The 54,872-nt window shown below is 72.5% G+C and carries 54 protein-coding genes, 1 pseudogene and 1 riboswitch (1 of these 56 running past the window's edge); of the genes and pseudogenes, 20 read left to right on the top strand and 35 right to left on the bottom strand.

All coding sequences use genetic code 11. The annotated features are described in order from the left end of the window. A protein-coding gene (locus FPV26_RS05955; protein WP_147652800.1) for a dioxygenase family protein crosses the window boundary here: on the bottom strand, positions 1-497 show its 5' portion. Its footprint begins 334 nt before the window's first position; only the first 497 of its 831 coding nucleotides appear in the window; its start codon is at positions 495-497; the stop codon falls past the left edge of the window. A gap of 99 nt (positions 498-596) precedes the next feature. Beyond that, a complete protein-coding gene (locus tag FPV26_RS05950; protein WP_147652799.1) occupies positions 597-1,034 on the bottom strand; it encodes a DoxX family membrane protein in 438 nt (145 codons plus the stop codon). A 125-nt stretch (positions 1,035-1,159) separates the two neighbouring features. Between FPV26_RS05950 and FPV26_RS05945 the strand changes: the two genes are divergently transcribed. Further along, positions 1,160-2,065, top strand: a complete 906-nt coding sequence (locus FPV26_RS05945) for a LysR family transcriptional regulator (protein ID WP_147652798.1) — start codon at positions 1,160-1,162, stop codon at positions 2,063-2,065. A gap of 33 nt (positions 2,066-2,098) precedes the next feature. Here FPV26_RS05945 and FPV26_RS05940 read toward each other — a convergent pair whose 3' ends face one another. Then, on the bottom strand, positions 2,099-3,052 hold the full coding sequence (locus FPV26_RS05940) for a hypothetical protein (protein ID WP_147652797.1): 954 nt from the start codon (positions 3,050-3,052) through the stop codon (positions 2,099-2,101). 24 nt (positions 3,053-3,076) lie between these two features. After that, the gene (gene gcvP, locus FPV26_RS05935; RefSeq protein ID WP_147652796.1) at positions 3,077-5,980 is read right to left on the bottom strand and encodes an aminomethyl-transferring glycine dehydrogenase; all 2,904 of its coding nucleotides are present in this window, start codon (positions 5,978-5,980) and stop codon (positions 3,077-3,079) included. A gap of 109 nt (positions 5,981-6,089) precedes the next feature. Continuing rightward, a riboswitch (glycine riboswitch) is annotated at positions 6,090-6,196 on the bottom strand. 135 nt (positions 6,197-6,331) lie between these two features. Between gcvP and FPV26_RS05930 the strand changes: the two genes are divergently transcribed. Then, positions 6,332-7,582: a multidrug effflux MFS transporter gene (locus FPV26_RS05930; RefSeq protein ID WP_147652795.1), complete on the top strand. Its 1,251-nt coding sequence runs from the start codon at positions 6,332-6,334 to the stop codon at positions 7,580-7,582. A gap of 7 nt (positions 7,583-7,589) precedes the next feature. On the opposite strand, the gene FPV26_RS05925 is transcribed toward FPV26_RS05930, so the two are convergent. The 8 genes from FPV26_RS05925 to FPV26_RS05890 form a co-directional block, all read right to left on the bottom strand. Beyond that, positions 7,590-8,927: an amino acid permease gene (locus FPV26_RS05925; RefSeq protein WP_246109221.1), complete on the bottom strand. Its 1,338-nt coding sequence runs from the start codon at positions 8,925-8,927 to the stop codon at positions 7,590-7,592. Continuing rightward, positions 8,924-10,021, bottom strand: coding sequence for an aromatic ring-hydroxylating oxygenase subunit alpha (locus tag FPV26_RS05920; protein ID WP_147652794.1), 1,098 nt, complete (start codon positions 10,019-10,021; stop codon positions 8,924-8,926). Before FPV26_RS05920 ends, FPV26_RS05925 begins: the two co-directional genes overlap by 4 nt. Positions 10,022-10,094: 73 nt before the next feature. Continuing rightward, positions 10,095-12,086, bottom strand: a complete 1,992-nt coding sequence (locus FPV26_RS05915) for a M2 family metallopeptidase (RefSeq protein WP_147652793.1) — start codon at positions 12,084-12,086, stop codon at positions 10,095-10,097. An 83-nt stretch (positions 12,087-12,169) separates the two neighbouring features. Beyond that, complete coding sequence (locus tag FPV26_RS05910) at positions 12,170-12,646, bottom strand: hypothetical protein (protein WP_147652792.1); 477 nt, start codon at positions 12,644-12,646, stop codon at positions 12,170-12,172. A 13-nt stretch (positions 12,647-12,659) separates the two neighbouring features. After that, positions 12,660-12,932 (bottom strand): cell division topological specificity factor MinE, encoded by a 273-nt coding sequence (gene minE, locus FPV26_RS05905; protein WP_147652791.1) that lies wholly within the window; start codon positions 12,930-12,932, stop codon positions 12,660-12,662. A 3-nt stretch (positions 12,933-12,935) separates the two neighbouring features. Beyond that, complete coding sequence (gene minD / locus FPV26_RS05900) at positions 12,936-13,745, bottom strand: septum site-determining protein MinD (RefSeq protein ID WP_147652790.1); 810 nt, start codon at positions 13,743-13,745, stop codon at positions 12,936-12,938. A gap of 42 nt (positions 13,746-13,787) precedes the next feature. After that, positions 13,788-14,564 carry a septum site-determining protein MinC gene (minC, locus tag FPV26_RS05895; protein WP_147652789.1) on the bottom strand — a complete coding sequence of 259 codons (777 nt, stop codon included), beginning with the start codon at positions 14,562-14,564 and terminating at the stop codon, positions 13,788-13,790. Further along, positions 14,561-15,160, bottom strand: a complete 600-nt coding sequence (locus tag FPV26_RS05890; RefSeq protein ID WP_147652788.1) for a GNAT family N-acetyltransferase — start codon at positions 15,158-15,160, stop codon at positions 14,561-14,563. The genes minC and FPV26_RS05890 overlap by 4 nt, the downstream gene beginning before the upstream one ends. Positions 15,161-15,300: 140 nt before the next feature. Between FPV26_RS05890 and FPV26_RS05885 the strand changes: the two genes are divergently transcribed. From FPV26_RS05885 to FPV26_RS05870, 4 genes are all read left to right on the top strand, one after another. Next, positions 15,301-16,494, top strand: coding sequence for a sensor histidine kinase (locus tag FPV26_RS05885; RefSeq protein ID WP_147652787.1), 1,194 nt, complete (start codon positions 15,301-15,303; stop codon positions 16,492-16,494). Then, positions 16,491-17,132 carry a response regulator gene (locus FPV26_RS05880; RefSeq protein ID WP_147652786.1) on the top strand — a complete coding sequence of 214 codons (642 nt, stop codon included), beginning with the start codon at positions 16,491-16,493 and terminating at the stop codon, positions 17,130-17,132. The genes FPV26_RS05885 and FPV26_RS05880 overlap by 4 nt, the downstream gene beginning before the upstream one ends. Before the next feature lie 142 nt (positions 17,133-17,274). After that, on the top strand, positions 17,275-18,348 hold the full coding sequence (locus FPV26_RS05875; RefSeq protein WP_147652785.1) for an SRPBCC family protein: 1,074 nt from the start codon (positions 17,275-17,277) through the stop codon (positions 18,346-18,348). A 141-nt stretch (positions 18,349-18,489) separates the two neighbouring features. Next, entirely contained in the window at positions 18,490-19,164 is a 675-nt protein-coding gene (locus FPV26_RS05870) for a DNA-3-methyladenine glycosylase family protein (RefSeq protein ID WP_147652784.1), read from the top strand. A gap of 3 nt (positions 19,165-19,167) precedes the next feature. Here FPV26_RS05870 and FPV26_RS05865 read toward each other — a convergent pair whose 3' ends face one another. The 5 genes from FPV26_RS05865 to FPV26_RS05845 all read right to left on the bottom strand — a co-directional run bounded on the left by FPV26_RS05865 (position 19,168) and on the right by FPV26_RS05845 (position 24,101). Then, on the bottom strand, positions 19,168-21,108 hold the full coding sequence (locus FPV26_RS05865; protein WP_147652783.1) for an acyltransferase family protein: 1,941 nt from the start codon (positions 21,106-21,108) through the stop codon (positions 19,168-19,170). A 75-nt stretch (positions 21,109-21,183) separates the two neighbouring features. Beyond that, positions 21,184-21,981 (bottom strand): M15 family metallopeptidase, encoded by a 798-nt coding sequence (locus tag FPV26_RS05860; RefSeq protein ID WP_147652782.1) that lies wholly within the window; start codon positions 21,979-21,981, stop codon positions 21,184-21,186. 32 nt (positions 21,982-22,013) lie between these two features. After that, positions 22,014-22,205 (bottom strand): type II toxin-antitoxin system antitoxin, encoded by a 192-nt coding sequence (locus tag FPV26_RS05855; protein WP_147652781.1) that lies wholly within the window; start codon positions 22,203-22,205, stop codon positions 22,014-22,016. 21 nt (positions 22,206-22,226) lie between these two features. Continuing rightward, positions 22,227-23,090, bottom strand: coding sequence for an SPFH domain-containing protein (locus FPV26_RS05850; protein WP_147652780.1), 864 nt, complete (start codon positions 23,088-23,090; stop codon positions 22,227-22,229). Between the two features lie 96 nt (positions 23,091-23,186). Then, complete coding sequence (locus FPV26_RS05845; protein ID WP_147652779.1) at positions 23,187-24,101, bottom strand: hypothetical protein; 915 nt, start codon at positions 24,099-24,101, stop codon at positions 23,187-23,189. A 61-nt stretch (positions 24,102-24,162) separates the two neighbouring features. On the opposite strand from FPV26_RS05845, the gene purT reads away from it, so the two are divergent. Then, positions 24,163-25,377, top strand: coding sequence for a formate-dependent phosphoribosylglycinamide formyltransferase (purT, locus tag FPV26_RS05840; RefSeq protein ID WP_147652778.1), 1,215 nt, complete (start codon positions 24,163-24,165; stop codon positions 25,375-25,377). A 26-nt stretch (positions 25,378-25,403) separates the two neighbouring features. After that, positions 25,404-25,775, top strand: a complete 372-nt coding sequence (locus tag FPV26_RS05835; protein ID WP_147652777.1) for a hypothetical protein — start codon at positions 25,404-25,406, stop codon at positions 25,773-25,775. On the opposite strand, the gene FPV26_RS05830 is transcribed toward FPV26_RS05835, so the two are convergent. From FPV26_RS05830 to FPV26_RS05795, 8 genes are all read right to left on the bottom strand, one after another. Continuing rightward, complete coding sequence (locus FPV26_RS05830) at positions 25,776-26,894, bottom strand: endonuclease/exonuclease/phosphatase family protein (RefSeq protein WP_246109226.1); 1,119 nt, start codon at positions 26,892-26,894, stop codon at positions 25,776-25,778. Between the two features lie 104 nt (positions 26,895-26,998). After that, positions 26,999-27,760: an arginyltransferase gene (locus tag FPV26_RS05825; protein WP_147652775.1), complete on the bottom strand. Its 762-nt coding sequence runs from the start codon at positions 27,758-27,760 to the stop codon at positions 26,999-27,001. Positions 27,761-27,794: 34 nt separating this feature from the next. Beyond that, positions 27,795-28,709 (bottom strand): RNA polymerase sigma factor, encoded by a 915-nt coding sequence (locus FPV26_RS13010; protein WP_147652774.1) that lies wholly within the window; start codon positions 28,707-28,709, stop codon positions 27,795-27,797. A gap of 101 nt (positions 28,710-28,810) precedes the next feature. Then, entirely contained in the window at positions 28,811-29,536 is a 726-nt protein-coding gene (locus tag FPV26_RS05815) for a hypothetical protein (protein WP_147652773.1), read from the bottom strand. An 11-nt stretch (positions 29,537-29,547) separates the two neighbouring features. After that, positions 29,548-30,129 carry a hypothetical protein gene (locus FPV26_RS05810; protein ID WP_147652772.1) on the bottom strand — a complete coding sequence of 194 codons (582 nt, stop codon included), beginning with the start codon at positions 30,127-30,129 and terminating at the stop codon, positions 29,548-29,550. Positions 30,130-30,229: 100 nt separating this feature from the next. After that, positions 30,230-31,066, bottom strand: coding sequence for a putative signal transducing protein (locus tag FPV26_RS05805; protein WP_147652771.1), 837 nt, complete (start codon positions 31,064-31,066; stop codon positions 30,230-30,232). Between the two features lie 4 nt (positions 31,067-31,070). Beyond that, the gene (locus FPV26_RS05800; protein ID WP_147652770.1) at positions 31,071-31,979 is read right to left on the bottom strand and encodes an acyl-CoA thioesterase; all 909 of its coding nucleotides are present in this window, start codon (positions 31,977-31,979) and stop codon (positions 31,071-31,073) included. A 75-nt stretch (positions 31,980-32,054) separates the two neighbouring features. After that, positions 32,055-32,627 carry an N-acetylmuramoyl-L-alanine amidase gene (locus FPV26_RS05795; protein WP_147652769.1) on the bottom strand — a complete coding sequence of 191 codons (573 nt, stop codon included), beginning with the start codon at positions 32,625-32,627 and terminating at the stop codon, positions 32,055-32,057. A gap of 40 nt (positions 32,628-32,667) precedes the next feature. Here FPV26_RS05795 and FPV26_RS05790 point away from each other — a divergent pair, with 40 nt between their 5' ends. From FPV26_RS05790 to rlmKL, 3 genes are read left to right on the top strand one after another with little or no spacing between them, the layout of a single operon-like run. Continuing rightward, complete coding sequence (locus FPV26_RS05790) at positions 32,668-33,168, top strand: MOSC domain-containing protein (RefSeq protein WP_147652768.1); 501 nt, start codon at positions 32,668-32,670, stop codon at positions 33,166-33,168. A gap of 2 nt (positions 33,169-33,170) precedes the next feature. Next, positions 33,171-33,695 (top strand): alpha/beta family hydrolase, encoded by a 525-nt coding sequence (locus FPV26_RS05785; protein WP_147652869.1) that lies wholly within the window; start codon positions 33,171-33,173, stop codon positions 33,693-33,695. Between the two features lie 28 nt (positions 33,696-33,723). Further along, positions 33,724-35,883 carry a bifunctional 23S rRNA (guanine(2069)-N(7))-methyltransferase RlmK/23S rRNA (guanine(2445)-N(2))-methyltransferase RlmL gene (gene rlmKL, locus FPV26_RS05780; RefSeq protein ID WP_147652767.1) on the top strand — a complete coding sequence of 720 codons (2,160 nt, stop codon included), beginning with the start codon at positions 33,724-33,726 and terminating at the stop codon, positions 35,881-35,883. A 21-nt stretch (positions 35,884-35,904) separates the two neighbouring features. Here rlmKL and FPV26_RS05775 read toward each other — a convergent pair whose 3' ends face one another. From FPV26_RS05775 to FPV26_RS05750, 6 genes are all read right to left on the bottom strand, one after another. Further along, complete coding sequence (locus FPV26_RS05775; RefSeq protein ID WP_147652766.1) at positions 35,905-36,348, bottom strand: hypothetical protein; 444 nt, start codon at positions 36,346-36,348, stop codon at positions 35,905-35,907. A 160-nt stretch (positions 36,349-36,508) separates the two neighbouring features. Continuing rightward, a complete protein-coding gene (mfd, locus tag FPV26_RS05770) occupies positions 36,509-39,976 on the bottom strand; it encodes a transcription-repair coupling factor (protein ID WP_147652765.1) in 3,468 nt (1,155 codons plus the stop codon). Between the two features lie 106 nt (positions 39,977-40,082). After that, positions 40,083-40,577, bottom strand: coding sequence for a group I truncated hemoglobin (locus FPV26_RS05765; protein ID WP_147652764.1), 495 nt, complete (start codon positions 40,575-40,577; stop codon positions 40,083-40,085). A gap of 39 nt (positions 40,578-40,616) precedes the next feature. After that, positions 40,617-40,889: a DUF4242 domain-containing protein gene (locus FPV26_RS05760; RefSeq protein ID WP_147652763.1), complete on the bottom strand. Its 273-nt coding sequence runs from the start codon at positions 40,887-40,889 to the stop codon at positions 40,617-40,619. A gap of 12 nt (positions 40,890-40,901) precedes the next feature. Further along, the gene (locus tag FPV26_RS05755; RefSeq protein WP_147652762.1) at positions 40,902-41,951 is read right to left on the bottom strand and encodes a class I SAM-dependent methyltransferase; all 1,050 of its coding nucleotides are present in this window, start codon (positions 41,949-41,951) and stop codon (positions 40,902-40,904) included. A 141-nt stretch (positions 41,952-42,092) separates the two neighbouring features. Then, a complete protein-coding gene (locus tag FPV26_RS05750; protein ID WP_147652761.1) occupies positions 42,093-42,665 on the bottom strand; it encodes a GNAT family N-acetyltransferase in 573 nt (190 codons plus the stop codon). Between the two features lie 43 nt (positions 42,666-42,708). Between FPV26_RS05750 and FPV26_RS05745 the strand changes: the two genes are divergently transcribed. Continuing rightward, a complete protein-coding gene (locus tag FPV26_RS05745; RefSeq protein ID WP_147652760.1) occupies positions 42,709-43,059 on the top strand; it encodes an MmcQ/YjbR family DNA-binding protein in 351 nt (116 codons plus the stop codon). Positions 43,060-43,063: 4 nt separating this feature from the next. Further along, positions 43,064-44,359 (top strand): chromate efflux transporter, encoded by a 1,296-nt coding sequence (gene chrA / locus FPV26_RS05740; RefSeq protein ID WP_147652868.1) that lies wholly within the window; start codon positions 43,064-43,066, stop codon positions 44,357-44,359. Positions 44,360-44,698: 339 nt separating this feature from the next. On the opposite strand, the gene FPV26_RS05735 is transcribed toward chrA, so the two are convergent. Next, positions 44,699-45,628, bottom strand: a complete 930-nt coding sequence (locus tag FPV26_RS05735) for a DUF808 domain-containing protein (protein WP_147652759.1) — start codon at positions 45,626-45,628, stop codon at positions 44,699-44,701. 221 nt (positions 45,629-45,849) lie between these two features. On the opposite strand from FPV26_RS05735, the gene FPV26_RS05730 reads away from it, so the two are divergent. Continuing rightward, entirely contained in the window at positions 45,850-46,389 is a 540-nt protein-coding gene (locus FPV26_RS05730) for a hypothetical protein (RefSeq protein WP_147652758.1), read from the top strand. 33 nt (positions 46,390-46,422) lie between these two features. On the opposite strand, the gene FPV26_RS05725 is transcribed toward FPV26_RS05730, so the two are convergent. Further along, positions 46,423-47,283 (bottom strand): 23S rRNA (adenine(2030)-N(6))-methyltransferase RlmJ, encoded by an 861-nt coding sequence (locus FPV26_RS05725; RefSeq protein ID WP_147652757.1) that lies wholly within the window; start codon positions 47,281-47,283, stop codon positions 46,423-46,425. A gap of 60 nt (positions 47,284-47,343) precedes the next feature. Here FPV26_RS05725 and creB point away from each other — a divergent pair, with 60 nt between their 5' ends. The 5 genes from creB to FPV26_RS05700 all read left to right on the top strand — a co-directional run bounded on the left by creB (position 47,344) and on the right by FPV26_RS05700 (position 52,456). Continuing rightward, complete coding sequence (gene creB / locus FPV26_RS05720; protein WP_147652756.1) at positions 47,344-48,006, top strand: two-component system response regulator CreB; 663 nt, start codon at positions 47,344-47,346, stop codon at positions 48,004-48,006. A gap of 13 nt (positions 48,007-48,019) precedes the next feature. Continuing rightward, on the top strand, positions 48,020-49,459 hold the full coding sequence (creC, locus tag FPV26_RS05715) for a two-component system sensor histidine kinase CreC (protein WP_147652755.1): 1,440 nt from the start codon (positions 48,020-48,022) through the stop codon (positions 49,457-49,459). Positions 49,460-49,562: 103 nt separating this feature from the next. After that, positions 49,563-50,924, top strand: a complete 1,362-nt coding sequence (creD, locus tag FPV26_RS05710) for a cell envelope integrity protein CreD (protein WP_147652754.1) — start codon at positions 49,563-49,565, stop codon at positions 50,922-50,924. A 54-nt stretch (positions 50,925-50,978) separates the two neighbouring features. Beyond that, entirely contained in the window at positions 50,979-51,578 is a 600-nt protein-coding gene (locus FPV26_RS05705; protein WP_147652753.1) for a GNAT family N-acetyltransferase, read from the top strand. After that, complete coding sequence (locus FPV26_RS05700; RefSeq protein WP_147652752.1) at positions 51,575-52,456, top strand: carbon-nitrogen hydrolase family protein; 882 nt, start codon at positions 51,575-51,577, stop codon at positions 52,454-52,456. The genes FPV26_RS05705 and FPV26_RS05700 overlap by 4 nt, the downstream gene beginning before the upstream one ends. 166 nt (positions 52,457-52,622) lie before the next feature. Here the strand turns inward: FPV26_RS05700 and FPV26_RS05695 are convergent, their stop codons facing one another. Together FPV26_RS05695 and FPV26_RS05690 are read right to left on the bottom strand one after the other, a co-directional pair. Continuing rightward, positions 52,623-53,189 (bottom strand): phosphatase PAP2 family protein, encoded by a 567-nt coding sequence (locus FPV26_RS05695; protein WP_147652751.1) that lies wholly within the window; start codon positions 53,187-53,189, stop codon positions 52,623-52,625. Continuing rightward, a complete protein-coding gene (locus tag FPV26_RS05690; protein WP_147652750.1) occupies positions 53,167-54,321 on the bottom strand; it encodes a glycosyltransferase family 4 protein in 1,155 nt (384 codons plus the stop codon). The genes FPV26_RS05695 and FPV26_RS05690 overlap by 23 nt, the downstream gene beginning before the upstream one ends. A gap of 355 nt (positions 54,322-54,676) precedes the next feature. On the opposite strand from FPV26_RS05690, the pseudogene FPV26_RS12745 reads away from it, so the two are divergent. Continuing rightward, positions 54,677-54,872, top strand: a pseudogene (locus FPV26_RS12745) (IS30 family transposase); the annotation flags it as partial.

The following is a 54,872-nucleotide window of genomic DNA, read 5'->3' as shown; positions in this document are numbered from 1 at the left end:
GTCAGGCTGCCGGAGCCGACGATCAGCACGCCCTGCGCGCGCAGCGGCGCCAGGGCCCGGCCCAGGCGCAGCGCGCCGGCGGTGTCCAGATCGAGCGGCAGCGACACCTGGAACACCGGCAGACGGCCCGCCGGCAACAGATGCCGCAGCGGCACCCAGGCGCCATGGTCGAGGCCGCGGGTGGGATCGGGCGCGACCTCGAAGCCCGCCGCCTGCAGCAGGCGCATGGCTTCCGTGGCGAACTCCGGCGCCCCGGCCACCGGATAGCCGAGGCGGTACAGCGCCGGCGGAAAGCCACCGAAGTCGTGCACGGTTTCCGGGCGCAGCGTCGTCATCACCCGCACCCCGCGGGTCTGCCAGTGCGGCGACACCACCAGCACCGCACGCACCCCCTCCAGGCGGCGGCCCAGCGCGGCCAGCTGCGGGCCGAGCCGGCCCGGCTCCATCGCGAACATCGGCGAGCCGTGGGAGACGAACAGGACGGGGGCGCGGGACATGACGATCTCTCGGACAGGAGCAGGACGGCACGCGGCGCAGGATCCGCGCCGCGTGCGGGTGGGGCGTGCGGGGTGGAAAACGGGAACCTGCTGCGGGACTCAGCGCGCCGTGGCGCGGCTGACGGCGTAGCGGCCGCCGCCGAGCAGGGCCAGCACGATCGCGGCCACGGTCAGGAACAGCGGGTACTCCCAGCCGCCGTTCGGCGCCGAGAACAGCCAGCCGTTGCCGGCATGGGCGAGCAGCGAGCCGAGCAGGATCGGCAGCGAGAGCAGCGCGACCGTGCGGGTGCGGAACCCGGCGACCAGGGCGATGCCGGCCAGCAGCTCGGCGGGGGCGACGAGGTAGGCGGTCCAGCCGGGGTAGCCCAGCGATTCGAAGAACTGCACGGTGCCGGGCAGGGTGAACACGGTGAACTTGATCAGGCCGTGGAAGAAGAACATCACGCCCAGCGCCAGGCGCAGGAGCAGGGCGGCGAGGTCGGTGGCGGCGGCGGCGCGGGCGACCGGCAGGGCAGGGGTCAGGGTGGTGGCGTTCATGGGGATCTCCGGAAGGGGCGGCCCCGGACTCGGGGCTGGCGGGTACTGTATTTCCCCATTTCGTTGTGATAAACGCCGTTATCGTGGAATGATCGTCACGGGATTCGTGACAATCGAGGTGGGCGATGGACCGGTTCCAGGAAATGGCGAGCTTCGTAACGGTGGTGGACGCCGGCAGCTTCGTCGGGGCGGCGGAGGCGCTGGGGCTGTCCAAGGCCGCGGTCTCGCGCCACGTCGCCGAACTGGAACAGCGGCTCGGCGTGCGCCTGCTGCAGCGGACCACGCGGCGCCTGTCGCTGACCGCCGAGGGCGAGCAGTTCCACGCCCGTTGCAAGGACTTGCTCGCCACGCTGGACGAAGCCGAGGCCGAGGTCACCGCGCGCCGCGGCGAACCGGTGGGCCGGATCAAGGTCAACGCGCCGCTGTCCTTCGGCGTGCTGCACCTGGCGCCGCTGTGGGGGCGGTTCATCGAGCGCAACCCGAAGGTCGTGCTCGAGATCACCCTCTCGGACCGGATCGTGGACCTGGTGGAGGAGGGCTACGACCTCGCGGTGCGGATCGCGAACATGCCCGGCTCGAACCTGGTCGGCCGGCGCCTGGCGGAGACGCGCATGGTGCTGTGCGCCGCGCCGGAATACCTGGCGCGGCATGGGACTCCGACCCGGCCGGCCGAACTCGCCGCGCACCGGATCCTGGCCTACAGCTACTGGAGCACCGGCGACGAATGGCGGTTCACCGGCCCCGAGGGGCCGGTGTCGGTCCGCATCCGTCCGCTGCTGTACGCCAACAACGGCGACACCTGCCGTGCCGCCGCGCTCGACGGCCAGGGCGTGATCCTGCAGCCGGACTTCATCGTCGGCGAGGACCTGCGCGCGGGCCGGCTGGTCGAGCTGATGCCGGCGTACCGTTCGATCCGCATCGGCATCCACGCCGTGTACCCGAGCCGCAAGCACCTGCCGCTCAAGGTGCGCCGGCTGGTGGACTTCCTGGCCGAGGCGTTCGCCGAGCCGCCCTGGCAGCGGGCGGCCTGACTGGGTGCGCGGGGAAAGCGGTCCGCTGTTTCCTCACGGGCGTCGGCGCATCGCCAACAGCGCGTTGGCGTAGGCCTGTGCGGCACGGAAATCGTTGGGTGTGTGGTTGCGCGCCAGGAAATCCTGCAACGACTCGCCGGGGACGCAATCGCTCGGCAAGCACCAGCGGATCGCCATCAGCTTCCCCGGCCCGCAACCGCCGCCGTTCAGGGCGCACATCGCCAACAGCGCCCCGAGTTCCCTGATCATCATCTGCTGCTGCTCGTGCGAGAGCCCGGGCATCCGGAAGCCCGGCGGCGACCAGCCGTTCGCCGCCAGCACATCCACCGCCTCCTTGAAAACGGCAGGACTCCGGGTGCTGGAGGCGACATCGAGGGCAACGGAGAGGACATGCTCCGTGCCGAGGTCGGCCCCTTGTGCCTGTGCCTCGACCAGCCTGGCATGGTCGGGGCTTTCGATGCCGGCGGCCAGCCGGATTTGCATCCTCTCATCCCACAACCGTTCCGGTTCGGCCGGCGGCGTCCCGGCATCGCAGTACCGCGACCTCACCTGGTCCAGGTAGGCGTGCGAGGCCTGGACCTGGGGATGTGCGCGTTGGATTTCGCGCGCCACCATGCGCTCGTAGAGCGCCGTGTATGTCGTGCCCGGGTATCTGCTGCCGGCACCCATCACGGAACAGAAACGTTCGGCCCACTGCACCAGGTCATGGGCATCGAGCGCGAACGCGGGATCCAGTTCCGCAGTCGCCCGCAGCAAGGCCATGTGGCTCGGCGCGCCGTAGGCGCGGCCGAGCGTGGCCAGCGCCGACTCCGGGCCGGCAGCGGCATGCCGGGATGGCGCCGGTCGCTCACGCCGTGCCTGGCGCTCCTGCACGGAGGCATGCGGAGCTTCTGCGCCACCCGTGCCGCGTCCCGGAGTCCACAGCAGCCAGATCCCGCCAGCCAGGAGGATCACCCCGCCGAGGACGGCGACGCTGCTCGTCTTCATCGGGAATCCCTTCCGCGTGCAGGCTCACTCCACCGCCTCGGCCTCGCCGGCGAAGGCCTCCACCGGGACGCAGCTGCAGAACACGTTCTTGTCGCCGTACACGTTGTCCACGCGCGCCACCGGCGGCCAGTACTTGTGCTGCTTGAGCACCGGCAGCGGGAACGCGGCCAGCTCGCGCGGGTAGGCGCGGGTCCACTCCGAGGCCGCGACCATGGTCGCGGTGTGCGGCGCGTTGCGGAGCGGGTTGTCCTCGCGGTCCAGGCGCCCGTCCTCGATCGCGCGGATCTCCTCGCGGATCTGGATCATCGCGTCAATGAAGCGGTCGAGTTCGTGCAGGCTCTCGCTCTCGGTCGGCTCGACCATCAGCGTGCCGGCCACCGGGAAGCTCAGCGTGGGGGCGTGGAAGCCGAAATCAATCAGGCGCTTGGCCACGTCCTCGGCGCTGATGCCGGTGGCGTCCTTGAGCGGGCGCAGGTCGAGGATGCACTCGTGCGCCACCAGCCCGTTGCGGCCGGTGTAGAGCGTCTCGTAGTACGGCGCCAGGCGCTTTGCGATGTAGTTGGCGTTGAGCAGCGCCACCTGCGTTGCGCGGCGCAGGCCTTCGGCGCCCATCATCGTGATGTACATCCAGCTGATCGGCAGGATCGAGGCCGAGCCGAAGTTCGCCGCGCTGACCATGCCGACCTCGCCGCTGCCCACGCCCGGCGTGCGCACGCCGTCGCGGCCGAGCGCGCCCGGCAGGAACGGCGCCAGGTGCGCCTTCACCGCGCACGGGCCCACGCCCGGGCCGCCGCCGCCGTGCGGGATGCAGAAGGTCTTGTGCAGATTGAGGTGGGAGACGTCCGAGCCCCACTTGCCCGGCTTGGCCAGGCCGACCAGCGCGTTCATGTTGGCGCCGTCGGTGTACACCTGGCCGCCGTGGCGGTGCACGATCTCGCAGATCTCGACGATGTCCTCCTCGAACACGCCGTGCGTGGACGGGTAGGTGAGCATGATCGCCGCCAGCCGCTCGCCGTACTTCCCGGCCTTGGCGCGGATGTCCTCCACGTCCACGTTGCCGTTGGCGTCGCACTTGGTGACCACCACCTGCATGCCGCACATCTGCGCCGAGGCCGGGTTGGTGCCGTGCGCGGATTCGGGGATCAGGCACACGTCGCGGTGGCCCTCGCCGCGGCTGCGATGGTAGGCCCGGATCGCCAGCAGCCCGGCGTACTCGCCCTGCGCGCCGGAGTTCGGCTGCAGGCTGACCGCGTCGTAGCCGGTGCACTCGATCAGCATGCGCTCCAGCTCGGCGATCAGCTCGCGATAGCCTTCCGCCTGCTCCGCCGGCGCCAGCGGATGGATGTTGGCGAACTCCGGCCACGTCACCGGGATCATCTCGGCGGTGGCGTTGAGCTTCATCGTGCAGCTGCCGAGCGGGATCATCGTGCGGTCGAGCGCGAGGTCCTTGTCGGCGAGCTGGCGCATGTAGCGCAGCAGCTCGTGTTCGCTGTGGTGGGTGTTGAACACCGGGTGCTGCAGGAACTTCGAGCCGCGGCGCAGCGCGGCCGGCAGCGCATCGGGGGTGGCGGCATCGAGCGCATCCACGTCGACGACCGTCGCGCCGAACAGCGCGGCCACCGCGACGACGTCCTCGCGGGTGGTGGTCTCGTCGAAGCTGATGCCCAGGCTGCCCGCATCGATCGCGCGCAGGTTGATGCGCGCCTCGCGGGCCCGGGCGTGGATCGCCTCGGCATCCACGCCGGTGACGTGCAGGGTGTCGAAGAAATCGCCGCCCACCTGCACGCCGGCCTGCTTCAGCGCGGCGGCGAGGATCGCGGTCAGGCGGTGCACGCGGCGGGCGATGCGGACCAGGCCCTCGGGGCCGTGGTACACCGCGTACATCGAGGCCATCACCGCCAGCAGCACCTGCGCGGTGCAGATGTTGGAGGTCGCCTTCTCGCGGCGGATGTGCTGCTCGCGGGTCTGCAGGGTGAGGCGATAGGCCGGCTTGCCCTCGGCATCGATCGACACGCCGATCAGGCGGCCGGGCATCGAGCGCTTGTAGGCATCGCGGCAGGCGAGGAACGCCGCATGCGGGCCGCCGAAGCCGAACGGCACGCCGAAGCGCTGGGTGTTGCCGACCACGATGTCGGCGCCCCATTCGCCCGGCGGCGTGAGCAGCGTCAGCGCCAGCAGGTCGGTGGCCACCGTCACCAGCGCGCCGCGCGCGTGCACGGCCTCGGCCAGCGCGCGGTAGTCGCGCACGGCGCCGAAGGTGTCGGGGTACTGCAGCAGCACGGCGAAGCAGTCGGTGGCGGCGGCGTCCTCGTCCCTGCCGACCACCAGCTCGATGCCCAGCGGCTCGGCGCGCGTGCGCAGCACCGCCAGCGTCTGCGGGTGCACGCGCTCGGAGACGAAGAACACGTTCGACTTCGACTTGCCCGAGCGCTTGGCCAGGGTCATCGCCTCGGCGGCCGCGGTGGCCTCGTCCAGCAGCGAGGCGTTGGCGATCTCCATGCCGGTGAGGTCGGCGCACATGGTCTGGAAGTTGATCAGCGCCTCCATCCGGCCCTGCGAGATCTCCGCCTGGTACGGCGTGTAGGCCGTGTACCAGGCCGGGTTCTCGAGGATGTTGCGCAGGATGACGTTCGGCGTGTGCGTGCCGTAATAGCCCTGGCCGATGAAGCTGCGGAACACCTGGTTTTTCTGCGCGATCGCGCGGATCTTCGCGAGCGCCTCCTGCTCGGTCAGCGGCGCCGGCAGCGCCAGCGGCTCCTTCGACTTGATGCCGGCCGGAACGATGGCGTCGGTCAGCGCCTCCAGCGAGTCGTGGCCGACCACGCGCAGCATGTGCGCGATCTCGGCGTCGTTGGGGCCGATGTGGCGCTCGAGGAAGGCGTCGTGGTGCTCGAGGTCGCGCAGGGAGACAGGCGTGGTCTGGGACATGGCAGGGGTCGTCGCTCGGCAGAAGGCCATCGGAAGGGGCGGTCCTGCCCGGCGGCCTGCAGGCCGCCGGGCGCTCGCGGGCTCGCGGCTTGCGCCGCTCGGAAACCCCGCTTGCCCCTCTGTCCTTTTGCCTGAGAGTTTCGAAGCGCGGGGGGAGGGTGCGCGCTTGTTGCCCCTTCGGCGCCGGATCGAACCGGTCTCTCCAGAGTTGTGCACGGCGGCGGTGATGGGGCCTGAGCGATTACGGGCGTTACGCCTTCGGCAGCGGAACCTTCGGTCCGCTTCTCCCGCCGGGTGCTGCGGCGGGGATTATAGCCTCCGGCCCCGGCTCCGGCCCATTAACATGGCCCGATGACGCCGCCTGCTTCCCTGCCGCCGCGCCGCCTCGTCCTGCTGCTCGGCGGCCTGGCGATGTTCGGCCCGTTCTCGATCGACACGGTCTTCCCCGCGTTCCCGGCGATGGGCGCGCAGCTCGGCGCCGACAGGCTGGCGATGCAGCAGACCATCAGCGTGTACCTGCTCGCCTACGCCCTGACCAGCGTGGTGCACGGCCCGCTGTCGGATGCGATCGGGCGCAGGAAGGTGATCCTGGGCGGGCTGGCGGTGTTCACCGTCGCCTCGGTCGGCTGCGCGCTGGCGCGGGACCTGTCCACCCTGCTGGCCTGGCGCGCGGTGCAGGGGCTGAGCGCGGGCGTGGGCCTGATCGTCGGCCGCGCCGTGATCCGCGACCTGCTGCACGGCGACGACGCGCAGCGGCTGATGAGCCAGGTGTCCATGGTGTTCGGCATCGCCCCGGCGATCGCGCCGGTGATCGGTGGCTGGATCCTGGGCTGGAGCGCCTGGCCGGCGATCTTCTGGTTCCTGGTGGCGTTCTCGCTCGTGCTGCTGCTGGCCACCTGGTTCGGCCTGCCCGAGACCCACCCGCGCCAGGCGCGCCTGCCGCTGCAGCCGCGGCCGCTGCTGCGCGACTACGTGGCGATCTTCCTCAACCCGCGTTTCCAGCGCCTGGCGGCGGCGGGCGCGTTCAACTTCGGCGCGCTGTTCCTGTACATCGCCTCGGCGCCGGCGTTCGTGATGGACCTGCTGCGGCTCAACGAGCGCCAGTTCGCCTGGTTCTTCGTGCCGATGATCGGCGGCATGATGCTCGGCGCCTTCATCTCGGGAAAGATCGCCGGGCGGATCGGCGGCGCGCGCCAGGTCGCGCTGGGCTTCGCCTGCTGCGGCGCGGCCGCGACCCTGAACGTCGGCTACAACCTGCTGGTGCCGGCGCCGTCGGTGCCGTGGGCGGTGCTGCCGCCGATGCTGAACTCGTTCGGCATCGCGCTGGTGTTCCCGGTGCTCACCCTCGCCATCCTCGACATGTACCCGCGCCAGCGCGGCAGCGCGTCCTCGCTGCAGGCGTTCACCGGCCTGGTCAGCAACGCAGTGGTCGCGGGCGTGCTCTCGCCGCTGCTCAGCCGCCACGGCCTGCACCTGGCGCTGGGCGCGGCGGCGTTCACCCTCGCCGGCTGGAGCTTCTGGCGCTGGGAGACGCGCTACTCGCGGCAGGTGCCGGCGGGGCAGGCGCAGGCCGCGGCACTGGAGCCGACCGAGCGGCTGTAGCGCCGCCTCAGCGCGCGCGCCGCATCCACAGGTACACCGGCAGCCCGGCCAGCAGCAGCGCGCCGCCCCACAGCAGCGATTCGGCGCCGATGCCGGCGAGCGCGTACAGGCTGTAGGCCAGCGCCAGCGCGGCGACGCTCCGGCCGCGGCGCTCGCCGGTGCGCAGCCAGGCCGCGCTGCCGGCCACGTAGGGCAGGAGCGTGGCCGCGGTCGAGAGCAGGATCGCGAAGGTGAACAGCTGCACCAGCGAGCGGCTGTAGTTGGCGCACACCAGCAGCGAGGCGAAGCCGGCGCTGACCAGCACGCCGAAGGTGGGCGTGCCGCGCGCGTCGAGCCGGGCGAAGCGCGCCGGCAGCAGGCCGTCCGCGGCCGCCGCCAGCGGCACCTGCGCCGACACCAGCACCCAGCCGTTGAGCGCGCCCAGGCACGACACCGCGGCCACCGCGGCCACGCCGATGCCCGCCGCCGGCCCCCACAGCGCGCGCGCCGCATCCGCCATCGGCGCGGACGACTCGCGCAGCTGCGCGGCCGGCAGCAGGCCGAGCACCGCGGTGCAGGCCAGGATCGTGGCCAGGCCGGCGAGCAGGGTGCCGAGCACGGTGGCGCGCGGGATGGTGCGCTCGGGACGCTCGATCGCGCCGGCCGGCACGGTGGCCGCCTCCAGCCCGAGCAGCGCCCACAGGGTCAGCGCGACCGTGGCGTGGACCGCGAGCGGCAGCGGCCCCAGCGCGGGATCGGGCGGCGCGTAGCGGCTGGTGTCGGCGAACCACAACGCGACCCCGCCAAACAGCAGCAGCGGCAGCAGCTTGAGCGCGGTGAGCGCGATCTGCACCCGCCCGGCCTCGCGCACGCCGGCGAGGTTGACCGCCACGCACAGCCACAACGCCGCCAGCGCGCACGCGGCCGAACGCACCGGGGTGGCGGTCAGGGCCGGGAAGATCGCGCCCAGGCTGCCGGCGAAGGCGACCGCGATCGCCGCGTTCGCGGTCCAGATCGAGATCCAGTAGCTCCACGCGATCGCAAAGCCCGGCAGCTCGCCGAAGGCGTTGCGCGCGTAGGCATACGGCCCGCCGGTCTGCGGCCAGCGCATCGCCAGGCGGGCGAAGGTCAGCGCGAGCAGGACCGCGCCGCACAGGGTGATCGCCCAGCCGGCCAGGCTCGCCGCGCCGTACGGCGCGAGCGAGGCCGGGAGCAGGAACACGCCGCTGCCGATCATGCTGCCGACCACCAGCGCGGTGGCCGACCACAGGCCCAGCGGCCTGGGCGTGCCTGCACCGGCAGGCGCACTCCCTCCCCCGCGGGCGGGGGAGGGCGGGGGTGTGGGGCGGGCGTCCGCCGTGCTCACGCCTCGCGGTACACCCGCCGCAGCAGCTCGTGGAAGTGGTGCACCGCGTTCTCGCGCAGCGGATTGAGCCGGCCCGGCTCGTAGGAACCGGAGGCCAGGCCGCGCTGCACGTCCTCGCAGATGGTCAGGTCCTCGAGCTGCACCTCGTCGCTGAAGGCGAGGTCCGCCTCGCGCCGGGCGCGGCCGGCATCGGAATCGTCGGGGGCGTAGTAGAAGTCGAACTCGACCCGGCAGCGGTCCACGCCGCGGGGGATCACGCGGTTGGTCTGCAGGCGGCCGGGCAGGATGTTGAGCATCGTGTTCGGCCACAGCCAGTAGTACAGCGCGTCGCCGTCGCCGTACAGGCCCTCGCCCCCGCTTTTGTCGGCATTCACCAGCGGGCTCCACTGGTACGAGTACCACTGCGCGGTCTCGGTGACGTAGCTGCGGTAGTCGAGCAGCCGGTTCAGGCCGGGATGGATGTGCGGGACGTGGTACCCCTCGAGGTAGTTGTCCACGTACACCTTCCAGTTGCAGGCCACGTCGTAACCGACGCGGTGGTGGTGGCCGAAGCGTTCCAGTCCGCGCTGCGTGCCCAGGCGCGCGTCCATGCCGGCGACGAAGGCGTCGAAGTCCGGCGCCGCGGCCGCATCCACCGCGGCGAACACCAGCCCCTGCCAGACCCGCACCGCGAGCTGCGGCAGGCGGATCTGCGACGGGTCGAACCCGGGTGCGCCGCCCATCTCCGGCGCCGAACGCAGCACGCCTTCGAGGGTGTAGGTCCAGCCGTGGTAGCGGCAACGCAGCGATTTCGCCGCCAGGCCGTCGCAGGTGGCGATCGGGCCGGCGCGGTGGCGGCAGACGTTGTGCATCACCCGGATCTCGCCGTCGGCGCCGCGCACCGCGATCACCGACAGCCCGGCCAGATCGGCCACCACGTGGTCGCCGGGCTGCTGCAGCTGGCACACGTGCGCGACCAGTTGCCAGGCGCGGTCGAAGATCGCGCGCCGGTCGAGCGCGACCATGGCCGGATCCACGTAGTAGCGCGCGGCCAGGGCGCGGGCGTGGTCCAGCGGTTGCGGGGCGAGGTCGTCGGGGAAGTCGGGTCGCTTCATGTCCTGGCCACTCTGGCGAGGGATGGGGAAAGGCCGGCTTGCGCCGGCCTTCCTGGCTGCTGCGTGGTGCCGCTCAGCCCTGCCGCTTCGGGGCCGCCGGCGCGGAGGCCTGCCACCCACATGTCTGGCCCTCGTTCTGCTGCTTGAGCCACTCCTGCAGCGGCGCGAAGTACTCCAGCACCGCCGAGGCGTCCATCCTCTCGCCGCCGGTGAGCTCGCGCAGGGTCTTCTGCCACGGCTGGCTGGCGCCTTTCTCGAGCATCGCCCAGAAGCGCCGGCCGGCCTCCGGATTGCCGGCGAAGCTGCACTCGTACAGCGGGCCCTTGTGCCCGGCGGCGTCGCACAGCGCCTTGTAGAACTGGAACTGCAGCACGTGCGAGAGGAAGTAGCGCGTGTACGGGGTGTTGCCCGGCACGTGGTACTTGGCGCCGGCGTCGAAGAACTGCTCGCCGCGCGGCTCGATCGGGGCCACGCCCTGGTACTTCGCCTTCAGCTCCCACCAGGCCTTGTTGTATTCCGACGGCTTGATCGAGCCGTCGAACACGCCCCAGCGCCAGCGGTCGATCATCAGCCCGAACGGCAGGAACGCGACCTTGGCCAGCGCCATCCGCATCTGCGCGTTGATCAGCGCCTCGCGGCTCTGCTGCTGCGCGCCCACCAGGCCGATGGACTGCAGGTAGGCCGGAGTCATGGACAGCACGATGGTGTCGCCGATGGCTTCGTGGAAGCCGTCGTGCGCGCCCTGCTGGAAGATCGGCGGCAGCTTGTTGTACGCCAGGTAGTAATAGACGTGGCCGAGCTCGTGGTAGATGGTGGTGAAGTCTTCCTCGTTCGGCTTGATGCACATCTTGGTGCGCACGTCCGGCGACTTGCCGTCCTCGCCGCCCATGTTCATGTCCCACGCGCTGGCGTGGCAGACCACGTCGCGGTCGCGCGGCTTGATGAACTGGGTCTTCTGCCAGTAGTTCTCCGGCAGCTTGGGCATGCCCAGGCCGACATAGAACTCCTCGGCGCGGCGGGTCATCTGCCTGGCGGTCTCGAGCTGCGCGGCGCGCTCGAGCTCGACCAGTTCGGCCGGCGTGAGCGCACCGGTGTGCCTGGCCCGCTCGGCCTGGTAGTTCTGCTGCGCGAGCTGCTCCAGCGCGGCGGTGATGTCCAGACTGCCGACGCCCTCGTACGGCTGCAGCAGGTCCCACAGGTTGCCCCAGTCCTGCTGCCACATGTTGCCCAGCAGGTGCGCCGGGAGCATGCCGCCGGCGGCCTGGCCGCGGTCCTCGCCGTACTTCGCCTTCAGCCGGGTGCGGGTGTAGCAGTGCAGCTGTTCGTACAGCGGCTTGACCTGGGCCCACAGGCGGTCGGTCTCGGCCGCGATCTCGGCCGGGCTCATGTCGTAGCCCGAGCGCCACATCTCGCCGGCGTCGGCGAAACCGAGGTCGCGCGCGCCCTCGTTGACCAGGCTCACGAAGCGCTCGTAGTCCTTGCGCATCGGCACCGAAATGGTGTGCCAGCCGCGCCAGGCCTCGAGCTGGGCGTCGTAGTCGCGGCTGTTGCGCAGCACGTCCTCGAGCTCGCCCAACTGGCGGCAGGTCTTCTGCGCGCCCTCGCCGGTGCAGTAGGTGCCGGCGCCGTACATGCCTTCCATCTTGGTGGCGATGCGGGTCAGCTCGGCGAGCTTGGCCGGGTCCTTCGGCGGCGGCATTGCGGTGGCGAGCTTGAGCAGCATGATCGCGCGCGCCGACTCGGGCGACATCGGCTGGCCCTCGAACCTGCGCGACTGCTCGATCCAGCTGCGCAGCTGGGCCAGGAAGCGCTCGTTGGCCTTCGCCGAGAGCAGCTGGCTGTCGTCGTTGATGTAGGTGGAGGACAGCCACTGCGCGGCGGTCAGCTCCGGATACAGCGCCTTGTATTCGCGGTTGACGCGGGCGACGAACTCGTCGGCGGTCTCGCCCGCAGGCGCGGCGGCCTGGCCGGACGCGGCGGGGGCGGACTGTTCCTGTTTGCAGGCGGAAAGCGGGAGCACGCTCGCGGCGATGGCGAGGGCGAGCAGGGCGTGGCGGGGCTTCACGGGCGCGATCCTGAACGAAGAATGCGACGGGCGCGGGGATCGGCAGGCTAGTGGGGCGGCCGGACGGCCGCAAGCCCGCACGGTCAGGCCAGGCGGCGGTCGGGGGTGGCCAGGCCGCGCGCGATCAGCCAGGCCCAGGCGTCCTCCGCGTCCCGTTCGACGTAGGCGCGGGCCGAGCCGAGGCGGAAGGTGTAGCCCCAGGCGTCCATGTCGGCCAGCACGCGGTCGCGGCCGACGCCGGGCAGGGCCTCGCCGAGCAGCGCCTGCAGCACGCACACCGCGTCCTCCTCCTCGATCGAGTCGGTGGCGTCGGTGTGCACCTGCGCGCGGCGCTCGGGCGGCAGCACGATCAGGTGGCCGGCCTCGTGCAGCAGCGAGTGCACCGGGGTGTCGTCGCGCGCATACACGGTCTCGCCGACGATCCCGGCCTCGGGCTCGCCCCAGTAGCTGCCCGGGATCGGCGCGCCGTCGGGCACCCGCACCAGGCGCAGGCCGTACCGGCCGAGCAGCGCGGCGGCGTCGGCGAAGGCGATCCCGCCGAGGGTGAGCACGGCGCCCACGCGGCGATGGGCCTTACGCGCTGGCCCGCGCCGGGCGCTCCGCGTCGGGCAGCGCCACCGAGATGTCGAGCACGTCGTGGTCGCCGTCCTTGACCAGGTCCACCTTGACCGAATCGAGGTCCACGTTGACGTACTTGCGGATCACCTCGAGCAGCTCGCGGCGCAGCAGCGGCAGGTAGTCGGGGCCGCCGGCCGCGGTGCGCTCCTGCGCGATGATGATGCGCAGGCGGTCCTTGGCCACGGCGGCGGTGTTCTTCTTGGCGCGCAGGAAGTCGAAGATGCCCATGCCTCAGCCTCCGAAGAGCTTGCTGAACAGGCCCTTCTTCTCGGGCTGGGTGAAGCGCAGCGGCCGTTCGTGGCCGAGCAGGCGGGCCACCGCGTCGTCGTAGGCCTGGCCGGCCTGCGACTCCAGGTCGAGGATCACCGGCTCGCCCTTGTTCGAGGCGTTGAGCACGTCCGGCGACTCCGGGATCACGCCGATCGTCTTCAGGCCGAGGATCTCCTCGACGTCGCCGATGCTCAGCATCTCGCCGGTCTCCACGCGCCGCGGGCTGTAGCGGGTCAGCAGCAGGTGCTCGCGGACCCGCTCGCCCCGTTCGGCCTTGCGGGTCTTGCTCGCCAGCAGGCCGAGGATGCGGTCGGAGTCGCGCACCGAGGACACCTCGGGGTTGACCACCACGATCGCCTGGTCGGCGTAGTACATGGCCAGGTAGGCGCCCTTCTCGATCCCGGCCGGCGAGTCGCACACGATGTGGTCGAAGCCGTCGTCGGCCAGCTCGTTCAGCACCCGCTCCACGCCCTCCTTCGTGAGCGCGTCCTTGTCGCGGGTCTGCGAGGCGGCGAGCACGTGCAGGTTGTCGAAGCGCTTGTCGCGGATCAGCGCCTGCTTGAGCGTGGCCTCGCCCTGGATCACGTTGACGAAGTCGTACACCACGCGACGCTCGCAGCCCATGATCAGGTCGAGGTTGCGCAGGCCGACGTCGAAGTCGATCACGGCGACCCGCTTGCCGTGACGCGCCAGGCCGCATGCGAGGCTGGCGCTGGTCGTGGTCTTGCCGACGCCGCCCTTGCCCGAGGTGACTACGATGATTTCGGCCAAGTGATGTTCCTCCAAGTGTGGTCGCGCAAGGCGCGCGGGCGTTCAGTCCAGGGGTTCGATGCGCAGGGCATCGCCGTCGAGCCAGACCTGCACGGGCTTGCCGCGCAGGTCCTTGGGCAGATCCTCGAGCACGCGGTAGTGGCCGGCGATGGCCACCAGCTCGGCGTGGAACTCGCGGCAGAAGATCCGCGCGCGGGTGTTGCCCTGCGCGCCGGCCAGGGCGCGGCCGCGCAGGGCGCCGTAGACGTGGATCGAGCCGTCGGCCATCACCTCGGCGCCGGCGCCGACGGTGGCGAGCACGGTCAGGTCGCGGTGGTCGGCGTACACCTGCTGGCCCGAACGCACCGGGGCGGTGAGCAGCAGGCCGGGTTCGGCGGCGGGCGGAGCCGGCGGCGGGGCAGGGGGGGCTTCGGCCGCGGCCTTGCGGGGCTTTGCGGCCGGGGCGGGCTCGGCCGGCACGGCGGCTTCCACCCCGTCGCGCTCGTACTGGGCGCGGAACTTGGCCAGCAGCGGCAGGCCGAGCGCGGCCGCGAGCTCCTCCGTTTCGCGCGTGCCGTAGGCCAGCGCCACCGGCAGCACGCCGGCCTCGCGCAGCCCGTCGAGCAGGGCGCGCGCGGTGGCGGCGTCCGGCAGGCGGCTCAGGGCGCCGAAGTCCACGATCACTGCGGCGCGCGCGAACAGCTTCGGCGCGCGTTCCACGCGCTCGCGCATCTCCTCGACCAGGCGACCGACATCGAGCGTGCGCACGCGCAGGTTGGCGATGCCGACCTGGCCGAACTTCAGCTCGCCGGCCTGCTCGTAGCCGACCACGGCGCTCACGCGCAGGTCCCGGTCGGACGCTGCGCCTGCCGGACCGGGCGCGGCGCGATCAGCCAGGGCTCGTCGGGCAGGCTCCCGCCGTAGGTGTCGCGCACCCACGGGTAGCTGCACATCTCCTTCATCAGCATCGCCGCGCGCAGGCCGGTGTCCGGCATCACGTGCTGGCCGACCTCGCGGAAGCCGAAGCTGCCATGGAACAGCAGGGCCGGGTCGCTGCCGTTGTCGAGGAACACCTCGCAGGCCAGCTGCGGGTAGCGCAGCTCGGCGTAGCTCTGCACGTCGGCGTACAGCGCGCGTCCGACGCCGCCGCCGCGGCGTCGGCTCGCCACCGCGATGCGGTCGATGTAGAAGAACGACGGCCAGCGTTCGCGGAACCAGCGGAAGTTGCTGCTGTCGTGCCCGGCGTGGGAGCCGAAGCCGACCAGGAAGCCGGCGATCGCGCCGTCGCGTTCGGCGACGCGGAAGTATTCGGCGGTGTCGAAGAAATGGCGGAGCCGGGCGGCGTCGAGGGGGAGGATGGCGGGGCCCGCGGCGTTGTTGAGGGCAAGGACGGAATCCAGCTCGTGCTCGCGCACGTCGCGGACGACCAGTGACATTCGAAAGGCTCCGTGCTCTTACGTCCAGGGGCGCGCCGGCGCCGGGGCGCGGCGGCGGGGATTATCGCATGGGCGTCCGCGGCCCGGGCCATGACTTCCGGCCGGGCGTGCGGGCGGCGAACGGGGCTACGATGCCCGCCATGCTGGGCCGCCTGAGCCATACCCGACTGCTGCGCTTCGCCGGCCTGTTCACCTGGGCGGTGGTCAGCGTGCCGCTGCTGTACTCGTGGGTGCTGCCGCTGCTCGGCGGCGACGAACCGCCGACGCTGCGGCCGATGGCCTGGCCCGGCTGGTTGGCCTACGCCGCCTTCGGGGTCAGCTACGCCTGGCTCACCCGCGACATGGGCCAGCGCCGGCGCAACGCCGCCGACCTGGTCCTGCTGCTGGTGCTGACCCTGGCCGCGATCGGCGTCAGCTACTACAGCCAGAGCGGCCTGGGCAGCGTGCTGCTGATGGTGGCCGCCTGCGTGCTGCCGTGGCTGCTGCCGCTCGCCTTCGGCGTGGCCTGGCTGGTGCTGAGCCAGCTGGCGGTGGTGCCGGTGTTCGTCAGCGGCCTGGATTTCCCCCTGCTCGAGGCGGTGATGCAGTCGGTGCTGTACGCCGGCTTCTCCGGCTTCGTGTTCGTCACCAGCCTGGTGGCCCGGCAGCAGGCGCAGGCGCGCGAAGAACAACGGCGGCTGAACGCCGAGCTGCGCGCCACCCGCGCCCTGCTCGCCGAGAGCGCGCGCATCAACGAGCGCACCCGCATCTCGCGCGAGCTGCACGACCTGCTCGGCCACCACCTGACCGCGCTGAGCCTGAACCTGGAGGTGGCCGGGCACCTCGCCGACGGCCGCGCCCGCGAGCACGTGCAGCAGGCCCACACCCTGGCCCGCCTGCTGCTCACCGACGTGCGCGAGGCGGTCAGCCAGTTGCGCGAGGGCGGCACGATAGATCTCGGCGCGGCGCTGCGGCCGCTGGCCGAGAACGTGCCCGCGCTCGAGATCCACATGGACATCGCCGAGCCCCTGACCCTGGACGACCCCGAGCGCGCGCACGTGCTGCTGCGCTGCACCCAGGAAATCATCACCAACGCCGTGCGCCACGCTGGCGCGCGCAACCTCTGGATCAGCGTCCGCCGCGAGGACGGGCGGATCGGCCTGGAGGCGCGCGACGACGGCCAGGGCGCGTCGGCGGTGATCCCCGGCAACGGCCTGCGCGGCATGCGCGAGCGCCTGGCCCAGCATGGCGGCGGGCTGGCGGTGGACGCGCATCCCGGGGCCGGCTTCCATCTGCGCCTGTGGCTGCCCGTCGCCGGCACGACTCCCGCATCCCTCCAAGGAGCCCCCGCATGATCCGCGTCTGTCTCGTGGACGACCAGACCCTGGTGCGCCAGGGCATCCGTTCGCTGCTGGCCCTGGCCGAGGGCGTCGAGGTGGTGGCCGAGGCCGCCGACGGCCGCCAGGCGGTCGAACTCATCCCCCAGGTCCGCCCGGACGTGGTGCTGATGGACATGCGCATGCCGGTGATGTCCGGGCTGGAGGCGCTGCAGGCGCTGGCCCGACAGCAGCAGCTGCCGCCGACCATCATCCTGACCACCTTCGACGACGACCAGCTGGTGCTGGCCGGGCTCAAGGCCGGGGCCAAGGGCTACCTGCTGAAGGACGTCTCGCTCGAGCAGCTGGTCGGCGCGATCCAGACCGTGGCCGCGGGCGGCTCGCTGGTGCAGCCGGCGGTGACCCAGCGGCTGCTGTCGGGGCTGGAGCACATGCGCAACGAGTTCGTCAGCCTCGACCGGCCCGACCCGCTCACCGACCGCGAGACCGAGATCCTGCGCCTGATGGCCTCGGGCTTCTCCAACAAGGAGATCGCCAACTCCCTCGGCGTGGCCGAGGGCACGATCAAGAACCATGTGTCCAACATCCTGTCCAAGCTGGGCGTGCGCGACCGCACCCGCGCGGTGCTGAAGGCGTTCGAGCTGCAGCTGATCTGAGGCCGGCCGGGGCGGGGCGGCGCAGGTGTGAACGCCGCCGCGTTTTCCGCGCCCCGCGCCCCGCCCCCTCCCCGCCGCCATTTGTTAGGATGGCCGGTCTGTGCGCCCCGCCCGGCGGCGGCCCGGCCTGGAGAAGCCCTGAATGACCCGTCTGCTCGAGATCCTGATTTCCCTGGCGATCGTCGCCGCGCTGTTCCTGATCGTCGGCGTGGCTCTGCCGTCCTCCCGGCACCTGTCGGAGAAGGTGGAGACCAACCGCAAGATGACGATCGTGTACGACACGCTCAACACCCCGCGCCGCCTGAAGGACTGGAACCCGCTGGCGCTGCGCGACCCGCAGATGCAGTGGGAGTACTCGGGCCCCGAGAGCGGCGTCGGTGCGCGCGTGGACTACACCTCGACCAACGAGAAGCTCGGTCGCGGCAGCTGGGAGATCGTGGCCTCCGAGCCGGGGCGTCGCGTCGAGTACGCGCTGGCCAACCCGCAGCGCGGCCACGACAAGAAGATGACCTTCCTGCTCAAGCCGACCGGCCGCAACAACCGCAACGTCGAGATCACCCAGGAATACGACGTCCAGTACGGCTGGGACCTGCTCGGCCGCTACGCCGGCCTGTACGTCAGCTCGCACGTGGGCGACGACATGAAGCTGGGCCTGAACCGCCTGGCCAACATGCTCGCCGGCGTGCCGAACTACGACTACGCGCTGCTCGGCCGGGACGATCCGGCCAAGGGGCCGCGCCTGGTCGAGATGCCGGCCGAGAACTTCCTGTTCGTCGCCTCCGCCGTGCGCCGCGACAACTTCGAGGTGCAGAAGGCGATGCAGAACAACCTGCAGTGGGTGCGCAAGGTGATGGACGCCAACGGCCTGGAGGCCGCCGGTCCGGTGCGCGTGGTCACCACCGAGTTCGGCTCGGAGACCTACTCCTTCGACATCGGCATCCCGGTGCGCAAGAAGGGCGAGACCGGCGCCGGCAGCGCGGTCTCGCCGAAGCTGGAGGGGCCGGTCGAGTTCGCCCGCACCGAGCCGGCGCGCGCGGCGGTGGCCTCGTTCACCGGCCACATGGCCAACCTGCCGTCGGTGCGCGACGCGGTCCGCGCCTGGGCGCTGACCCGCGGCTACGAGACGGTGGGCCGTCCGTTCGAGGCCTGGAAGGGCGGCGTGGACGCCGGCTTCTCCGAGACCGGCGAGTTCGACGTGTACTGGTACGTCAAGTAAGCCGCAGGCGGACCTTCCGCAGCGCACGAACGCCGCGCCCCGCGCGGCGTTCGTCGTTTCCGGCGCCGGAAAACGGGCACACTTCGGCTCCGCCCCGCGTCCGTCGCGCCGCAATCGCGCCTCAATCGTGCAGGAGCCCGCATGCCCCGCCACAGCCGAGGATTCGACACCGCCGCCGCGTTCGAGCACCTGCGCCGCCGCGACCGCCGGCTCGCGCGCTGGATGGAGCGGATCGGGCCGATCGGACCCGATCCGCGCTGGCGCCGCCCGTTCGATCCGGTGGACGCGCTCGCCCGCGCGATCCTGTACCAGCAGCTCTCGGGCAAGGCCGCGGCCACGATCGTGGCGCGGGTGGAGGCCGCGATCGGCAGCGACCGCTTCCATTGCGACACCCTGGCGCGCGTGGACGACGCCGGCCTGCGCGCCTGCGGCGTGTCCGGCAACAAGACCCTGGCGCTGCGCGACCTGGCGGCGCGCGAGGCCGCCGGCGAGATCCCCACGCTGCGGCAGATGGCGCACATGGACGACGAGGCGATCGTCGCCGCACTCACCCGGGTGCGCGGCATCGGCCGCTGGACCGTGGAGATGATGCTGATGTTCCGGCTCGGCCGGCCCGACGTGCTGCCGGTGGACGACCTCGGCATCCGCAAGGGCGCCCGGCTCGTGGACCGGCAGGAGCAGGCGCCGAAGCCGAGGGAACTGGCCGAGCGCGGCGAACGCTGGGGGCCGTACCGCACCTACGCCAGCCTGTACCTGTGGCGGATCGTGGAAGCGGCGGCGGAGCCGCAGGCGCCGGTCAAGCGCTCGCAGGGCTGAGCGTCAGCGCGCCCGCGCCTCCACGACCCGCCCCAGCTGCATCGCGCGGCCGACGATGCGCGCGCCCTCGGTCGAGAAGTGGCCCTCGTCGCGGTAGATCGGCCGCCCCTGGAGCATGGTCGCGCAGCGCTGCGCATCGCACAGCAGGGCGTCGAAGGACACCACCGCCACGTCGGCCTCGCGCGCGATCCGTTTGAGCAGGGCGAGCGTGCGCGCCTTGCTGGCGTGGTAGGAGGCCAGGGGGATGTCGCACGTGACGCCCATGCGCCGGTACAGGGTGCGCCCGGCCAGGCGCCGCTCCAGGCAGTGGGTGTAGTCGGCCCCGTCGCTCGGCGGCGGCGCCACCACCACCACCCGCTTGCCGAGCCGGCGCAGCGCACGCACGGTGTCGCGCATCGCGGCCACGGCCAGCTCCGGCGAGGGCGTGGCGTCGCGCGGGCCGTGCGGCGTTTCCCGCAGCAGGCGGCGGTTTTCCGCGTCGATGTACGGGTAGAACGGACTGGACAACACCACCGTCTCGACCGTCGGCGTGCGCGCCAGGTAGTCCAGCACCGAGCGGTTGAACGCCAGGCAGTTGCCGGCGTAGGCGCGCGGGAAGCTGTCCGACCACTGCGCGATGCCGAGCAGCGGCCCGCACGAGCTCTTGGTCGCCTGCAGCACGCCGGCGTCGGTGCTGGCGGCGATGGCCGGCACCAGGTGCATCGCGAACGAGTCGCCCCAGACCATGATCCGCGGCGCCGCCACGTTGCGGCAGGCCGGCAGCGGCTCGAACCCGCGGTAGAACTCGCAGTCCGGGCTGAAGCCGACGTTGTCGGCGCGGTCGATCGCCGCCGCGCCGCGCGCGTCCGCACGCAGGTGCGCGCCGAGCGCCAGCGGCGCAGCCGCCAGCACCAGCGAAGTCGCCAGCGTGGCCCCGACCAGGCGCCGGCTCGGCCGCAGCCGCGCGCGGCGCACCGGCTGTTCCACCAGCGCGTGCAGCAGGAAGCCGAGCGCGATCGCCAGCAGCACACAGCCGGCGCGAACCGCGAACGACGGCTCGCCGAGCGCAGGATCGCCGACGTACACGTTGTGCAGGAACGCGAACACCGGCCAGTGCACCAGGTACAGCGAGTAGGACGCATCGCCCACCCGCGCCAGCCAGCCGGTCGCGCGCCAGGCGGCGAAGCCGGCATGCGCGCGCAGGATCACCACCGCCGTGGCCAGGCACACCGCCAGCGCGTTCAGCGGCGAATGGCCCGGCAGCGGGAACAGCGGCACCAGCACCAGCAGGGCGAGTGCCGGCGGAAACAGCCAGCGCACCGCGCGCGTGCGTTGCAGCGCCGCCTGCGGCGCGAACGCGACCAGCGAACCGATCGCCAGCTCCCAGGCGCGCGCCGGCAGCAGGTAGAACCCGGCTTCCGGCCAGGTCCGCGCCCAGACCAGGGCCAGCGCCAGGCTCGCGGCGAACACCGCGACCGTGCCCGGCACCCACCAGCGCCGCGGCGTGAACGCCAGCGCCGCCGGCAGCAGCAGGTAGTACTGCTCCTCGACCGCGAGCGACCAGGTGTGCAGCAGCGGCTTGAGCCCGGCCGCGCCCTCGAAATAGCCGGTCTGCCCGAGCAGCACGAAGTTGGCGGTGAAGGTCACCGCTCCGGCGAGCTGGGCGGCGAAGTCGCGCCATTCGCGCGCATCGAGCAGGAACACCGCCGCGACCGCGGTCAGCAGGAAGGTGACGTAGGCCGCCGGCAGCAGGCGCTTGGCGCGGCGGAAGTAGAACTCGCCGAAGCGGAAGCGGCCTTGCGCCAGCCCGTCGCGGACCATGCCCGTGATCAGGAAGCCCGAGATCACGTAGAACACGTCCACGCCCAGGTAGCCGCCCGGCAGCCAGCGCGCCTGCGCGTGCTGCAGGATCACCAGCAGCACGGCGATGCCGCGCAGGGCCTGGATGTCGGTGCGGAATTTCATGCGGTCGCTACCGCATTACGGATTCTGCGGCTGGCCCGGGCCAGGGGCCGCGGCTGAACGGCTGCCGCGCGGCGTTCAGCCGCGGTGGCACCAGTGCCAGGGCTCGTACACGATGCCGTGCGGGTTGTCGCGCGGGTAGCTCATGACGAAGCCGAACGCGTGCGCGTTGCCGCGCAGCCAGGCGAAGGCGTCGGTGCGCTCGAACGATTCCTCGGCCGGCGGCTCGTCCGGCGTGCCGATGTCGAGCGCGCGGCCGGAATGGTGTTCGGAATAGCCGGGCGCGGCGTTGACCGCCAGGATCTCGGCCACGCTCAGCCCGCGCGCGCGCTTGCGTTCGAAGATGCCGAGCTGGTAGTCGTGGCTGCGCCAGCCGGAGATCGCCTCGAGCACCACGCCCTCGCGCAGGGCCGCGGCCTGCATCGCGTTCCAGGCGCGCGCGGCCCGCGCCAGCAGCCACAACGGCCGGCAATAGCGGTCGAACCCGGCCAGTTGCAGCCAGTCCGGCTCCGGCACCAGCGGCAGGCCGGTGCGTTCGGCGTAGCTTTCGTCCAGGCCGAGCGCGTGCAGGCGTTCGCGCAGGCGGTCCACCGGCAGCGGGCGGGCCGTGTCCATGCCCGGCCGCGCGTGCGGCGGATGCGCGGCCAGCGCGCGCAGCGCGTCGGCGATGCCGGGCTCGCGCGCCAGCTCGGGCACCATCGGCACCAGCGCGCCGTCGCACTCCGCGGCCAGGTAGCGGCCGCCATGTTTGCGCCGCAGCACGTAGCGGGCGCGCGCGAGCAGGCGTGCGTCGCGGTTGGCGCGCGCACGCAGCAGCCAGGCCGGCCACAGTTCGATCGTCGGGGTATTGACCAGCAGGCGGGGGCGGACGCGCATGCCGCGCAGGTTACCCGCGCCCCGGCGCGCGGTCATCCCGGTTCGCCGTCCTGCCCGGACGGCGGGGCGCCCGGCTTCGGCAGCCGCCCCGCCTTGCGCAGCGCCTCGCGCAGCACGTACTCGATCTGGGCGTTGAGGCTGCGCAGCTCGTCGTCGGCCCAGCGCTGCGTGGCCGCCAGGATCTCGGCGTTGATGCGCAGCGGAAAGGCTTTCTTCTCGCTCACGGGCGGCCCGGGTCGCGTCGGTCAGTACAGGGTGCCGGCGTTGACGATCGGCTGGGTGGCGCGCTCGCTGCACAGCACCACCAGCAGGTTGCTCACCATGTGCGCCTTGCGCTCCTCGTCGAGCCGGACGGTGCCGGTCTTCTCCAGCTCCGCCAGCGCCATCTCGACCATGCCCACCGCGCCGGCGACGATCCGCGTGCGCGCGGCGATGATCGCGTTGGCCTGCTGGCGCTGCAGCATCGCCTGGGCGATCTCCGGCGCGTAGGCGAGGTGGCTGATGCGCGCCTCGAGCACGTCCACGCCGGCCTGGGTGAGGCGCTCGTCGAGCTGTTCCTTGAGGTGCTGGCTGACCTCGCCGGGGTGGCTGCGCAGCGAGACCTCGCCTTCCTCGTGCTGGTCGTACGGGTAGCTGCTGGCCATCGCCCGCACCGCGGCCTCGGACTGCACGTGCACGTAGCTCTCGTAGTCGTCCACGTTGTAGACGGCCTCGGCCGAGTCCACCACCTTCCACACGATCACCGCGGCGATCTCGATCGGGCTGCCGTCGCGGTCGTTGACCTTGAGCTTGCCGCTCTCGAAGTTGCGCACGCGCAGGGAGACCTTCTTCTTGCCGTAGAAGGGGTTGTTCCAGCGCAGGCCCTGTTCCTTGACCGTGCCGACGTACTTGCCGAACAGGTTGAGCACGGCGGCCTGGTTGGGTTCGACCATGTACAGGCCGAACACGAGGAAGAAGGCCAGGAACGTGAACAGCAGGGCGGACACCGTCATGCCCGCGCTGTCGGCGCGCGTGCCGAGGTAGATGCCCCAGGCCCCGGCGAGGATGGCGAGCAGCAGCAGGAGCAGCATCGGGATGCCGGGGAGGGAACGGATCGGGTTCTCTTTCATGGCCGTGACCTGTACCGTGAGGCTGGAGACAAATTGATATCAAAATGATATCTGTCAGGCAAGCGCCACCCGTCGGCGATCGCGCGCCGGGAGGACTCAGGACTTGCGCTTGGGCAGGGCCAGGTACAGCAGCGGTGCCGGGCTGAACTCTCCGGTCACGTACACGCCACGGCCGTTGCGGGCCCAGGCCAGGGCCTCGGCCTGGTGCATCCAGCCGGGCAGGGGGTGGACCGCGACCGGAGCGCGCACCGCGGCCGCCCAGGGCTGGCCGGGGGCGCGGGCGTAGAGCACCACGTGGCGGTAGGTGAGCACGGCCAGGGTGCGGCCGTCCGGGCTGAGGTCGGCTGCGGTGACCTGGGCCTGGGTGCGGGCCCGCGTGGGCGCCTCGCGCAGCAGCACCGGGTCGGGCGCGGGCAGGCCGCCGAGGCGAGCGATGCGGCGTGCGGTGAGCACGGCCGGGCCGTGCGGACGCAGCGGCAGCACGAACAGCTCCGGCGGCCGGCGGCGTTTGGAGATCAGCAGCACCTGGCCGCGCTCGGCGTCCACCGCCATCGCCTCGCAGTCGCGCGGGCCGTCGGGCCAGCGGAACGCCAGCGACCAGGCCGGGCGCAGCCGGCCGCCGTCCTCGAGCGCGAGCGGTTCCACCACCGCGTGCAGCTGCAGGGTGCGGCGCAGGCCGCCGTTGTCGCCGACGTCGGCGACCAGCAGGTACGAACGGCCGTCGCGGTCGAAGCGCGCCAGGTCCTCCCAGTCGGTGTTGGCCACGCCCTCCAGGCGCAGGCTGGCGCGCCGGCCGCCGCGGCGGCCGACCGCGTGCAGCACCGCGCCGTTGCCGCCGTCCTCGATCACCCACAACGTGTCGGCATGGTGGCGCGAGGGCGCCAGGCCGCTGACCTCGTCGAGTTCGGCGTCGAGGATCAGGCCGGAGAGCCTGGGTTCCGGCGCGGATTCGCCGGCGCAGGCGGCCAGGCCCAGGGCGAACAGGAGGACGAGGATGCAGCGCAACGGCATGGGCGAAGGATCGCATGCGCGCCGCGGGTAGACTACGCGCCCGCCTTTTTCCTGCACCGCCATGGTCACGATCGGTACGCCGCTGTCCCCGCACGCCACCCGCGTGCTCCTGCTCGGTTCGGGCGAACTCGGCAAGGAAGTCGCGCTGGAGCTGCAGCGCTTCGGCGTGGAGATGATCGCGGCCGACCGTTACGCGGACGCGCCGGCGATGCAGGTGGCGCACCGCAGCCACGTGCTCGACATGCTCGACGGCGAGGCGATCCGCGCCCTGGTGGTGCGCGAGCGGCCGCACCTGATCGTGCCGGAGATCGAGGCGATCCACACCCAGACGCTGGTGGAACTGGAGCAGGAATACGCTCGCACCGGCGCGCCGACCCGCATCATCCCGACCGCGCGCGCGGCGCGCCTGACCATGGACCGCGAGGGCATCCGCCGGCTGGCCGCGGAGACGCTGGGCCTGCCGACTTCGCCTTACCGTTTCGTGGACACGCTCGAGGACTACCGCGAGGCGGTGCGTGCGCTCGGCCTGCCGTGCGTGGTCAAGCCGGTGATGTCCTCCTCCGGCAAGGGCCAGAGCCTGGTGCGCCGCGAGGACGAGGTGGACGCCGCGTGGGACTACGCGCAGACCGGCGGCCGCGCCGGGCGCGGACGGGTGATCGTCGAAGGGTTCATTGATTTCGATTACGAGATCACCCTGCTCACCGTGCGCCACGCCGGCGGCACCAGCTTCTGCGACCCGATCGGGCACCTGCAGAAGGACGGCGACTACCGCGAGAGCTGGCAGCCGCAGCCGATGAGCCCGGCCGCGCTGCGCCGTTCGGAGGAGATCGCGCGCGCGGTCACCGACGACCTCGGCGGCTGGGGCGTGTTCGGCGTCGAACTGTTCGTCAAGGGCGACCAGGTGTGGTTCAGCGAGGTCTCGCCGCGCCCGCACGACACCGGCCTGGTCACGCTGGCCTCGCAGGATCTGTCCGAGTTCGCGCTGCACGCGCGCGCGATCCTCGGCCTGCCGATTCCCGCGGATGAACGCGGCCGGATCCGCCAGCTCGGGCCGTCGGCCTCGTGCGCGGTGCTGGCGCACGGCCACGGCGTGCCGGTGTTCGGCAACGTGGAGGCCGCACTGCAGCAGCCCGACACCGCGCTGCGCCTGTTCGGCAAGCCGCGCGTGGAGGGCCACCGCCGCGTCGGCGTGACCCTGGCGCGCGCGGACGACATCGAGACGGCGCGGGCGCGGGCGCGCGAGGCCGCGGCCGCGCTGCAGATCGCGCTAAGGTAGGCAACGGCTCGCAGAGGGAGCGGACGATGAACGAAGCGCGCGGCTATGCGGTGTTCTTCTTCCCGCAGGCGCTGGAGGTGCTGGGCGAGGCGATCCGGCCCTACCTCAGCGACGGCCCGGCCGGCCCGCACCTGCTGTGCGCCGAGGTGGACGCCGGCGGCCCGCTGGCCGAGCTGATCCTCGAGGGCCGCACCCCGGACGGGCGCGAGATCGCGCTCGAGCTGATGGTGCCCACCAACATGATCCGGATGGTGGTGTCGGCGCGCAGCGACGGGGTGTTCGGCTTCATCCGCGACACGCCCTCGCTGGCCTTCGGGGCCTCGGCCGCGGGCGATGCGGAGCCGGCGCCGGTGCCGCCGGCGCGGGGCATCAAGCCGAGCGACGAGCCGGAAGGCTGATCAGGGCTCCGCGGCGAGGTCGAGCCACACCAGGCGGTGGTCCGAAGCCGTGGTCGGGTCGTCCGCGAGCGTGCCCGGCACCGGCCAGTACACCCCGCCGTCCAGCACCCGCCAGCCGCGCGAGGGCAGCACGTAGTCCAGGCGCAGGGTGCCGGTCTGCGGGCCGAAGTCGCCGGTGTGGCTGGCCACGTCGCCCTTGCGCGGCAGGCCGTAGGCCGCGGCCTGCTGCACCGCGCCCTCGCTGCGCGGCACGAAGCGCGCGTCCACGCGCGGATGGGCGAGCAGTTGCGCGATCGCGCCCGGCACGCTCTCGCCGTCGTCCGGATCGGCGTTGAGGTCGCCCACGAGCACGAAGCGCGCCTGCGCGGGCAGCCCGCCGCAACGGCCGTCGTCGTCGCACAGCCAGGGCTTCACACCGGGCGAGAGGTACTCGGCCCAGAGCCGGATCTCGTCGTGGTTGCGCGCGCCGTTGCGGTCCTCCGGGCCGTCGAACACCGGCGGGGTGGGGTGCGCGGCGAGCACGTGCACGCGGCCGTGCGGGGTGTCCACCGGCACGTCCCAGTGCGATTTCGACGACAGCCGCAGTTGCGCCCACACCGCATCGGGGTGCCACCACGTACCGCTGGCCGGATCGCGCGGCCGGCGCGCATCCGGCAGCGCGCTCCACTTCAGCAGCCGGAACGTGCGCGCCTGCGCGGCGGCGATGGGATGGCGCGAGAGCAGCAGCATGCCGTACTGGCCGGGGAACAGGCCGTAGCCCCAGGCGTCGTCGCCGTGCTGGCGGCCTGCGCCGCCGGCGCTGCCGTCGCGGTCCAGGTCGAGCCCGCTCGCCACGCCGGTGTTGACCGGGGCGAGGTAGCGGTAGGGATAGTGCAGCGGCGCGCCGCCGCCGGGCTGCGCGACTGCCAGGTAGTCGCGCTGGAACAGGGTGGCCGCGCGGCCCTCGGCGTCGTAATCGAACTCGTTGAGCAGCACGATGTCGGGGCGCACCCGCTGCAGCACCGCCGCGATCCGGCGCGCGCGTTCGTCGCCGGCCTCGAGCCGGCGCACCAGGCCGCCGGGCGTCCCGTCGTACAGCGAGGTGTTGTAGGTCGCCACCCGCAACGCCGCCGGTGCCATCGCCGCCTCCGGATCGCCGTGGACGCGCACGCGCACGCAGCCGGCGAGCGCGAACGCGAGGATCGCCGCGAGCGCCGTCGCAGGGCGGACCAGCGAAGGCGGCCTCATGCGTCGTCGGCGGCCTGCAGCCGCCGCCAGCCGCGGCCGTCGAACGCCTCCAGCGGCTGGAAGCGGCGCTTGTAGTCCATCTTCGGATGGCCGGCGATCCAGTAGCCGAGATAGACGTGGCGGCGGTGGTCGCGCCGCGCCCATGCGACCTGCTGCAGGATCGCGAAGGTGCCCAGCCCGCGTTCGCGTTCGGCCGGGTCGTAGAAGGTGTACACCGCCGACAGCGCGTCCTCGACCAGGTCGGTGATCGCCACGCCCAGCAGGCGGTGGCTGCCGTGTTCGCGCATTTCCAGGAAGCGGCCGTCGCTCCAACTGCCGATCAGGAACTGGTCGAATTCGGGCGCGCCGTGGCCGTCCATGCCGCCGCCGGGATGGCGGATGCGCAGGTAGCGGCGGTACAGGGCCAGGTGCTCGTCGCTGCGCTCGGCGGGGACGATGCGCATGTCCACGTCGGCGTTGCGGCGCAGGCAGCGGCGCTGGCTGCGGTTCGGCACGAACTCCGCGACCGGGATGCGCACCGCGATGCAGGCGCGGCAGCCGAAACAGTGCGGGCGGTAGACGATGTCGCCGGAACGGCGGAAGCCCCAGGCCAGCGCCTGGGCGTAGTGCTCGCGCAGGCGCGGGTCGCGCGGATCGAGGACGAGGTCGCGCGCGATCCGCGCGGGCCAGTAGCCGCACGGATGTTCGCCGCTGTAGAACACACGCAGCTCTTCCGCGTCGCCGGCGGCCGTGCTCGTGTTGTCCGGACGTGCACCCATGGCCCGAGCATAGCGCGGGCCCGCCCGAAGGGGTTCAAATCCGGCCGGAGGACACCAGGCCGACGATCAGCCCGCCCAGGCCGCAGACCAGGCCGATGGTGGCGCCGATCCAGCATTGGATCCGCTCGCGCCGGCGCCGGCGCGCGGCGGCCGCCGGATCACGCTGTGCTTCCAGTGCATGCCGGCGGGCCAGCACCCGCGGTTGCACCACCAGCGACTGCCAGAACACCATGGCCATGAACGCGAGCGTGGCCAGCACCGGAGCGATCCAGCCTTGCGTGCTGGGGGTGATGACCAGGATCGCGAGCAGATAGCCGACCGTGGCCAGGGCGTTGATCACCGCGCTGCGCACCAGGCCCATGCGCTCGCGCTCGTCGAGCGCGCCGCGCAGCTGCCGGCGCAGGCCGAGCCAGATTCCGGCGAACGCGGCCACCAGGGCCAGGCCGACGCTGCCGGCGCTGCCGAGCAGCAGCGCCACCTGCTGCGAGCTGCGGCCCTCGCGGTAGTACAGCAGCAGCACCTCGCGGCTCTCGTCGGGCAGGGTCGAGATCAGCTCGGCCGCAGCCTGCTGCCGTTCGTCGTCCAGCAGCCGTTGCATCGGCGTGGGCGCAGGGTCGGCGGCGGCCGCGATCACGGCTTCGGCCTCGTCGGCCGGCGCGGCCTCGTGGCGCCGCGCGCGCAGGTGGTCGTGGGCGAGGTTGCGCGTGATCTGGCGCAGCCACGGCAGGAAGCTGGCCGGGTTGTTCAGCCGCCTGAGCTTCTGCCAGGCGCTGAGGAACGCCTCCTGGGCGATGTCCTCGCTGGCCTGCACGTCGCGGGTGATCGCCAGCGCGATCGCGGTGATCGCGTTCTGGCAGGCGGCGACGATGCGGCCGTAGGCATCGCGGTCGCCGCCGCTGGCGGCGGGCAGGTCGCGGAGCAGGAGCTGGTCGAGGGCGGCGGCGTGCATGGCGGGCATCCCGAAGGCGGACAGCTTGCCATCAGGGACGCGCGGGCGCGCCGGATGTGACCGGGCGCCCGCGGCGGTCGTCCGCCGCCCCCGCCGCCGGGTCAATCCGGCGGCGAGGCGTAACGGGCCTTCATGAAGTTCAGGTAGATCCAGCCGTAGCGCTGGTACCAGTCGCGCTCGCCGTAGTGCTCGGCCTCGCACTGGCCGAGTTCGCGCAGCGCCTCGTCCAGGTTGCGCAGGTACTGTCCGGCCTTGTTGCTGTAGGTGCGCTTGAGCTGGTCCACCGCCTGCTTGATCTGCGGCTTGCCCTGCAGTTGCCAGGACAGGCCGGCCACGCCGTGGATGCCCGAGGTGCTGTCGCCGAAGGCCATCGCCGAGTTGGCCATCTTCACGTTGACCGCGGTGATGCAGTAGGCACGCTCGATGTAGAAACGGTTGAAGTCGATCTTGCGCACCGCCTCGGCGTAGCAGCGCTCGCAGGCCTCGTCCTCGGCGCACTGCGAGGGCACGGTGGGCGCGGAAGCATCGTTGTAGGCGGCGCCGCAATCGGCGCTGTCCTCGTCGAGCGCGGTCCAGTTGTCGTAGAACTCGCGTGCGGACTGGACCGCGCCCACGCCCCAGGTGGTCAGTTCCAGGCCCTGGTCCACCGCGCCGCGGCCGGCCTCGTCGCGCGCGTCCTGTTCCTCGTTCTCCCGTTCGCGCCGCTCGGTTTCGAGGTCGTACCAGTCCTCCACCATGCCCGCGGTCTGTGCCATCGCCGGCATGCCGGCCAGTGCGAGCAGGAGGAGAGTCGCAATCCGGATCCGGTTCATGACGGTGCGCTTCATCGTCGGTCGCATCATGACGGCTTCCTCCGCATCAGGAACACGGCCACACCGGCGCCGACCACGACCAGGCCGCCGACGATCCACCACAGGCTCGGGATGCCGCCCTTGCCGTCCTTGAGTTCGCTGGCCTTGACCACCACCGGCCGCAGTTCCGGCTTGACCTCGTCGCCGGCCCACACCAGCAGCCGGTACGGCGTGCGCTCGCGTCCGGAACTGACCGCGATCTGGAACTCGCCCTCGGTGCGGAACTTGAAGCCTTCGGGCTTGCCCTTGGCCTCGCCGCTGCGCAGCGGCTGGTTCCAGCCGTACTTGCTGAGCCGGATGGCGACGCCGTCCTCCCCGCGCACCGGCCGCACCAGCACCACCACCGGCATCAGCGAGGTCACCCCGTCCACGACGAAGCGGTGCGGGGTCTTGCCGACCTCGCCCTTCACCACCGCGGCCTTGCCGTGCTCGATGCCGTGCATCGGCTTGAGTTCGAGGCGGTAGCTGCGGATCGGCGGATCGGCGGCGGACGCCACCCCGGTGCCCGCGATCAGCAGCGCGAGGGCGCATGCGCGGCCCCAGCGCCGGAAACGGCGATTCCCCTGCATTGCGCACCCCCGGCGGGCGTCGCGGCCTGCGGCCGCATCACTGCGGTGATACGGGAAGCGGGCGTCGGCGGGGCCAGCGCGACGCTCCGGGCAGGGTGGTTCAGCGCACCTCGAGCACGCGCAGCACCCGCCACTGTTCGCCCTGCCGCTGCACGTGCAGGGTGCGGGCCTGGGCCGCCGGGCGGCCGTCGGGGCCGGGGGCGGTGAGCGTCAGGCGCACCGTGCCGCTGCCCGAACCGTCGGTGAGGTAGGGGCCGATCGCGAGCCGCAGTTCGATGTCCGCCGCGCAGGCGGGGCCGGCGACCAGGGTCAAGCCGTCGCGCCCGAGCGCGGCGAGCAGTTCGGCCGGCGGCGTGCGTTCGTCCACGCTCAGGCAGGCCGAGGCCGGGGCGTGCGCGTCGAGTTCGGCGGCGGCCAGCAACTGCACCAGCGCGGGCGGGGTGTCCACCGGCCAGGTCGGCGTGGGGGCGGCCTGCGCGGGCGTCGCCGGGCGCGCGGCGCGCGGCGTCGTGGCCGGCGCGGACGTCTCCGGCGTCGGCTTGCGCATCGCCCCGTAGGCGAGCACGAGCACCACCGCGATCGCCACCAGCAGCCACAGCTTGAAGCGGAAGGCGCGCCGTTCCGGCGTGGGCGCGGCGCGCGGCTCCGGCAGGTCGTGCAGCGACGGGCCGAGGTAGCTGTCGGCCGGCATGCGCGTGCTGTCGAGCAGCCCGGCCGCACGCAGGATCTGGCGCGCGCGCGGCTGGTCCTCGGACTTCACCACCCACACCGCGGGCTGCGGCTCGCCCTGCGCCGATTCGCGGTAGCTGCGCCGCCCGCTCCAGCCGCCCTTGTAGGAGCGGCCGTGGGTGATGCGCACCTCGATCCCGGCTTCCTCGAGCACGCGTGCGACGCCTTCGACGTTCTCCAGGCGCGGGCTGGTGAAGACCTGGCGCATCGCCTCACCCCTTCGCGCGCACCGGCGCGTCGGCCTTGTCCGCCTTCACCACCCGGATCAGCCCTTCCTGCGCCGTGCTCGCCACCAGCCGGCCGTGGCGGTCGTACACCAGCCCGCGCGCCAGGCCGCGGCTGGCCTGCGCGCTCGGGCTGTCGAGCGAATACAGCAGCCAGTCGTCGGCGCGGAACGGGCGGTGGAACCACAGCGCGTGGTCGAGCGAGGCCATCTGCACGTTCGGCTGGAAATAGCTGATGCCGTGCGGGAAGGTCGCGGTGCCGAGCAGGTGGAAGTCGGAGGCGTAGGCGAGCAGCGCGCGGTGCAGCTCCGGCGCGTCGCCCACCTTCTCGCTCAGGCGGAACCACACCTGCTGGTACGGCGGCCGCTTGGGCGGATTGAGCTCGTCGCGCGGATACACGTGGCGGAACTCGAACGGCCCCTGCCGCGACAGCCAGCGCTGCACCTTGCTCGGCAGCCGCGCCATCTGCTCCGGCGACAGCGCCGGCGCCGGCTCGATGTCCTCCGGCCCGGGCACCTCCGGCATCGAGAGCTGGTGCTCGGCGCCGTCCTCGGCGTGCTGGAACGAGGCGGCCAGGAACAGGATCGGCTGCCCGTGCTGGATCGCCGTCACCCGCCGCACCGAGAAACTGCCGCCGTCGCGGGTGCGGTCCACCAGGTACACGATCGGATGCTCGATGTCGCCCGCGCGCAGGAAATACGCGTGCAGCGAATGCGCGCTGCGCGGCTCGTCCACCGAATCCATCGTCGCCTGCGCCGCGCTCAGCGCCTGCCCCAGCACCTGCCCGCCGAACACGTAGCGCGTGCCGATGTCGCGGCTCTGCCCGCGGAACAGGTTGTCCTCCAGGCGCTCGAGCGAGAGCAGGTCAATCAGTTCGGAGACGGGGGAGGAGGTCATGGGCGCGGCGGCGGGGCAGGGCGCTCCATTCTAAGTGCGTGTGGCAGCCCTGCCGTGCGGCGCGCGCTGCTGCGTTCAGGGGACGAGCCGAGCCAATCCCGACGCCTCCACCACCCGCGCCCACGGGAACAGCGGCCCGGGGTCGCGCTTGCGGCGCACGCTGCGGGTGGGGTCGTCGCTGGCGGGGACTTCGGTGGTGTCGAGGTCCTCATGGCCGGCGATCCAGCGCAGGTTGGGGTGCTCGGCGCGCAGGCGCCGGAGCAGGGCGAGGAGGGCGGCGATCTGCGCTTCGGTGTAGGGCTCGGTCATCGCCTGGTGGTCGGCGGCGAGCCAGTGCGGCCAGCGGCCGGGGTTGACCAGTTCGATGCCGATCGAGCGCGGGTTGTGGCCGCGGGTGTGGTGGGCGATGCGGGTGGGGGCGACGTACTGGTGCACGCTGCCGTCGCGGTCTATGTAGTAGTGGCCGCTGTTGCCGGTGCCGGAGTCGTACAGCACGCGCTCGCCGTATTCGCGCGCGGTGGCCAGGTCCGGCAGTTCGGTGCAGTGGATCACCACCAGGTCCACCTGCGAGGGCGGGCGGGTGTCCAGGCGCGCCTCGTAGGGCAGCGGGTCCACCTGGATCGGCAGCGGCGGCGGCTCGGGCAGCATGCGGCGGATGCTAGCATTCGGGGCTTTCCGGGAACTTCGCATGTCGCTGCCTTCCGCCGATTCCGCGCTCGGCCGGCTGATGGCCACGTTGCCGCGCGCCGGCCGCGTGGAGTGGATCGGGCTGCGTCCGGCGCGCGAGGCGCCGATGACCGAGGTGAGCGCAGCCGAGGCGGTCGCGGGCGCGGGGCTGGTCGGCGACCGGTACGCCGGCGGCAGCGGCAAGCGCGGGGTGACCCTGCTCCAGGCCGAACACCTGCCGGCGATCGCCGCGCTGGCGGGGCATGCGACGGTGGCGCCGGCGCTGCTGCGGCGGAACGTGGTGGTCTCGGGCATTCCGCTGATCGCGCTGAAGGGGCGGCGGTTCCGCATCGGCACGGTGCTGCTCGAAGGCACCGGCGAGTGCGACCCATGCGCGCGCATGGAGCTCGCGCTCGGGCCCGGCGGCTTCAATGCGATGCGCGGCCACGGCGGGCTGACCGCGCGGGTCCTGCAAGGCGGCGTGTTCCGCGTCGGCGATGCGGTGCGCGCGGAGGACGAATGAGCATGCGCGGACACTGCATCCTGTCGCACGGTTTCGAGAGCGGCCCCGACGCGACCAAGGTGACCGCGCTGGCGGAGGCGGCCGAACGTCTGGGCTGGAGCCACGAACGGCCGGACTACACCGACCTGGACGCCCGGCGCGAGGTGAGCGAACTGGGAGACGTGCCGGCGCGCGTGCAGCGCCTGCTCGCGCTGGCGCAGGCCGCGGCCGCGCGCGGGCCGCTGGTGCTGGCCGGCTCCAGCCTGGGCGCGTGGATCTCGGCGCGGGTGTCGCTGCAGGTGCCGGTGGCGGGGCTGTTCCTGATGGCGCCGCCGGTGCGCATGGGCGAGGCGCCGCCGCTCGAGGCCGCGCGCGTGCCGGTCTCGATCATCCACGGCTGGCATGACGAACTGATCCCGGCCTCCGAGGTGATCGCGTGGGCGCAGCCGCGCAGCGCGCGCCTGCTGCTGGTGGACGACAGCCATCGCCTGGCCGCGCACGTGGCGGATTCGGCCGAGTCCTTCGCCCGGCTGCTGGCCGCGCTGTGACGCCGGCATTCGCGCGGGAGCCGATCCGATGAAGTTCTTCGTCTCCTGCGCCAGGGGCCTGGAATACCTGCTCGCCGACGAACTGCTCGCGCTCGGTTGCGCGCAGGCCACCGCCGCGCTCGCCGGGGTCAACGCCGAGGGCACGCTCGCCGATGCGCAGCGCGCGGTGCTGTGGTCGCGCCTGGCCAGCCGCGTGCTGTGGCCGCTGGCCGAGTTCGCCTGCGCCGACGAGCATGCGCTGTACGCGGGCGTGGCCGCGCTGCCGTGGGAGGAACACCTCGCGCCGGGGCACACGCTGGCGGTGGACGCGCACGTCTCGGGCCCGGCGCTGACCCACGCGCGCTACGCGGCGCAGCGGGTCAAGGACGCGGTGGTGGACACGCTGCGCGCATGCACGGGAACGCGCCCGGACGTGGACCTGGAGGCGCCGGACCTGCGCCTGAACCTGGTGGTGCGCAAGAGGCGCGCGGTGCTGTCGGTGGACCTCGGCGGCGGCGCGCTGCACCGGCGCGGCTGGCGCCGCGCGCAGGGCGAGGCGCCGCTGAAGGAGACGCTGGCCGCGGCGGTGCTGCTGCGCGGCGGCTGGCCGCAGGTGTACGCCGCGGGCGGGGCGCTGCTCGATCCGATGTGCGGCAGCGGCACGCTGGTGATCGAGGGCGCGCTGATGGCGGCCGACGTCGCGCCCGGGCTGCTGCGCCATGGCGGATCCCCGCCCACGCGCTGGCGCGGGTTCGATGCGCGGGCCTGGGACGCGCTGTGCGGACAGGCGCGCGAACGCGAGGCGCGTGGACGGGCCGCATTGCGTGCGGCGTTCCACGGCCGCGATCTCGACCCGCGCGCGATCGCCGCGGCACGGGCCAATGCCGAGGCGGCCGGCGTGGCCGCAGCGATCGCGTGGGAGGCTGGCGATGTCGCTGCGCTGGAGGCCTCGGCGTTCGCGGCGATGCCCGCCGGCCTGGTCGTGTGCAACCCGCCCTACGACGCGCGCCTGGCTGCCGATCCGGCCCTGTACCGCGCGCTCGGCGACGCGCTGGTGCGCGCGGTGCCCGGCTGGCGCGCGAGCCTGCTGTGCGGCGACCGCGAGCTGGCGTTCGCCACCGGCCTGCGCGCGCGCAGGACCTACACCCTGTTCAACGGCACGCTCGAATGCACCCTGCTCGTGGCCGATCCGGTGCGGCCGCCGGCGCGGGCCAGGGCGGCGGAAGCCGGCGGGGCCGAGGCGGCGCCCGTGCTGTCGGAAGGCGCGCAGATGGTCGCCAACCGGCTGCGCAAGAACCTGCGCCACCTGAAGGGCTGGCGCGAGCGCGAGGGCGTGACCTGCTTCCGCGCCTACGACGCCGACCTGCCCGAGTACGCCGCGGCGGTGGACGTGTACACCACGCTCGACGCGGACACCTGGCTGCACGTGCAGGAGTACGCCGCGCCGCGCGAGATCCCCGAGGCCGACGTGCGCCGCCGCCGCAACGCGCTGCTGGCCGCCGCGCGCGAGGTGTTCGCGCTGCCGAAGGAGCGGGTGGTGCTGAAGACGCGCGCGGTGGGCAAGGGCGGCAGCAAGTACGGGCGGATGGACGCGCGCGGCGAGTTCCTGCACGTGCGCGAAGGACGCGCGGTGCTGCGGGTGAACCTGACCGACTACCTGGACACCGGCCTGTTCCTCGACCACCGCCCGCTGCGCCTGCAGCTCGCGGCCGAGGCCGGGAACGCGCGCTTCCTCAACCTGTTCTGCTACACCGGCGCGGCGACCGTGCATGCCGCGCTGGGCGGCGCGCGCGAGACCACCAGCGTGGACCTGTCCGCCACCTACCTGCAGTGGCTGGCCGAGAACCTGCGCGCGAACGGCCTGGGCGGCGCGCGCCACCGCCTGGTGCAGGCCGACGCGCTGGCCTGGCTGGAAGCCGACCGCGGCCAGTACGACCTGGTCTTCTGCGACCCGCCGACCTTCTCCAATTCCAAGCGCGCCGGCGACTTCGACGTGCAGGCGCAGCACGTGCGCCTGCTGCGCGCGGCGATGGCGCGCCTGGCGCCGGGCGGCACCCTGTATTTCTCCAACAATTACCGGCGGTTCCGCCTGGACGAGGCGGCGGTGGCGCAGTTCGCGCACTGCGAGGACATCACCCCGCGGACGATCCCGCCCGATTTCGCGCGCGATCCGCGCATCCACCGCTGCTGGCGCCTGCGCCATCGGTGACGGCGCAGGCGCTTCTGTGCGTCAGCGCGTGCTCAGCCGGCTCTCCGGGAAGCGCAGCTGTTGCGCCATCTGCATTTCCTGCGCGAGGGTCTGCTCGTCGCGTGCCTGCACCCAGACGTGGGCCACGCGGCCGTCGCCGAGCGTGACCAGGGTTTCGCGCACGAGCACGTCCGGGCGCGAGGCGACCTCGCCGCGGTACCAGCGCACCTCGCGGCCGTCCACGGTGCCCTGTTCGGTGCGATTGCGGCGCTCGGGCTGGAACGGCGGGTCGGCGGCGATGAACACCCCGAGCACCTCGCTGCCGTCGGCGCGCTTGGCCAGGCAGAAGTCGGCATTGCCGGCGGGGCGGTATTCCCAGGTCAGTCCGGTGTCGGCCGGCAGCTGCGGGCAGGCCGGCGGGGTGACCGTCTGCGCCTGCGCGGCGCCGGCGAGGGCCAGGAGGCACAAGGTAGCCAGAGCTTTCATGGGTTCCCCCGAAGTACTGCATGCGGAAGGTTTCCGCACGCCGACCATAGTCCAGAGCCGGGGGCTTGACAATTCAATAATGTGATTGACGTCTCAAAACGAAAAGGCCGGTTTCTGGTTGGCGTGCCGTTGCCCGGGCGGGCGCCGACGCGCCCCCCATTCATGCTGTCGGCCGCAGTGCCTGCAGCAATCCGCGTGCCGCATTCAGCCGGCTGGCGGCATCGGGCAGCTCCAGCCGCACCCGCAGCTTGTCGGGGCCGTCCATCGCATAGTGCCTGGGTTGCGACTGGATCAGGCGGATCACCGTCATCGGGTCCACGTCCGGCTTGGGTTCGAACTGGATCCGGCCGCCGCCGGGGCCGAGTTCGAGCTTGCGGATGCCCAGGCGCGTGGCCTGCAACTTGAGCTCGGCGACCGCGAACAGGTGCCTGGCCGGATCCGGCAGCAGGCCGAAGCGGTCCACCATCTCCACCTGCAGCTCGCGCAGCTCGTCGGCGTCGCGCGCGGCGCTGATGCGCTTGTACAGGGTCAACCGCGCGTGCACGTCGGGCAGGTAGTCCTCCGGGATCAGCGCCGGCAGGTTGAGCGTGACCTCGGCGCCGTGGCGCTCGGTCCCGTCCACGTCCGGCAGCTTGCCGGCCTTGATCGAGCGCACTGCGCGCTCCAGCAGTTCGGTGTACAGGCTGAAGCCGACCTCGGCGATCTGCCCGCTCTGTTCCTCGCCCAGCAGCTCGCCCGCGCCGCGGATCTCCAGGTCGTGGGTGGCGAGGGTGAAGCCGGCGCCCAGCTCGTCCATCGAGGCGATCGCGTCCAGCCGCTTGCGCGCGTCGGCGGTGATGCTGCGGTCGTCCGGCACCACCAGGTAGGCGTAGGCGCGGTGGTGGGAGCGGCCGACCCGGCCGCGCAACTGGTGCAGCTGCGCCAGGCCGAAGCGGTCGGCGCGGTTGATGACGATGGTGTTGGCGTTGGGGATGTCAATGCCGGACTCGATGATGGTCGTGCACAGCAGCACGTTGAAGCGCTGCTTGTGGAAGTCGAGCATCACCTGCTCCAGCTCGCGCTCGGGCATCTGCCCGTGGGCGATGCCGATCCGCGCCTCCGGCACCAGCTCCTGCAGGTCGCGCTGCATGCGGCCGATGGTCTCGACGTCGTTGTGCAGGAAGTACACCTGGCCGCCGCGCGCCAGCTCGCGCTGGAACGCCTCGCGCAGCAGCGCCCCGTCCCACGGCGTGACGAAGGTCTGCACCGCCAGCCGGTGCGCGGGCGGGGTGGCGATGATGGACAGGTCGCGCAGCCCGGACAGGGCCATGTTGAGCGTGCGCGGGATCGGCGTGGCGGTGAGGGTGAGCAGGTGCACGTTGGCGCGCAGCGCCTTCAGCGCTTCCTTCTGGCGCACGCCGAAGCGCTGTTCCTCGTCCACGATCACCAGCCCCAGGTCCTTGAAGCGCACGTCCGGCTGCAGCAGCCGGTGGGTGCCGACGACCACGTCGAGCTTGCCCTCCGCCAGCCGCTGCAGCTCGGCCTCGATCTCCTTCCTGGTCTTGAACCGCGACAGCACCTCGACCCGGATCGGCCAGTCGGCGAAACGGTCGCGGAAGTTGCGGTAGTGCTGCTCGGCCAGCAGCGTGGTCGGCACCAGCACCGCGACCTGCTTGCCGGCGGTGGCGGCGACGAACGCGGCGCGCACCGCGACCTCGGTCTTGCCGAAGCCGACGTCGCCGCAGACCACGCGGTCCATCGGCTGCGAGGACGACAGGTCGCGGATCACCGCCTCGATCGCGGCGAGCTGGTCCGGCGTTTCCTCGAACGGGAACGCGGCCGCGAACGGCTCGTACAGGGCGCGGTCCAGTTGCAACGCGAGCCCGGCGCGGGCCTGCCGCCTGGCCTGGATCTCCAGCAGTTCGGCGGCGACGTCGCGCACCTTCTCCGCGGCCTTGCGCCTGGCCTTCTGCCACTGCTCGCCGCCCAGCGAGTGCAGCGGCGCGGTTTCCGGCGAGGCGCCGGAGTAGCGGCTGATCCGGTCGAGCTGCGCCACCGGCACGTACAGGCGGTCGCCCTTGGCGTATTCGATTTCGAGGTATTCGCCGGGAGTGCCGCCGGCCTCCAGCGTCACCAGGCCGCGGTAGCGGCCGACGCCATGGTCCTCGTGCACGATCGGCGCGCCTTCGGCGAGTTCGCCGAGGTCGCGGATGATCGCCTCCGGCTCGCGCCCCGCGCGCCGCCGGCGGCGCGGCTGCGCGGCGCGTTCGGGGAACAGCTGGCGCTCGGTGAGGACGACGAAGGCCGGCGCATCCGCCGCGAAGCCGTCGTCGAGCGGGGCCACGGCGATGGCGAAGCGGGCCGTCCCGGCGACGAACGCCGCCCAGTCCGCCAGCACCTCCGGCCGCAGCCCGGCCGCGTGCAGCACCTCCAGCAGCGCCTCGCGCCGACCGGCCGAATCGGCCGCCACCAGCACCCGGCCCGGGTAGCTGGACAGGAACGACTGCAAGGCCGCGGCCGGCGCCGCGTCCCGGGCCGCGAGCGGCAGGGTCGGCGCCGGTGGCAGGCCGAGCGCGTGCGCCTGCTCGCCGCGCGCGGCGTCGGCGCCGAGCACGTCCACACGCGCGATGCGGTTGAGCCGCTCGCGCAGCGCCTCCGGCGGCAGGTACAGCTCGGCCGGCGGCAGCAGCGGGCGTTCCAGGTCGTGGCGGCGCTGCTCGTAGCGTTCCTGGGTCTGCGCCCAGAAGGCGCCGGCGGCGTCGAGCGCGCCCTCGCCCAGCACCGGCAGCAGTGCCGCGTCGAGATAGTCGAACAGGGTCGCGGTCTGCTCGAAGAACAGCGGCAGGTAGTACTCGATCCCGGCCGGCGCCAGGCCGGCCTTGAGGTCCTGGTACAGCGCGCTGCGGCGCGCGTCTATGTCGAAGCGCTCGCGCAGCGCGTCGAGCGCGCGCTTCACCGCGGCCTCGTCGGTGGGCAGCTCGCGGCCGGGCAGCAGGCGCACCGCCTCCACCTTCTCCTGCGAGCGCTGCGTCTCCGGGTCGAAGGCGCGGATCGAATCGATCTCCTCGTCCAGCAGTTCGACCCGGTAGGGCGTGTCGGCGCCCATCGGGTACACGTCGAGCAGGCCGCCGCGCACCGCGAAGTCGCCCGGGTCGTACACCTGCGGCACGTGGCGGTAGCCGGCGGCGATCAGGCGCTGCTTCTCCGCCTCCAGGTCGAGCCGCTGGCCCACGCGCACGTCGAAGCTGCTGCCGACCACGTAGCGCACCGGCGCCAGCCGCTGCATCAGGGTCTGCACCGGCACCACCACGATCCCGCGCCGCAGCGACGGCAGCCGCAGCAGCGTGGCCAGGCGCTGGCTGACGATGTCCGGATGCGGGCTGAAGCGGTCGTAGGGCAGCGTCTCCCAGTCCGGGAAGTGCACGACCGGCAGGTCCGCGACGCCGGCGAGCAGGGTGCGCAGGTCGGATTCGAGCTGGTGCGCGGCGTGGTTGTCGCGCGCGACCGCGAGCACCGGCCCGGCGTGCGCCTGGGCGGCGCCGGCGATGGCGAAGGCAAGCCCGGACGCGGATGCCGGCGCGTGCCAGTAGGCGCGCTGCTGGCCGGGGCGGGGCAGGGGGGGAGCGGGGAAGGCGAAGGTGTCGGTCATCGGCACGCAAAACGACGGCAGCGCCGGAGGCGGCATGCCGCCCCCAGCGCGGGGCCGTCAGTTTACGCGAGCGGCGGTGCGCGCCGGCCTGCGTCCGGCGCCACCCTCACTTCGCGGCGGTCGCCGCCACGATGTCGCCCTTGGTCGAGGCGACGATCTCCAGCAGCTCGCGCGTCTCCCGCTCCGGCACCTTGTGCCTGGCCAGCACGTCCTTGAACAGCGCGACCATCCGCTTCCATTCGTGCTCGCTGATGTCCAGGTGCGCGTGCGCGTCCTTCATGTTCCGGCCCTGGTACTGACAGGGGCCGCCGGTGACCTGGCAGACCAGCGAGGTCACGTGGTACTTGAGGTACGGCGCGGGCACGCGCTGGCGCGCGGCGTCTATGGCCGGGTTCGCGTTCAGCACCGGATCGGGCACCAGCACGTCAATGAAGTCGCTGACCACGACCGAGATCGGCATCAGGCCGCCCAGGCGGTCGTACAGGGACTGCTGCGCGGGCTCGGCTTCGTCGCTGCGCTCGGCCTGCGCCTGCACTGCAGGCGCGAAGGCGAGGACGAGCGCGGCAAGCGCCGCGCGTGCGCGGTGGGACAGCGGACGCATACGGACCTCCTTCCCCTGGTTTGGGTTCACTTCTGTGCGCTATTCCGCCGTGACCGGATCGATCACGGCCTTCACTTCGGCAACCCGGTCGGCCGGGAAGCCGCCCTGGCGAGCGTGTTCGCGGACCAGATCCTCGCTGGGAGCGATGTACACGCAGTAGATCTTGTCGTCGGTGACGTAGCTGCGGTCCCACTGGATCCGCGGGCCGAGCGCGTCGAGCACGCGGCAGGACTTCTGCGAGATCGCGCGCAGTTGTTCCGCCGGCAGTTGGCCGGCGCCGGGCAGGTTGCGTTCGATGACGTAGCGGGGCATGGCCGGGGCTCCTCAGGGGCGTGCTTCGAGCACCAGGTTGAAGGGGGTCTCGGTGGCGCGGCGGAACCGGCCGAAGCCGGCCGCGATCATCACCTCGCGCAGACGCGCCTCGCCGGCCTGCGCGCCGAGCGCTAGCCCGTTGCGGGCCAGCGACACCGGCACGCAGATCTGCGAGGAGGCGCCGTAGTACACGCGGCCGACCGGATTGAGGTTGGCCTCCACGCTGTCGCCGGCGAAGGGCTCGACCAGCATGCAGGTGCCATCGGACGCCAGCGCGTCGCGCGCATGCCGGGCCGCGCCGACCGGATCGCCCATGTCGTGCAGGCAGTCGAAGAAGCAGATCAGGTCGAAGTCCGCCTCGTCGTAGCCGGTGGCGTCGGCGGTTTCGAAACGTGCGTTGTCCACGCCGGCCTCCCGCGCGCGCTGGCGCGCCACTTCGATGGACGGGCCGTGGTAGTCGTAGCCGACGAACTCCGAATCGGGGAACGCCCTGGCCATCAGCGTGGTGCTGGCGCCGTGGCCGCAGCCGACGTCGGCGACCTTGGCGCCGGCTTTCAGCTTCTCCACCACGCCCTCGAGCGCGGGCAGCCACTCGCCGAGCAGGTGCGCGTTGTAGCCGGCGCGGAAGAAGCGCTCGGTGCCGCGGAACAGGCACGGATGGTGCTCGCCCCATTCCATGCCCTTGCCGGTGCGGAAGTTCTCGAGGGTGCGTTCGAGCACGTGGAAGGTGTCCTGCACCACCTCGTAGGCGCCGGGCAGGTCCACCGGCCCGTCGGGGTCGGCCAGGCATAGCGCCTGGACTTCGTCGAGGCCGTAGCGGCCACTGGCGGGGTCGAAGCTCACGTAACCGCCGGCGGCCTGGTTGGCCAGCCATTCGCGCACGTAGCGCTCGTGCGTCCCCGTGCGCGCGGCGAGTTCGGCCGGCGTCAGCGGTTGTGCGGCGAGCGCCCGGTAGAACCCGAGCTTGTCGCCGACCAGCATCAGGGTGGAGGAAATGGCGGCGCCGAGATCGCCGACCGCCCGACCGAGGAATTCGTTGAGTCTTGCTTCGTCAATGGCCATTGCGCGACTCCGGGAGGAGGGCCCTTCCGTGGACGTGCGCGGCTCCGCCAGCCGCCGGCCCCCTTCCTGCGGAATACGTCCGCAATGCGCAGGGGCGGCATGCCGTTCGTCGGCAGCGCCCGGCACTCCGGATGCGGCGGCTCAGGCGGCCTCGGAGCGGTTGCGTTCCTGGGCCTCGCCGCCCAGCTCCAGCACCACCCGCACCAGGCCCGGCGTGCCGGTGTGCATGCGGCGGAAGCCCATGGATTCGGCCAGCGCCAGCATCGGCTGGTTGTGCTCGAGCACGTCGCCGTACAGGCGCTCGAGCTTGCGGCCCCGCGCCCAGCGCACCAGCCGGCGCATCAGGTGCCGGCCCAGGCCCATCCCGGCGATGTAGTGGCTGACCAGGATCGCGAACTCGGCCTCGCGCGGGTCGTCGCCGATCGCGACCCGGGCGACCGCGCCCACCAGCGCCTCCCCCGGCGGCAGCGGCTCGGCCGCGACCAGCGCGAATTCGCGCCGCGGGTCGGGCCGGGTCAGGCGCTCGGCCATCTCCGGCGTGAGTTCCTTCATCGTGTAGAGGAAGCGCTGCCGGATCTCCTCCGGATGCAGCAGGCCGAAGCCGGCGCGCAGCGGACCGGCGTCCTCGGGACGGATCGGGCGGATCAGCACCTCGCGGCCGTTGGCCAGGCGCAGCTGCTCATGCCAGGGCGGGAGACGGTTGCGGGCGGCCATGCGCGGAGCCTGCCACGGAGGAAGTGAAGCTAAGCTCTAGACGATGGACGAACATGTGCTGCGGCGGTTGACGGCCGGCTGGCCCGGGGTCGAGGCCGGCCTGAAGTGGGAGGACGACCTGGTCTTCACCGTGGCCGGGAAGATGTTCTGCGTGCTGTGCCTGCGCGGGCCGCAGGCCGGGGCCTTGAGCTTCAAGGTCGAGGACGGACGCTTCCTGGAACTGACCGGGCAGCCGGGGTTCGTGCCGGCCCCGTACCTGGCGCGGGCGAAGTGGGTGCAGGTGCCGGACCCCGCGCGGCTGCCCGCGGCCGAGCTGCGCGCGCTCGTCCGCCGCGCCTACGAGCTGGTGCGCGCCCGCCTGCCGAAGAAGCTGCAGCGTGAGCTCGCCGACTGAGCCGATGGCGGGGCCCCGCGCCGGGCCGCGCTTCGCCGAGGCGCTGCGGTTCTGGCACCGCCTGGGCTGGATCAACTTCGGCGGGCCGGCGGGGCAGATCGCGCTGATGCACGCCGAGCTGGTGGAGCGGCGGCGCTGGGTGGACGAGGCGACGTTCCTGCACGGGCTCAACTACTGCATGTTGCTGCCGGGGCCGGAGGCGATGCAGCTGGCCACCTACCTGGGCTGGCGCCTGCACGGCATTCGTGGCGGGGTCGCCGCGGGCGCGCTGTTCGTGCTGCCGGCGGCGCTGGTCATGGCGCTGCTGGGCTGGGTGTACATGCGTTTCGGCAGCGTGCCGGCGGTGGCGGCGGCGTTGGCCGGGGTGCAGGCGGCGGTGCTCGGGATCATCGCCCATGCGGTGCTGCGGATCGGGCGGCGGGTCATGCGGACCGCTTTCGCCGGTGCGCTGGCGCTGGCGGCGCTGCTGGCGATCGCGGCGGACGCGCCATTCCCGCTGGTGGTGGCCGGGGCGGCCCTGGCTGGGTTGGTGGTGTGGCGGTTGGCGCCGCGCTGGTTGCCGCAGGAGGCGGCGCACGGGGCGGTGGCGGAAGGGGCTGCGCGGGCCTTCGCGCTGCGCCCGGCGCTGCGTCATGCCGCAGGGGTGGCCGGTGTGTGCCTGCTGCTGTGGTGGCTGCCGCTGCTGGCGGTGCGCGTCTGGCTGGGCGGCGACAGCACGGCCTGGGCGATGGGGGTGTTCTTCAGCAAGGCCGCGCTGGTCACGCTCGGCGGGGCCTACGCGGTGCTGCCCTATGTCGCGCAGCAGGCGGTGGAGGTGCACGGCTGGTTGGCACCGGAGCAGATGCTGGTGGGGTTGGGGCTGGCCGAGTCCACGCCCGGGCCGTTGATCCTGGTGCTGGAGTTCGTGGGTTTCGTCGGGGGCTGGCAGCACCCGGATCTGGCGTCGCCGTTGGCCTCGGCGCTGTTGGGGGCGGGGGTGACGGTGTGGGCGACGTTCCTGCCGAGTTTCCTGTTCGTGTTGCCGGCGGCGCCCTGGATCGAGCGTCTGCGCGAGTGGCCGGCCGCCAGTGCGACGCTGGCGGCGATCACCGCCGCGGTGGTCGGGGTGATCGCGCATCTGGCGTTGTGGTTCGGCTGGCAGTTGCTGGCGCATCGCCCCTTGGCCGAAGGGGCGTTCGTGCTGGCGCTGGCGCTGCTGGCCTGGCTGGGACTGGCACGCTGGCGCTGGAACATCGTCGCGGTGGTGCTCGGCGCCGGCGCGCTCGGCGTGCTGGCGCAGGCGGGTGGGGTTGTTGGTTGAGCTGCCGTGTTCGGTTTGGGTGCGGTGGGCTTGGTCGTCCCGGGTCCGGTGCGCGGGGGGTGTCGCTCTCTGCTCGGTCAGGGACGCCGCTGCGCGGCTCTCCCGGCCCGGCGCAGCGCGCCGGGCGTTCGCCCAAGCCGCGCGGCAGTGCCGCGCGAGCGGCTTGGGCTCACCCTGTCCTGACTCGCGCGCGCGCCATCCATGGCGCGCTTGACGCGACACCCCCCGCCCGAAGCTGCTGACGTGCGCACGCGTACCGCGCATGCCGGCGCCCTGCTCGAAGCAGCCGACATGTGCACGCGCTGCAGGACAGGCCCGCCGCGCGCTGCGACGACGGAATCAGGCCGGTGCCGGTCCCGACGGTTTGCGCAGGCGGGCCAGGAACTTCATCGCGCCCAGCACCGCCACGCCGGCGAGGATGCCGACCAGCGCGTCGAACGACAGCGCCACCAGCCAGCCTGCGCTGCCGTGCGTGTACGGCTCGATCAGGTGGTGCAGCGCCGCGATCCCGTGCACGAGGATCCCGCCGCCGACCAGGAACATCGCGGCGGTGCCGGCGATCGAGAGCAGCTTCATCAGGTACGGCGCGGTGCGCAGGATCGCCTTGCCGAGCGCGCGCTTGGTCCGCGCCATCCCGCCCTCGCGTCCATTGCCGGCCAGCAGCAGCCCGAGATCGTCGAGCTTGACGATGCCGGCCACCAGCCCGTACACGCCCACCGTCATCAGCAGCGAGATCGCCACCAGCACCGACAGCTGGCGCGCGAAATCCGCCTGCGCCACCGTGCCCAGGGTGATGACGATGATCTCCGCCGAGAGGATGAAGTCGGTGCGGATCGCGCCTTTGATCTTGTCCTTCTCGAACGCGACCATGTCCACCTGCTCGTCGCTCACCGCCTGCAGCAACTCCGCGTGGCGGCGCGCGTCCTCCTTCGGCGAATGCAGGAACTTGTGTGCGAGCTTCTCCACGCCCTCGTAGCACAGGTACGCGCCGCCCACCATCAGCAACGGGATCACCGCCCACGGCGCGAACGCGCTGATCAGCAGCGCCGCCGGCACCAGGATCGCCTTGTTGACCAGCGACCCTTTGGCCACGGCCCACACCACCGGCAGCTCGCGGTCCGGATCGATGCCCGTCACCTGCTGCGCGTTCAGCGCCAGGTCGTCGCCGAGCACGCCGGCGGTCTTCTTGGTCGCGACCTTGGTCATCACCGACACGTCGTCGAGCAGCGTGGCGATGTCGTCGAGCAGGGCGAAGAGGCCGGAAGCCATGGCAGGGTGCGCAGGGAAGGGGGGCGGATTCTCGCACAGGCCCGGATGGCCGGCAGCCGCTGTTATCCTCACGCGCCTGCCGCCGACCGTCGCCGGTGCCGTCAATCCTCGACCCGCCGTCACGAATGCAGGAGCGCAGTGTGCTGAAAAGGATTTCGTCCCCCGCCGCGCAGGCCCGCGCCCCGTTCCGGCGCGATGCGGAGCCTGGCCGGGTGGCTGCAATGGCGCTCACCCTCTCGCTCCATGCGGTGTTCGTGGCCTGGCTCCTGCGGGAGCGGCCGGTGCCGGTGGACGATGGGCCGGAGGACACCGTCATCACCGTGACGTTCATCGCCCGTCCGTCCCCGGCGGCCAGGGTGACGAAGCCCCGAGTCCGTGTTGCGAGCCGCACATCGGTCGGCACGGCCACGCCGGGTGACGCGGCTGCATCCGTGAGTTCCGCACAGGCGCATTCCGTCCCCGTCGCGTCGGCAACACACCAGCGTGCGGAGGACACGCCAGCACCGCCGGCGCCGTTGAATGTGGTGATCGAGGAACCTGCCATGGACTTCCGGCAGGATCCGCTGAGGCGCCCCGATGGGCGCTGGGAAGCGAGCGAGCCGCGCATGCGGCTCACCCTGACCGACCGCTCGCTCGGCGGCCGTCTGCAGGCCATGCAGAGACGCCGCATGTGCGGCGATCTGCGTGCAGCCCTGTCGGCCAACCGCGGAAGCACCGAGGCAATCCTGGCCTCGATGGCGCGCCACGGCTGCCGAGGCTAGGCGCGGCTCGCGCCCGGCGATCGGAGAGGCTTGTCAGGCCGGCGGCCGCAGCCACTCCAGCCGGGCCTGGGCGTGCGCGTCCTCGCCGAGCGCGTCGCGCAGCGCTTGCAGCGCGGGCGCGACGTGTGCATCGAAGCGCCAGGGCGTGTTCAGCAGCAGCAGGCCGCTGCCGTTCATGCGCAGCGGCGAATCGTCGCGCCGCACCAGCAGCTCGGCGAGCAGCGCCGACTTCGCCGGCAGGGCGCCGGCGCCGCGGTAGAACGGCTGCAGCGCGCGGCGCAGCTTGATCGGGTACCACAGCGCGAACACGCCCTGCGGCCAGCGCGCCAGGCCTTCGCGCAGCGCGGCGAGGGCGTGGCCGAACTCCTCGAGCTGGGCCTCGTAGGGCGGATCCATCAGCACCAGTCCACGGCCGAAGCGGGTGGCGCCGGCCTTCGGCGGCAGCAGCGCCTTCAGCGCGGCATAGCCGTCGCGGCGGTGCACGGCCACGCGCGGATCGTGGGCGAAGGCGGCCTTCAGCGCTTCGGCTTCCTGTTCCTGCAGCTCGCAGCAGGCGATCCGGTCCTGCGCGCGCAGCGCGTGCGCGAGCAGCCATGGCGAGCCGGGGTAGGCCGCGGCGCCGTGCGCCTCGCGGCAGGCGGCGACCGCTTCGAGATAACGCCGCAGCAGCGGTTCGGCCGGCGGATCGGCGAGCAGGCGCGCCACGCCGCCGGCCGCCTCGCCGGTGCGCTGCGCGGCCTTGGCGTCGAGCGCGTACAGCCCGCTCCCGGCGTGGGTGTCCAGGGCGAAGCAGGGCGCGGGCTTGGCGGTCAGCGCGTCGCACAACGCCAGCAGCAGCACGTGCTTGAGCACGTCGGCGTGGTTGCCGGCATGGAAGGCATGGCGGTAGTTCATCGGCATAGGGTAGCCCGGCGGGCTGGTCTATCCTTGCCGCATCCGGACCGTGCCACCGCCATGCCGCGCATCCTGCTGGTCGAAGACGAAGCCGCGATCGCCGACGCCGTGGCCTTCGCCCTGCGTGGCGACGGGCACGAGGTGCTGCACTGCCTGACCGGCGGCGAGGCGCTGCGGGCGGCGCGCGCGCAGGCCTTCGACCTGGCCCTGCTCGACGTGGGCCTGCCCGATCTCAACGGCTTCGCCCTGTGCCGCGAGCTGCGCGCGCTGCGGGCGCTGCCGGTGATCTTCCTCACCGCGCAGTCGGCCGAGGCCGACCGCCTGCTCGGCTTCGACCTGGGCGCCGACGACTACGTGGCCAAGCCGTTCTCGCCGCGCGAGCTGCTGGCGCGGGTGCGGGTGGCGCTGCGCCGGATGCCGGGCGCGCCGGCGGCCGCGGCCGGCTTCGAGCACGATCCGGAGGCGCGGCGCATCCGCTACCGCGGCCGGCTGCTGGACCTGACCCGCTACGAGTACGGCCTGCTCGCCGCGCTGCTGGCGCGGCCCGGCGCGGTGCTCTCGCGCGCGCAGCTGATGGACCGGGTCTGGGGCGACGCCCCCGACAGCGGCGACCGCACCGTGGACACCCACATCAAGACCCTGCGCGCCAAGCTGCGCGAGGTGGATCCCGCGGCCGACCCGATCCGCACCCACCGCGGCCTGGGCTACTCGCTCGAGCCATGACCCGGTGCCCGGCATGAACATCGCGCTGCGCATCTTCCTGGGCTATTTCCTGATCGTGGCGCTGGCCGCGCTGCTGCTGGCGCAGGTGTTCGTGGCCCAGGTCAAGCCGGGCGTGCGCCAGGCGATGGAGGACACCCTGGTGGACACCGCCAACCTGCTGGCGGAACTGGCCGCCGACGACCTGCGCGCCGGGCGCATCGCCGACGGCCAGTTCGCGCGCGCGGTGCGGGCGGTGCGCGAGCGCGACTTCGGCGCCAGCATCTGGGGCTTTTCCAGGCGCGAACACCGCACCCGGATCTACGTCACCGACGCACGCGGGATCGTGGTCTTCGACAGCGAAGGGCGCGACGTCGGCAAGGACTACTCGCGCTGGAACGACGTGTACCTGACCCTGCGCGGGCGCTACGGCGCGCGCTCCACCCGCAGCGACCCGGCCGACGAGACCTCCACCGTGATGCACGTGGCCGCGCCGGTCCGCGACGGCGACCGCATCGTCGGAGTGCTGACCGTGGCCCGTCCGAACCGCACCCTGGCGCCGTTCATCGCCCGCAGCCAGGCGATCGTCACGCGCTGGGGCTTCGTGCTGATGGGCAGCGCGCTGCTGATCGGTATCGGCGTGGCCTGGTGGCTGTCGCGGCAGTTGCGGCGGCTGCAGCGCTACGCGCAGGCGGCGACCGCCGGCGAACGCGCGCCGTTGCCGGCGATGGCCGGGGAGTTCGGCGAGCTCGGGCGGGCGCTGGACACCATGCGCACCCGGCTCGAGGGCAAGCAGTACGTGGAGCAGTACGTGCACACCCTCACCCACGAGATGAAGGGTCCGCTGGCTGCGATCCGTGCCGGCGCCGAGCTGCTGGAGGAGCCGGTGGCGAACGACATGGGCGAGGCCGACCGGCGCCGCTTCGCCGCCAGCATCCGCGCCCAGAGCGAACGTCTGGCGCTGATGATCGACAAGCTGCTGGCGCTGGCCGAAGTCGAGCATCGCCGCAGGCTCGACCATCCGGAGCGCGTGCCGCTCACGGCACTGTTGCAGGACGTGGCCGCGCAGGCGCAACCGCGGCTGGTGCTGGCCGGGCTGGACCTGGCGCTGGCGCCGCCGGAGGCGGACGCGGCGGTGCAGGGCGATCCGTTCCTGCTGCGCCAGGCGCTGGCCAACCTGGTCGAGAACGCGCTGGACTTCGCCCCGCGTGGCAGCACCATCGAACTGGCCGCGCACCGCGAGCACGGGCAGTGGGCGATCGAGGTCGCCGATCGCGGCCCCGGCATCCCGGACTACGCCCGGCCGCGGGTGTTCGAACGTTTCTACTCGCTGCCGCGGCCCGAGGGCGGCAGCCGCAGCAGCGGCCTGGGGCTGACCTTCGTGGCCGAGGTCGCGGCGCTGCACGGCGGCAGCGCCGAGCTGCACAACCGCGACGGCGGCGGCGCGCGGGCGGTGCTGCGCCTGCCGGCGGCCTGAGCCCGCGGCCCCGCGCACTTCACCCTCGCTTCACCGACGCCCCATCGTCCCGCCATCCGCGCGGCGCAGCCTGTGGCCGGTTCCACAGACAGGAGCGTGTGCCATGCGATGGGGGCTGAAAGGGGGGGTGGTGTTCTTCCTCACCGTGCTGATCCTGATCCCGCTGGGGATGGTCAACGGGCTGATCGCCGAGCGCGAGCGTTACCGCCGGGAGGCGGTGGCCAGCGTGGCGCGCAGCCATGCCGGCGCGCAGGCGGTGATCGGCCCGGTGCTGGTGGTGCCGTACACCGAGACGGTGGAAGTGGAGGAGGCCGACGCCCGCGGCGAACCGCGCCGGGTGCTGCGCGAGCGCAGCGGGCAGTGGACGTACTTCCCCGAGGTGCTGGTGCTCGAAGGCCGGCTGACGCCCGGCACCCGCAAGCGCGGCCTGCACGAGGTGCGGGTGTACGAACTGCAGGGGCAGCTCTCGGCGCGGTTCGATGCCGCGATCCCCGCCGACGCCGACCCGTTGCGGCCACGGCGGATCGGCCAGCCGTGGCTGGGCTATGGCTTCGCCGACGTGCGCGGGCTGACGGGCGCGCCGCGCCTGCAGGTCAACGGCATGGCGGCGACGCTGGAACAGGGCCTCGGGAGCCGAGAAGGCGGAGGCATCCACGCGCGGCTGGCGGCGCCGCGGGCCGGCGAACGGCTGGCGCTGGATGCACGCCTCGCATTCGCGCTCGGCGGCACCGAATCGCTGGCGGTGGTGCCGCTGGCGCGCGCCAACACGGTGCGCCTGCAATCGGCCTGGCCGCATCCGTCGTTCGGCGGCAGCTTCCTGCCGCGCACGCGCCGGGTCGGCGCGGACGGGTTCCGCGCCGAGTGGGAAGTGTCCTCGCTCGCCACCACCGCGCAGGCGCAGTACCGCGCCGGCGTGACTGCGGTGACGCCGGTGGACGGAGAGCGGGCCTTCGCCCCCCAGGGCGCGCCGGCCGCGCTCGATGCGCTCGGGGTCTCGCTCGTGGATCCGGTGGACGTCTATGCGCAGGCCGATCGCGCCAGCAAGTACGGCCTGTTGTTCATCGTCCTCACCTTCACCGGGTTCTTCCTGTTCGAGCTGATCCGGCGCCAGCCGATCCACCCGATCCAGTACGGCCTGGTGGGGCTGGCGCTGGCGATCTTCTTCCTGCTGCTGCTGGGGCTGAGCGAGCACATCGCCTTCGGCCTGGCCTATCTGGCCGCGGCCGCGGCATGCATCGGCCTGCTCGGCTTCTACCTCGCGCACGTGCTGCACAGCCGCGCGCGCGGCCTGGCCTTCGCTGCGATGCTGGGCGCGCTGTACGCGGCGCTGTACGGCCTGCTGGTGTCGGAGGACAACGCGCTGGTGCTCGGCTCGGGCCTGCTGTTCGCGATCCTGGCTGCGGTGATGATCGTGACCCGCAAGGTGGACTGGTACCGGCTCGGGCAGGCGCGCGAGGCCCTGTGATCCGCCCCCGGCGGCGGCCGATCGCCGGTCGCCGCCGGTGCTAGAATCCCTGCCATGGACATTCGCGTGCAGCGCTTCACCGGACCGGCGGTCGGCCGGCACCTCGACGACGTGGCGCGCCTGCGCATCGCCGTGTTCCGCGACTGGCCCTACCTCTACGACGGCGACCTGGACTACGAGCGCGATTACCTGCGCGCCTACGCCCGTTCGCCCGAGAGCGTGTTCGTGCTCGCCTTCGACGGCGGGCGCGTGGTCGGAGCCTCCACCGGCATTCCGCTCGCGGACGACACGCCCGCGTTCCAGGCCCCGTTCCTGGAGCGCGGGATCGCGGTCGAGTCGGTGTTCTACTTCGACGAGTCGGTGCTGCTGCCCGAGTACCGCGGCCGCCGCCTCGGCCACGCCTTCTTCGACGAGCGCGAGGCGCATGCGCGCGCGCTCGGCCGCTTCCGCTGGACCGCGTTCTGCGCCGTGGACCGCGACGAGCACGACCCGCGGCGCCCGTCCGTGTACCGCCCGAACGACGCCTTCTGGCACAAGCGCGGCTATGTGCGCCAGCCCGGCATGACCATGCGCCTGGCGTGGAAGGAACTCGGCATGGGCGAAGTTGAGCACGCGCTCACCTTCTGGCTGCGTCCGCTGGAGCCGGTGGGGTGAAGGTCGCGGTCTGCAAGTACCCGGTCGGCGCGCCGGGCGATTTCGAGCAGTTCGCGCGCAAGCAGCGCGAGCTGCTGGGCCAGGCCGCGCGCGCCGGCGCGCGCATCGCGGTGCTGCCGGAATACCTCTCGCTCGAACTCGGCGCGACGTTCGCACCGGCGGTCGCCGGCGACCTGCACGCCTCGCTCGCCGCGATCCAGCGCTACCGCGAGCCGTGGTGCGCGTTGTTCTCCGCCATCGCCCGCGAGACCGGCATGCACGTGGTCGCCGGCACCTTCCTGCTCGCCCGCGATGCCGGCCGCTACCGCAACCGCTGCGACTGGTTCGCGCCCGACGGCGCGCACGTCTGGCAGGACAAGCTGCAGCTGACCGGCTTCGAGAAGGGCGCCGGCGTGATCGAGGGCGGCGATGCGCTCAAGACCTTCGACGCCGGCGGCCTGCGTGCGGGCGTGGCGGTCTGCTACGACATCGAGTTCCCGCTGCCGGTGCGCGCGCAGTGCGAGGCCGGCGCGCGATTGCTGCTAGTGCCGAGCTGCACCGACACCGAGGCCGGCGCGACCCGGGTGCGGGTGGGCTGCCTGGCGCGCGCGCTGGAGAACCGCTGCTACGTCGCGCAGGCGGTGACCGCGGGCGAGGCGCCGTGGAGCCCCGCGCTCGACGCCAACACCGGCGAGGCCGCGCTGTACGCGCCGATGGACACGGGCCTGCCCGCCGATGGCGTGCTCGCTGCCACCCGCGGCGACGCGACCTGGGCGATCGCCGAACTCGACTTCGACCACCTCGAAGCCACCCGCGCCAGCGCCCAGGTCGCCAACGACCGCGACTGGCCCGGGCAGCTGCGTCCGAGCCTGCTTCGGGCCAGGGTCGAAAGCCTGTGAAGCGTTTTTGCCACGGATTCACACGGATGGGCACGGATAAGGCTTTCCAAATCTTGTTTCGTGCTTGATCCGCGTCTTTCCGCGCAAATCCGCGTCCAAAGGCTTTTCAAATCCGATCCTGCTCCATCCGTGTCCATCCGTGTGAATCCGTGGCCAAAGCGCCTCTTCACTCGAACAGCGCGACCCCCGGCACCAGCCACAGCGACAGGCCGGCGAGGGCGGCGCCGATCGCGGTCGCAGCGAGCACGTCGCTGGGGTAGTGCAGGCCCAGCACCACGCGCGAGGCGGCGACGCTGGCGGTGAACGGGACCAGCAGCCAGGCCAGGGCCGGGTAGTGGGCGAGCGCGACCAGGGTGAAGGCCACCGCGTGCAGGGTGTGGCCGGAGGGGAAGCTGAACTCGTCCAGCGGCGCCACCCAGGCGCGGATGCGCGCGTCCGCCGCGAACGGCCGCGGGCGCCGGGTCCAGCGCTTGAGCGCCTTGTACAGCGCGAGCGCGACCGCGCCGGTGGCGGCCAGATGGGCCGCGGCGAACAGTCCGGCGCGCCCGTCCAACAGCACCAGCGCCGCCATCAGCGCATACCAGGCCATGCCGTCGCCCAGGCGGCTGACCACGGCGAAGAACCGCCGCGTGCCTGCGCGCGCGCACAGGTGGTTGCCGCGCCGGCACCATTCCGCCTCCCCGGCCGCCAGCCAGGCGCGGCCGCCGGCCTCACGCCACGATCGCGAAGACATCGGGCCTCCTCCCGGCCGCGAGCGCGGCCAGCACTGCATCGAAATCCGCCGCGACCTGCGCCGGCCGCAGTCCCGCCACCGCCTCGCGCGCGACCACGCGCATGCATCCGCGCAGGACGTCGTCGGCGGCGATGCGCACGGCTGCGGCGACGAAGCCGTCTTCGTCGCCGTCGGCCACCGTTGCCCCGTGCAGGCCGTCGCGCAAGTGCTCGCGCGCCGCGCCGTAGTCGAACGCCACCGTCGGCACGCTGCAGGCGAGTGCTTCCAGGGTCACGTTGCCGAAGGTCTCGCTGCGGCTCGGGAACAGGAACAGGTCGGCGCTGGCGAAGTGCCGCGCCAATGCTTCGCCGCGTTGCACGCCGCAGAACACGAAGTCCGGGTGCTCGCGCCGCAGCCGCGGGGTCTCCGGTCCGTCGCCGACCCAGACGAAGCGCGCCTCCGGCCGCTGCCGCTGCAGCGCGCGGAAGGCGCGCACCGCCAGGTCCAGGTTCTTTTCCGCCGCGATGCGGCCGACATGGATCACCGCCAGGCCGTCGTCGCCCACGCCCCAGTCACGGCGCAGCTGCGGGCAGCGCTTGCGCGGGTGGAACAGGGTGGTGTCCACCGCGCGCGGCAGCCGCACGGGATGGGCGAAGCCGCGTTCGTGCAGGAACTCCATCAGTTCGCGGGTCGGCACCAGCGTGGCCTGCGCGCCGTTGTGGAAGCGGCGCATCCAGCGCAGCGCCAGGGGCTCGAGGAAGCGCACGCCGTAGTCGCGCATGTAGGCGTCGAAACGGGTGTGGAAGCCGGTGGCCGCGGGAATGCCGAGCTGCCGCGCCGCGCGCAGCGCCGACCAGCCGAGCGGCCCTTCGGTGGCCACGTACACCGCATCGGGCCGTGCCTGCCGCCACAGCGCGCGCAGGCGTCGCGCCGCCGGCAGGCCGAACTTGAGCCCCGGATATCGCGGCAGCGCGGCGCCGCGCGCCAGCACCGTCCCGGGTTCGGCGGGAATGCGGGTTTCGTGGTCCTGCCGCGGCCGCACTACCTGCACCGCATGCCCGCGCGCCTGCAGGCCGCTGGCCAGGCCGTGCACGGTCAACGCCACGCCGTTGATCTCGGGCGGCCAGGTCTCGGTCACGATCGCATAACGCATGCGCGGCCCTCCGTCGCATGCGCAGCCTGGCCACGCGGCATGAAGCGCGCATGGCAGGAACATGACGGGGCGGTGACGCCCGGCTTCGCTCCGTCCCTGGAAAGGCTGTTTCAGCCACGGATTGACACGGATGAACGCGGATGAGGCTTTCCAGGGGATCCCTGGGCAACCTGATTCCCGTCATCCCGGCTTGCGCCAGGATGACGACCGGCTCAGGTCTTCCACAAGAAGAATCCGCGTTTATCCGTGGTGGATTCAATTGGTCATCGCAACGGTAGCCTAACTGCCCCCTTGGGGGGAGGTACCGATGGCACGACGTGGACGACCGGGGCTGCCCGATGGGGTGAGGCAGCAAGTGTGGCTGCTTTGGAAGCAGGGCCGGCCCGCCAGTGAGATTGGGCGGGCGCTGGGCTGCAAGGCGGCAGCGGTGCGTGGCGTATTGGCGGCGCACGGCGGGATCGCCCCTGCGGTGCGCATACGCCATGCCGCAGGCTTGACGCTGGCCGAGCGGGAAGAGGTTTCGCGTGGGCTGGCGGCCGGGTGGTCGTATC

The sequence above is a fragment of the Vulcaniibacterium gelatinicum genome, assembly GCF_008033445.1.
Classification (GTDB): Bacteria; Pseudomonadota; Gammaproteobacteria; order Xanthomonadales; family Xanthomonadaceae; genus Vulcaniibacterium_B; species Vulcaniibacterium_B gelatinicum.
This window is presented reverse-complemented; position numbering and strand designations above follow the sequence as displayed.

Coding starts and splice junctions, on each gene's coding strand:
- FPV26_RS05750 (WP_147652761.1), bottom strand. CDS start 42,665: ATGGCCGCCCGCAACCGTCTCCCGCCCTGGCATGAGCAGCTGCGCCTG.
- purT (WP_147652778.1), top strand. CDS start 24,163: ATGGTCACGATCGGTACGCCGCTGTCCCCGCACGCCACCCGCGTGCTC.
- FPV26_RS05945 (WP_147652798.1), top strand. CDS start 1,160: ATGGACCGGTTCCAGGAAATGGCGAGCTTCGTAACGGTGGTGGACGCC.
- FPV26_RS05795 (WP_147652769.1), bottom strand. CDS start 32,627: ATGCTGCCCGAGCCGCCGCCGCTGCCGATCCAGGTGGACCCGCTGCCC.
- FPV26_RS05810 (WP_147652772.1), bottom strand. CDS start 30,129: ATGCAGGGGAATCGCCGTTTCCGGCGCTGGGGCCGCGCATGCGCCCTC.
- FPV26_RS05830 (WP_246109226.1), bottom strand. CDS start 26,894: ATGGCACCGGCGGCGTTGCGGGTGGCGACCTACAACACCTCGCTGTAC.
- FPV26_RS05800 (WP_147652770.1), bottom strand. CDS start 31,979: ATGACCTCCTCCCCCGTCTCCGAACTGATTGACCTGCTCTCGCTCGAG.
- FPV26_RS05805 (WP_147652771.1), bottom strand. CDS start 31,066: ATGCGCCAGGTCTTCACCAGCCCGCGCCTGGAGAACGTCGAAGGCGTC.
- gcvP (WP_147652796.1), bottom strand. CDS start 5,980: ATGTCCCAGACCACGCCTGTCTCCCTGCGCGACCTCGAGCACCACGAC.
- minE (WP_147652791.1), bottom strand. CDS start 12,932: ATGGGCATCTTCGACTTCCTGCGCGCCAAGAAGAACACCGCCGCCGTG.
- FPV26_RS13010 (WP_147652774.1), bottom strand. CDS start 28,709: ATGCACGCCGCCGCCCTCGACCAGCTCCTGCTCCGCGACCTGCCCGCC.
- creB (WP_147652756.1), top strand. CDS start 47,344: ATGCCGCGCATCCTGCTGGTCGAAGACGAAGCCGCGATCGCCGACGCC.
- FPV26_RS05845 (WP_147652779.1), bottom strand. CDS start 24,101: ATGCCGTTGCGCTGCATCCTCGTCCTCCTGTTCGCCCTGGGCCTGGCC.
- FPV26_RS05850 (WP_147652780.1), bottom strand. CDS start 23,090: ATGAAAGAGAACCCGATCCGTTCCCTCCCCGGCATCCCGATGCTGCTC.
- FPV26_RS05940 (WP_147652797.1), bottom strand. CDS start 3,052: ATGAAGACGAGCAGCGTCGCCGTCCTCGGCGGGGTGATCCTCCTGGCT.
- FPV26_RS05880 (WP_147652786.1), top strand. CDS start 16,491: ATGATCCGCGTCTGTCTCGTGGACGACCAGACCCTGGTGCGCCAGGGC.
- FPV26_RS05860 (WP_147652782.1), bottom strand. CDS start 21,981: ATGCGCGTCCGCCCCCGCCTGCTGGTCAATACCCCGACGATCGAACTG.
- creC (WP_147652755.1), top strand. CDS start 48,020: ATGAACATCGCGCTGCGCATCTTCCTGGGCTATTTCCTGATCGTGGCG.
- FPV26_RS05865 (WP_147652783.1), bottom strand. CDS start 21,108: ATGAAATTCCGCACCGACATCCAGGCCCTGCGCGGCATCGCCGTGCTG.
- FPV26_RS05725 (WP_147652757.1), bottom strand. CDS start 47,283: ATGAACTACCGCCATGCCTTCCATGCCGGCAACCACGCCGACGTGCTC.
- FPV26_RS05785 (WP_147652869.1), top strand. CDS start 33,171: ATGCGCGGACACTGCATCCTGTCGCACGGTTTCGAGAGCGGCCCCGAC.
- FPV26_RS05835 (WP_147652777.1), top strand. CDS start 25,404: ATGAACGAAGCGCGCGGCTATGCGGTGTTCTTCTTCCCGCAGGCGCTG.
- rlmKL (WP_147652767.1), top strand. CDS start 33,724: ATGAAGTTCTTCGTCTCCTGCGCCAGGGGCCTGGAATACCTGCTCGCC.
- FPV26_RS05870 (WP_147652784.1), top strand. CDS start 18,490: ATGCCCCGCCACAGCCGAGGATTCGACACCGCCGCCGCGTTCGAGCAC.
- FPV26_RS05825 (WP_147652775.1), bottom strand. CDS start 27,760: ATGGGTGCACGTCCGGACAACACGAGCACGGCCGCCGGCGACGCGGAA.
- FPV26_RS05920 (WP_147652794.1), bottom strand. CDS start 10,021: ATGAAGCGACCCGACTTCCCCGACGACCTCGCCCCGCAACCGCTGGAC.
- FPV26_RS05745 (WP_147652760.1), top strand. CDS start 42,709: ATGGACGAACATGTGCTGCGGCGGTTGACGGCCGGCTGGCCCGGGGTC.
- chrA (WP_147652868.1), top strand. CDS start 43,064: ATGGCGGGGCCCCGCGCCGGGCCGCGCTTCGCCGAGGCGCTGCGGTTC.
- FPV26_RS05875 (WP_147652785.1), top strand. CDS start 17,275: ATGACCCGTCTGCTCGAGATCCTGATTTCCCTGGCGATCGTCGCCGCG.
- FPV26_RS05690 (WP_147652750.1), bottom strand. CDS start 54,321: ATGCGTTATGCGATCGTGACCGAGACCTGGCCGCCCGAGATCAACGGC.
- FPV26_RS05950 (WP_147652799.1), bottom strand. CDS start 1,034: ATGAACGCCACCACCCTGACCCCTGCCCTGCCGGTCGCCCGCGCCGCC.
- FPV26_RS05755 (WP_147652762.1), bottom strand. CDS start 41,951: ATGGCCATTGACGAAGCAAGACTCAACGAATTCCTCGGTCGGGCGGTC.
- FPV26_RS05890 (WP_147652788.1), bottom strand. CDS start 15,160: ATGTCACTGGTCGTCCGCGACGTGCGCGAGCACGAGCTGGATTCCGTC.
- FPV26_RS05730 (WP_147652758.1), top strand. CDS start 45,850: ATGGCGCTCACCCTCTCGCTCCATGCGGTGTTCGTGGCCTGGCTCCTG.
- FPV26_RS05885 (WP_147652787.1), top strand. CDS start 15,301: ATGCTGGGCCGCCTGAGCCATACCCGACTGCTGCGCTTCGCCGGCCTG.
- FPV26_RS05930 (WP_147652795.1), top strand. CDS start 6,332: ATGACGCCGCCTGCTTCCCTGCCGCCGCGCCGCCTCGTCCTGCTGCTC.
- FPV26_RS05815 (WP_147652773.1), bottom strand. CDS start 29,536: ATGAAGCGCACCGTCATGAACCGGATCCGGATTGCGACTCTCCTCCTG.
- FPV26_RS05760 (WP_147652763.1), bottom strand. CDS start 40,889: ATGCCCCGCTACGTCATCGAACGCAACCTGCCCGGCGCCGGCCAACTG.
- FPV26_RS05790 (WP_147652768.1), top strand. CDS start 32,668: ATGTCGCTGCCTTCCGCCGATTCCGCGCTCGGCCGGCTGATGGCCACG.
- FPV26_RS05695 (WP_147652751.1), bottom strand. CDS start 53,189: ATGTCTTCGCGATCGTGGCGTGAGGCCGGCGGCCGCGCCTGGCTGGCG.
- mfd (WP_147652765.1), bottom strand. CDS start 39,976: ATGACCGACACCTTCGCCTTCCCCGCTCCCCCCCTGCCCCGCCCCGGC.
- FPV26_RS05705 (WP_147652753.1), top strand. CDS start 50,979: ATGGACATTCGCGTGCAGCGCTTCACCGGACCGGCGGTCGGCCGGCAC.
- FPV26_RS05775 (WP_147652766.1), bottom strand. CDS start 36,348: ATGAAAGCTCTGGCTACCTTGTGCCTCCTGGCCCTCGCCGGCGCCGCG.
- FPV26_RS05735 (WP_147652759.1), bottom strand. CDS start 45,628: ATGGCTTCCGGCCTCTTCGCCCTGCTCGACGACATCGCCACGCTGCTC.
- FPV26_RS05765 (WP_147652764.1), bottom strand. CDS start 40,577: ATGCGTCCGCTGTCCCACCGCGCACGCGCGGCGCTTGCCGCGCTCGTC.
- creD (WP_147652754.1), top strand. CDS start 49,563: ATGCGATGGGGGCTGAAAGGGGGGGTGGTGTTCTTCCTCACCGTGCTG.